The 57,671-nt window shown below is 58.3% G+C and carries 44 protein-coding genes and 1 pseudogene (2 of these 45 cut by a window edge); 20 read left to right on the top strand and 25 right to left on the bottom strand.

Going from position 1 to position 57,671, the window contains the following annotated elements; genetic code table 11:
* Both HY011_18140 and HY011_18135 read right to left on the bottom strand, forming a co-directional pair.
* Positions 1–290, bottom strand: partial view of a Crp/Fnr family transcriptional regulator gene (locus HY011_18140; protein ID MBI3424860.1) — the start only. Its footprint begins 415 nt before the window's first position; the window shows 290 of its 705 coding nt (coding positions 1–290); it begins with the start codon at positions 288–290; its stop codon lies beyond the left edge, outside the window.
* A 103-nt stretch (positions 291–393) separates the two neighbouring features.
* On the bottom strand, positions 394–1,290 hold the full coding sequence (locus tag HY011_18135; protein ID MBI3424859.1) for an alpha/beta fold hydrolase: 897 nt from the start codon (positions 1,288–1,290) through the stop codon (positions 394–396).
* A 122-nt stretch (positions 1,291–1,412) separates the two neighbouring features.
* Here HY011_18135 and HY011_18130 point away from each other — a divergent pair, with 122 nt between their 5' ends.
* The 4 genes from HY011_18130 to HY011_18115 all read left to right on the top strand — a co-directional run bounded on the left by HY011_18130 (position 1,413) and on the right by HY011_18115 (position 4,922).
* Entirely contained in the window at positions 1,413–2,180 is a 768-nt protein-coding gene (locus tag HY011_18130; protein ID MBI3424858.1) for a sulfite exporter TauE/SafE family protein, read from the top strand.
* A gap of 376 nt (positions 2,181–2,556) precedes the next feature.
* Positions 2,557–3,360 (top strand): FHA domain-containing protein, encoded by an 804-nt coding sequence (locus HY011_18125; GenBank protein MBI3424857.1) that lies wholly within the window; start codon positions 2,557–2,559, stop codon positions 3,358–3,360.
* A gap of 125 nt (positions 3,361–3,485) precedes the next feature.
* Entirely contained in the window at positions 3,486–4,274 is a 789-nt protein-coding gene (locus HY011_18120) for a serine/threonine-protein phosphatase (GenBank protein MBI3424856.1), read from the top strand.
* A gap of 42 nt (positions 4,275–4,316) precedes the next feature.
* Positions 4,317–4,922 (top strand): XTP/dITP diphosphatase, encoded by a 606-nt coding sequence (locus HY011_18115; GenBank protein MBI3424855.1) that lies wholly within the window; start codon positions 4,317–4,319, stop codon positions 4,920–4,922.
* A 5-nt stretch (positions 4,923–4,927) separates the two neighbouring features.
* Here HY011_18115 and HY011_18110 read toward each other — a convergent pair whose 3' ends face one another.
* The 4 genes from HY011_18110 to HY011_18095 form a co-directional block, all read right to left on the bottom strand.
* Positions 4,928–5,260 (bottom strand): SET domain-containing protein-lysine N-methyltransferase, encoded by a 333-nt coding sequence (locus HY011_18110; GenBank protein MBI3424854.1) that lies wholly within the window; start codon positions 5,258–5,260, stop codon positions 4,928–4,930.
* 53 nt (positions 5,261–5,313) lie between these two features.
* Positions 5,314–6,093: a hypothetical protein gene (locus HY011_18105; GenBank protein MBI3424853.1), complete on the bottom strand. Its 780-nt coding sequence runs from the start codon at positions 6,091–6,093 to the stop codon at positions 5,314–5,316.
* Positions 6,094–6,235: 142 nt separating this feature from the next.
* Positions 6,236–7,855, bottom strand: a complete 1,620-nt coding sequence (locus HY011_18100; protein ID MBI3424852.1) for a long-chain fatty acid--CoA ligase — start codon at positions 7,853–7,855, stop codon at positions 6,236–6,238.
* A 152-nt stretch (positions 7,856–8,007) separates the two neighbouring features.
* Complete coding sequence (locus HY011_18095) at positions 8,008–8,739, bottom strand: lysophospholipid acyltransferase family protein (protein MBI3424851.1); 732 nt, start codon at positions 8,737–8,739, stop codon at positions 8,008–8,010.
* A 258-nt stretch (positions 8,740–8,997) separates the two neighbouring features.
* Between HY011_18095 and HY011_18090 the strand changes: the two genes are divergently transcribed.
* Genes HY011_18090 through HY011_18075 form a run of 4 tightly spaced genes read left to right on the top strand, consistent with a single transcriptional unit; the run spans position 8,998 to position 12,539 of the window.
* The gene (locus HY011_18090; GenBank protein MBI3424850.1) at positions 8,998–11,154 is read left to right on the top strand and encodes a DUF1800 domain-containing protein; all 2,157 of its coding nucleotides are present in this window, start codon (positions 8,998–9,000) and stop codon (positions 11,152–11,154) included.
* Positions 11,155–11,191: 37 nt separating this feature from the next.
* Complete coding sequence (locus HY011_18085; protein ID MBI3424849.1) at positions 11,192–11,446, top strand: hypothetical protein; 255 nt, start codon at positions 11,192–11,194, stop codon at positions 11,444–11,446.
* A complete protein-coding gene (locus tag HY011_18080; protein ID MBI3424848.1) occupies positions 11,440–11,796 on the top strand; it encodes a type II toxin-antitoxin system PemK/MazF family toxin in 357 nt (118 codons plus the stop codon). Before HY011_18085 ends, HY011_18080 begins: the two co-directional genes overlap by 7 nt.
* An 11-nt stretch (positions 11,797–11,807) precedes the next feature.
* Positions 11,808–12,539, top strand: a complete 732-nt coding sequence (locus HY011_18075) for a hypothetical protein (protein MBI3424847.1) — start codon at positions 11,808–11,810, stop codon at positions 12,537–12,539.
* 5 nt (positions 12,540–12,544) lie between these two features.
* On the opposite strand, the gene HY011_18070 is transcribed toward HY011_18075, so the two are convergent.
* The 15 genes from HY011_18070 to HY011_18000 form a co-directional block, all read right to left on the bottom strand.
* A complete protein-coding gene (locus tag HY011_18070; protein ID MBI3424846.1) occupies positions 12,545–13,342 on the bottom strand; it encodes an anti-sigma factor in 798 nt (265 codons plus the stop codon).
* 175 nt (positions 13,343–13,517) lie between these two features.
* Complete coding sequence (locus tag HY011_18065) at positions 13,518–13,976, bottom strand: nitrous oxide reductase accessory protein NosL (protein ID MBI3424845.1); 459 nt, start codon at positions 13,974–13,976, stop codon at positions 13,518–13,520.
* A gap of 3 nt (positions 13,977–13,979) precedes the next feature.
* On the bottom strand, positions 13,980–14,900 hold the full coding sequence (locus HY011_18060) for an ABC transporter ATP-binding protein (protein MBI3424844.1): 921 nt from the start codon (positions 14,898–14,900) through the stop codon (positions 13,980–13,982).
* A 1-nt stretch (position 14,901) separates the two neighbouring features.
* Positions 14,902–16,299 (bottom strand): nitrous oxide reductase family maturation protein NosD, encoded by a 1,398-nt coding sequence (locus HY011_18055; protein ID MBI3424843.1) that lies wholly within the window; start codon positions 16,297–16,299, stop codon positions 14,902–14,904.
* The gene (locus tag HY011_18050) at positions 16,299–16,931 is read right to left on the bottom strand and encodes a hypothetical protein (protein ID MBI3424842.1); all 633 of its coding nucleotides are present in this window, start codon (positions 16,929–16,931) and stop codon (positions 16,299–16,301) included. Before HY011_18050 ends, HY011_18055 begins: the two co-directional genes overlap by 1 nt.
* 140 nt (positions 16,932–17,071) lie before the next feature.
* Positions 17,072–18,901, bottom strand: a complete 1,830-nt coding sequence (gene nosZ / locus HY011_18045) for a Sec-dependent nitrous-oxide reductase (GenBank protein ID MBI3424841.1) — start codon at positions 18,899–18,901, stop codon at positions 17,072–17,074.
* 254 nt (positions 18,902–19,155) lie between these two features.
* The gene (locus HY011_18040; GenBank protein MBI3424840.1) at positions 19,156–20,334 is read right to left on the bottom strand and encodes a c-type cytochrome; all 1,179 of its coding nucleotides are present in this window, start codon (positions 20,332–20,334) and stop codon (positions 19,156–19,158) included.
* Between the two features lie 132 nt (positions 20,335–20,466).
* The gene (locus HY011_18035) at positions 20,467–21,783 is read right to left on the bottom strand and encodes a cytochrome b N-terminal domain-containing protein (protein MBI3424839.1); all 1,317 of its coding nucleotides are present in this window, start codon (positions 21,781–21,783) and stop codon (positions 20,467–20,469) included.
* 85 nt (positions 21,784–21,868) lie between these two features.
* A complete protein-coding gene (locus HY011_18030; GenBank protein ID MBI3424838.1) occupies positions 21,869–22,486 on the bottom strand; it encodes a ubiquinol-cytochrome c reductase iron-sulfur subunit in 618 nt (205 codons plus the stop codon).
* The gene (locus HY011_18025; protein MBI3424837.1) at positions 22,461–24,392 is read right to left on the bottom strand and encodes an FAD-dependent oxidoreductase; all 1,932 of its coding nucleotides are present in this window, start codon (positions 24,390–24,392) and stop codon (positions 22,461–22,463) included. Before HY011_18025 ends, HY011_18030 begins: the two co-directional genes overlap by 26 nt.
* Positions 24,393–24,702: 310 nt before the next feature.
* Positions 24,703–25,893 carry an SUMF1/EgtB/PvdO family nonheme iron enzyme gene (locus tag HY011_18020; GenBank protein ID MBI3424836.1) on the bottom strand — a complete coding sequence of 397 codons (1,191 nt, stop codon included), beginning with the start codon at positions 25,891–25,893 and terminating at the stop codon, positions 24,703–24,705.
* Between the two features lie 350 nt (positions 25,894–26,243).
* The gene (locus HY011_18015) at positions 26,244–27,074 is read right to left on the bottom strand and encodes an ABC transporter permease subunit (GenBank protein MBI3424835.1); all 831 of its coding nucleotides are present in this window, start codon (positions 27,072–27,074) and stop codon (positions 26,244–26,246) included.
* Positions 27,075–27,101: 27 nt separating this feature from the next.
* A complete protein-coding gene (ric, locus tag HY011_18010; protein ID MBI3424834.1) occupies positions 27,102–27,875 on the bottom strand; it encodes an iron-sulfur cluster repair di-iron protein in 774 nt (257 codons plus the stop codon).
* A gap of 603 nt (positions 27,876–28,478) precedes the next feature.
* Positions 28,479–30,182, bottom strand: a complete 1,704-nt coding sequence (locus HY011_18005) for a hypothetical protein (GenBank protein MBI3424833.1) — start codon at positions 30,180–30,182, stop codon at positions 28,479–28,481.
* A 148-nt stretch (positions 30,183–30,330) separates the two neighbouring features.
* Positions 30,331–34,185, bottom strand: coding sequence for a carboxypeptidase regulatory-like domain-containing protein (locus tag HY011_18000; GenBank protein ID MBI3424832.1), 3,855 nt, complete (start codon positions 34,183–34,185; stop codon positions 30,331–30,333).
* Between the two features lie 596 nt (positions 34,186–34,781).
* On the opposite strand from HY011_18000, the gene HY011_17995 reads away from it, so the two are divergent.
* From HY011_17995 to HY011_17940, 12 genes are all read left to right on the top strand, one after another.
* Positions 34,782–35,603 (top strand): helix-turn-helix transcriptional regulator, encoded by an 822-nt coding sequence (locus HY011_17995; protein MBI3424831.1) that lies wholly within the window; start codon positions 34,782–34,784, stop codon positions 35,601–35,603.
* A 453-nt stretch (positions 35,604–36,056) separates the two neighbouring features.
* Positions 36,057–36,752: a GntR family transcriptional regulator gene (locus tag HY011_17990; GenBank protein MBI3424830.1), complete on the top strand. Its 696-nt coding sequence runs from the start codon at positions 36,057–36,059 to the stop codon at positions 36,750–36,752.
* A 35-nt stretch (positions 36,753–36,787) separates the two neighbouring features.
* Positions 36,788–39,115, top strand: a complete 2,328-nt coding sequence (locus HY011_17985) for a glycoside hydrolase family 31 protein (protein ID MBI3424829.1) — start codon at positions 36,788–36,790, stop codon at positions 39,113–39,115.
* A gap of 142 nt (positions 39,116–39,257) precedes the next feature.
* Positions 39,258–40,802 (top strand): alpha-N-arabinofuranosidase, encoded by a 1,545-nt coding sequence (locus tag HY011_17980; protein ID MBI3424828.1) that lies wholly within the window; start codon positions 39,258–39,260, stop codon positions 40,800–40,802.
* A 161-nt stretch (positions 40,803–40,963) separates the two neighbouring features.
* On the top strand, positions 40,964–41,197 hold the full coding sequence (locus HY011_17975; GenBank protein ID MBI3424827.1) for a hypothetical protein: 234 nt from the start codon (positions 40,964–40,966) through the stop codon (positions 41,195–41,197).
* Between the two features lie 11 nt (positions 41,198–41,208).
* Complete coding sequence (locus HY011_17970; GenBank protein MBI3424826.1) at positions 41,209–41,607, top strand: type II toxin-antitoxin system VapC family toxin; 399 nt, start codon at positions 41,209–41,211, stop codon at positions 41,605–41,607.
* Between the two features lie 168 nt (positions 41,608–41,775).
* Positions 41,776–42,234: a hypothetical protein gene (locus tag HY011_17965; protein MBI3424825.1), complete on the top strand. Its 459-nt coding sequence runs from the start codon at positions 41,776–41,778 to the stop codon at positions 42,232–42,234.
* A 53-nt stretch (positions 42,235–42,287) separates the two neighbouring features.
* Entirely contained in the window at positions 42,288–42,473 is a 186-nt protein-coding gene (locus tag HY011_17960; protein ID MBI3424824.1) for a hypothetical protein, read from the top strand.
* Positions 42,461–42,691: a DUF433 domain-containing protein gene (locus HY011_17955; GenBank protein MBI3424823.1), complete on the top strand. Its 231-nt coding sequence runs from the start codon at positions 42,461–42,463 to the stop codon at positions 42,689–42,691. Before HY011_17960 ends, HY011_17955 begins: the two co-directional genes overlap by 13 nt.
* Positions 42,688–43,041, top strand: coding sequence for a DUF5615 family PIN-like protein (locus HY011_17950; GenBank protein ID MBI3424822.1), 354 nt, complete (start codon positions 42,688–42,690; stop codon positions 43,039–43,041). Before HY011_17955 ends, HY011_17950 begins: the two co-directional genes overlap by 4 nt.
* Before the next feature lie 65 nt (positions 43,042–43,106).
* On the top strand, positions 43,107–45,944 hold the full coding sequence (locus HY011_17945; GenBank protein ID MBI3424821.1) for a hypothetical protein: 2,838 nt from the start codon (positions 43,107–43,109) through the stop codon (positions 45,942–45,944).
* Between the two features lie 118 nt (positions 45,945–46,062).
* A complete protein-coding gene (locus HY011_17940) occupies positions 46,063–46,689 on the top strand; it encodes a hypothetical protein (GenBank protein ID MBI3424820.1) in 627 nt (208 codons plus the stop codon).
* A 206-nt stretch (positions 46,690–46,895) separates the two neighbouring features.
* Here HY011_17940 and HY011_17935 read toward each other — a convergent pair whose 3' ends face one another.
* The 4 genes and pseudogenes from HY011_17935 to HY011_17920 form a co-directional block, all read right to left on the bottom strand.
* The gene (locus HY011_17935; GenBank protein MBI3424819.1) at positions 46,896–49,262 is read right to left on the bottom strand and encodes a glycoside hydrolase family 127 protein; all 2,367 of its coding nucleotides are present in this window, start codon (positions 49,260–49,262) and stop codon (positions 46,896–46,898) included.
* Between the two features lie 134 nt (positions 49,263–49,396).
* Positions 49,397–53,296 (bottom strand): TonB-dependent receptor, encoded by a 3,900-nt coding sequence (locus HY011_17930; GenBank protein MBI3424818.1) that lies wholly within the window; start codon positions 53,294–53,296, stop codon positions 49,397–49,399.
* 282 nt (positions 53,297–53,578) lie between these two features.
* A pseudogene (locus tag HY011_17925) lies at positions 53,579–55,004 on the bottom strand (DUF1501 domain-containing protein).
* A gap of 137 nt (positions 55,005–55,141) precedes the next feature.
* Positions 55,142–57,671, bottom strand: partial view of a PSD1 domain-containing protein gene (locus HY011_17920; GenBank protein ID MBI3424817.1) — the 3' portion only. 80 nt of this gene lie beyond the right edge of the window; only the last 2,530 of its 2,610 coding nucleotides appear in the window; the start codon falls outside the window, past its right edge; the stop codon is at positions 55,142–55,144.

Raw genomic sequence — 57,671 nt, 5'->3', positions numbered from 1 at the left:
TAGACGATGCCCAGCGCGCTCATTTCGCCGACAATTTCGCCCCGGCCCAAAATCGAGATGATGACTTCGCTGCCATCGGCTTGTTCGAGATGGATTTTGACAGTGCCAGCAAGAATGAAATAGACGACCTCGCCCGTTTGCTCGGCCATCATCAGCGGGGTGTTGGCGGGAAATTGCTTGCGGGAAATCAATTCGGCAAGCTGCGCCAATTGCTCTTCGGGCACTTGACGAAAGGGCGCGAGTTGACTCAATTCCGGGAGAGAAGGTTTGGCGAGTGGGGTCGTTTTCATACGCAAGCTTTCGGAGAACCTCCCACGAAGTTGCACGAAGGAGCACGAAGAAAAAGTCGTCTCTCGGTTTCTGCGTGTGGCTTCGTGGGAGAGATAATTTTACTTACCGGATGTTGACGCGCTCAAAAACTTCACTAACGCCGTATTGAAAGCCGCCGCGCATTCGAGCTGCGGCACGTGCCCGCATTTGTCCAGAATGACTTTCTCCGCCCCGGCGATGTCCTGGGCATAAGCCTCGCCAATTGCCAGCGGCGTCAGCCCGTCTTCGCGGCCCCCACACCACCAGCGTCGGCGTCTTGATCGCTTTGGTTTTGCCATCCAGCATATCGTCGCCGCGTAAGGCCATCTCGGTGAACTGGCTGATCGTGTAGCCATCACCGCGTCTCAACTTGGCGGCAAAGGCCGTTTCGATGAAGGCGTCAGTCAACAGAGCTTTGTTGTAAAACACCAGGCTCATCACCTGTTTTAGTTCGGCCAGCGTCGCGGCGTTGAGCGGGGCCAGTTGCTCGCGCGTCAGTTTGGGCGCACCAGTGCGGGCGGGCGAATAACCTGCCGCATCCACCAGCACCAACTTTTCGACTTTGTCAGGATGGGCCAGCGCGAAAGCCGCCGCGATCCAGCCGCCCAGCGAATTGCCGACCAGGGTGGCTTTGGCAATCCCGGCTTGTTTATAGAACCCCGCCAGGAAATCCACCATCGTGCCGATGCGATAATTCAGCAAGGGCTTATCGGATTGGCCAAAGCCGATCTGATCAATGGCAATGACGTGAAACTGTTTGGACAAGGCGGGAATGGTCATGGCCCAGTTGCTGACCTCGCCGCCCAACCCGTGCAGCAAGATAACGGTCGGGCCAGAACCGGCTTCGACGTAGTGAATCTTTTGTCCGAAGACTTCGACTTGTTTGTCGGCGACGGCGGGCGCTTGGGCGTGAATGCTGACGAGAGCGAGCGCGCAGATGAATGCAGCGAAAGTGGTGCGCAGATAAATTCGGTTGAACATGGATGCCTCCTTGCAACGGGTGGTGCTGTTTGCGACGCGCGGAGTATAGAGGAAGCATTTTTGTTTGGGTAGCGCGCGGCTCTGCCGTTGCCACACTGGGCATTGCCGTGGATGATGCGGGCATGACTTTCGTGAACGGCTCGTTGCTCTTTAGCGCCGCGTTGGTGGCCGGGATGATCAATTCGGTGGCGGGTGGCGGCACGTTGGTCAGTTACCCGGCGCTGGTTTGGCTGGGTTATCCGCAAATTTCCGCCAATGCCACCAATACGCTGGCGCTCGCGCCGGGCGCGCTCAGCAGCCTCTGGGGCTATCGCGGTGAATTGAAAGACACGCCGCAGCATTTTTTTGTCTTGCTCATCCCCAGTTTTATCGGCGGCATCGTCGGGGCGGTGTTGCTCAAGCTAACGCCCGCCAAAACCTTCGAGGTGCTGGTGCCCTTTCTGATTCTGTTCGCCACCTTGCTGTTTATGGCGCAAGACCCGCTCAAACGTTGGCTACACCTGGGCGAGACGCACGAAGTTCATAAATCCCCCAATTGGATGGCGGGGGCGTTGTTTTATCAATTCCTGGTCGGCATTTACGGTGGCTATTTCGGCGCGGGCATCGGCATCCTGACACTGGCGGTGCTGGGCGTCTTGGGGCTGGAAAACATCCATCAAATGAACGGACTGAAAAACATTTTCGCCGGGACGATCAATTTGGTGGCGGCGCTGTATTTCATCTACGCCGGACTTATTCATTGGCCCGAAGCGATTTTAATGGCAGTGGGCGCCATCGTCGGCGGCTACGGCGCGGCAGGTCTGGCACAACGTATGGGGCAACGGGCGGTGCGCCGTTGCGTCATCGTGATTGGCCTGGCGATGGCGGTTTCCTTGTTCATTAAACGCTGAATGCCCGGTTCATCAGCGTTCGCAGCCGATTCTTCCCTCTGGCCAATAGTGGTGCTAGTATGGCGCGCGTTGGCGTGCCGATGCAGTGATGTTATAGGTTGAATGGGTTGGTTGTGGTGCGGGATCATTCGCAACGCCAATGGCCTTCCATTCTGACGAACACATCGAGTCCAAAAACATTTGTTGAGGTGAAACGCTTATGCCCATCTGTCCTGTCTGCCGTAGTCAAAATATGGAAACCGCCAAATTTTGCGGCAACTGCGGCAATCCCTTCCCGCGTACTTCGGAATCAACCTCTTCTCTTTTGAAATGCGAGCAGGGACACATCTACAGCGCAGTCTATCAAACCTGCCCCTACTGTCCGGGGTCAGAGGGTTTGAGCAACCCCAGTTTTGAAACGCAGATTGAAGAACCGCCCGAACTGGCCCCAGCGCCCAAGGCCGGAGATTTCGTGACGCGCATTGAGTCGCCAGCATTTCCCACCGGCGACTTGGCCACGCGCATGGAGTCGCCCATCCCAACCGAGTTTGTCACTCGCATTGAAGCGCCGCCCGGACGTACAGATGATTTATTGGGCCGCCTTCCGGGAAGCAACGAGATGCGTCCGGTTTCAAGCGGCAGCCCGCTGCCCGGCACCGAATTGTTAAGTGATACGCCGCCGCCTTCGCTGTTTGAAACGAAGATTGAGAATGCGCCGTTCAATCCGCCCGCACCGCCGCCACAACCGCCGCCGCCACAAGTCGCGCCGCCACCGCTAGCGCCGCCGCCTATGCCTGGGGCCAATCTGCCGCCGGCGGGCGCGCCGCCGGGCGGCGGACGACATACGTCGGTAATGGCGGCGGAAGACGTCAAACGCGCCATCAGCTCCAAAGGCAAGCTGGTCGGCTGGCTGGTCAATTATGGCCGCAACCCGGATGGCGAAGATTACAAATTGCGCGCCGGTTATAACCGCTTGGGCGCGAATCCGGCCTGTGACATCGTGGTCGAGGATGAAACCGTGAGCGGTTCACACGCGATCCTGGTGTTCCGCGATGGCCGCTGTTTGATCAAAGACGACCTCTCGCGCAACGGCACTTTCGTCAATGGCAAAGAAATTACCGAAGCGCATCCTTTACAGAACTACGATCAAGTCCGCGTGGGCAATACGACGTTTACCTACGTGGCCGCCCAACAGGGCTAACTGCTTATTTCGAGACCGGCGTTCACGTCCGGAGACGGGCGTGAACGCAAACCACAGACACCTGCTACACACCAATTAAGCCTACGAACAGACGTGGCTTTTCAACGCGTCATATGCGCCACCAGGTGATCACTGCTCACTTGACCGACATCGGACTCGAGCGCAAAGAAAATCAGGATTCGGTCGAATGCGTTTACGATGAACGCAGCGACACCCACTTGCTTATCGTCGCTGACGGCATGGGCGGGGCAGCGTGTGGCAGCCGCGCCAGCCAGTTGGCCGTCAAGACAATTGCCGAAAATTTCTTCGATCACGCCAGCGGCACGCTGGCCGTCACGCAACGCCTCAACCGCGCCATGATTGCCGCCAATCACCGCATCTGGAGCGAAGCGCATTTTGGCTTGGATAGCGTCACCGGCAACAGTCTGCCCGGCGTGCCGAATTGTCGCGGGATGGGCGCGACCTGCGTCGTGCTGGCTTTGCTGCACGACCAAGCCTGGCTGGCGCACGTCGGCGACAGCCGCATTTACCACGTTTCGCCCAGCAAGATCGTGCGGTGCACCCGCGATCATTCCCACGTCCAGCGCCTGGTGGATGGCGGCCTCATCAGCGAAGAAGAAGCGCTCACGCATCCTGACCGCAGCCGCATCGAACGCGCCCTCGGCCCGCGCGAAATCGTCCGCCCGGAAGTGCGGCCCGATCCCCTCAAACTGATCGAAGGCGATTCGTTCCTGCTCTGCTCCGATGGCTTGAGCAGTCTGGTGCACGATGAAGAGCTTTTCAGCATTGTGCTCAACGCCCCTGCCAAACAGGCTTGTCACACCCTGGTCGCCTTGGCCAAACAGCGGGGCGGCCACGACAACATTACCGTCGCCATCGCGCGCATCGGCGACGACGTCACCAGCGCCTTCTAAATTTCAGACGTCCTACCCCCGGTCGCAACGTTGAATCGCTCAATGACCAAATTACTCATCGCCACCACCAATGCCGGCAAAGTGGCCGAGATTATGGCCCTGCTGACTGACTTAAATTACGAAGTGCTCGGCCTCGCTGACCTGCCGCAGCCTTTACCCGATGTCGAAGAGACCGGTGAGACCTTCGCCGCCAACGCCATGCTCAAGGCGGAGTATTATCACGCGCAAACCGGCTGGCTGACGCTGGCGGATGATTCTGGCTTGGAAGTGGACGCTTTAGGCGGACGCCCCGGCGTGTACTCGGCGCGTTATGCCGGTGCGGGCGCAGGCGATGCCGCGAAAGTGGCCAAGCTGTTGGAAGAATTACGCGACGTGCCTGCGGATCAACGCACTGCGCGTTTCGTTTGTGTGATCGCATTGACGGGGCCGGGCGTGCGCGAAACCTTTACCGGCGCCTGCGCAGGCGTAATCGCCGACGCACCACGCGGGACAAACGGCTTCGGCTACGACCCAGTTTTCATCGAACCGTCATCCAAGCGCACATTCGCCGAACTCACGCGCGCGGAAAAAGCCGCCCTCAGCCATCGCGGCCAGGCCTTGAAGCAGGTGAAAGATTGGCTGCGACAAGCCGAGTTGCAGCCAAAGTGAAGGCATCAACCCGAACGTAACCAGCCGACGCAATCCGCCGACTGGCACAGGCATGCAAAATTCCACGGCGAAGCGGGCGTCGGCGTCCGCCGGTAATCATAGGTAATCTCTCGATCCGCCCCGATGTCGCGCAACGCCACCAGCATTCCGCCATTGTCAAAGGCCGCATTCGGCGCGCACGAATGGTTGGTCGCGTGCATCGGCATCACGACTTCCGACCAATAATCCATCCGGTATAAATCCTCGCCTGCGGCAAAGGCGTGGGTGGCAAATAAGCCTGCGCCCTTCCCATCTTCGTTGGGGATGACATAAAAATCGCGCGTATCGGATAACTGCATTCCGCTTAACTCTCCAAACAAATTTGATCTACCAGCAGCGCTCGCCCAAAGGCTCAGACGCTAGGGGCACGGCGCAGCGCCTCAATCACCTTACCGACATCGCTGCTCTCCCGCAAGCGAATGACCAGCAAGCGCAAACTCATCACCCAGCCCGGATGCCGAATCAGGCGGCCCAGCGCCGTCACGGTGCGATCCAATCGCTGGAGTTCCGCCGCCCATTCCGCCTGCGGCAAAGGCGCCAGCCGTTGCGCCTGTTTCCAAGCCGCGTCGCGGGCGCGTTGCATGCTGAAATTGATGAGCACCTCATCGGCCCGCCCGCTGACTTTGTCGAGCAACCACAGCCAGGGCGAGAGCGCGCCGATTTCGGTTTGCACGTGCTTGACCAGCCCCGCCAGGATTTTGTTGATCTCGTTGAAATCGTGTTCTAACGTCACCAACTTCGCGCCGGGCGCCACCGTCGCCGCCGCAATCCCCAAATCGTAATTGATGTGCGCGTTCATCCCCAGCAACAGATGCTGCAAGATCAAAGGCCGCCACGCCGTCGCTTGCGCAAACGCTACCCGCCAGCATTCTGAGCATGGTTGCTGTTGTTGATACGCCTCCAGTGCCGCGAGATAACGATTGGCGAAGGTGACCACGAACTGCTCCATCCGCACGCCATCTTCAAACCGCCCTGCCTGAATCCCCGCTTTCACATTGAGTGTGACCAGTAAATACAACGCGGCAAAATAACCGAGACGGCTTTGCGCTTGGCGCGCATGGTCAAGGATGGCCGTGAGTTGGGCAATGACTTCGTCTAGGGTAGTGGCTGACATGTCTAGCACCTTTAGCATTTTGGTCTTGCGTCGTGAAGTTTGAAGCGCCAGCGCTGCACAGCAGGCTGCCAGCCTGCTGCGGCTGAGCCAGTGTCAGAATCGAGTTGACCTCGCCCTACGCCATGTCGGCAACAGGCTGGCAGCCTGCTGTACAGTCAAATCAGGCGTTGGGCAGTTCGTAATGCTCAAGCTGCACGCGCAACACCTTCTTGTCGAACTTGCCGACGCTGGTTTTGGGGATCGCCTCCACAAACAGCACCTCATCCGGCAACCACCATTTGGCGATGCCGCCTTTCGTCACCAGATGTTCGTTGATCTGTTCTTTGGTGAGTTCCGCGCCCGCTTTGAGCACGACGCAGGCCAGCGGGCGTTCCTGCCAGCGGGGATGATTGACGCCAATGACGGCGGCTTCGGCGACGCCGGGGATGGCCATGATGGCGTTCTCTAAATCCACCGACGAAATCCATTCGCCGCCGCTCTTGATGACGTCTTTGGCGCGGTCGGCGATGGCGATGTAGCCCTCTTCGTCAATCGTGGCGATGTCGCCGGTGTCGAACCAGCCATCGGGGAAGCGTTCCGGCGCGTCGGCTTTGTAATACTGGCTAACGATCCAGGGGCCGCGCACCAACAGACTGCCCATCGCGACGCCATCGTGGGCGACTTCGTTGCCATCCGGGCTGACGACGCGGGCTTGCAGGCCGGGCGCAATGACGCCGCAACGCTGTTTGACATCTAGAATGCGTTCGCGCGGCCAGTTTTTCATCTTCGGTTTGATGCGGGCGACGGTGCCAACCGGGCTGGTCTCGGTCATACCCCAGGCTTGCAGGAAGGTGATGCCGAGTTGCGTTTCAAACCAGTCAATCAACGCGCGCGGCGGGGCCGAGCCGCCACAAGTCATCGTGCGCAAATGCGACAGATCGTATTTGCCGGGATTGGCTTCCAGTTCGTTTTTGACGCCCATCCAGATGGTCGGCACGCCCGCCGTGACGGTGACTTGTTCGTCGTGCAGCAACTGGCAGATCGTCGCGCCATCCATCGTCGGGCCGGGAAAGACCTGCTTGAAACCGAGCATACAGCCGGAATAGGGCAGCCCCCAGGCGTTGGCATGAAACATCGGCACAACCGCCATGACCGTGTCGGCGCTGCTGATGCCCAAGGTGTCGGCCATGCATTGCGTGACGGTATGCAGGTAATTCGAGCGATGCGTATACATCGCGCCTTTGGGATTGCCGGTCGTGCCGCTGGTGTAACACAGCCCCATCGGCGCGTTCTCGTCGAGTTCGGGCCAGGTGAATTCGGGGCTTTCACCCGCAATCAGTTCTTCGTAATCGTGCACGGGCGCGAGTTGTGTGGTGTAGGCACCCGTGTTGCTCATCACGATGAAATGCTTGACGCCCGTGATTTGATCGGCGATGCGTTCGAGCAGCGGCAGCAACTCATCGTCCACACAAATCACGCTGTCTTCGGCGTGATTGATAATGTAACTCAGGTGTTCCGCCGACAGGCGCAGGTTCAGGGTGTGCAGCACTGCGCCCATGCACGGCACGGCGTAATAGATTTCCAGGTGGCGGTAACTGTTCCAGGCGAGCGTCGCTACGCGATCGCCCTGTTTGATGCCGAGTTTGGCTAGCGCATTCGCCAATTGCCTAGCGCGGCGGCCCAGGTCGGCATAGGTATAGCGATGCGTCACATCGCGCATCTTCGAGACGATTTCGGTGTCGGCGGCGAACAGCGGCCCGCGATCCATCAACACACTCATCGTCAGCGGAGTATTCATCATCGTCGTCATTGCTGGTGTCTCCTACGAGTTGAAATTTGGTTTTTCGATCTTGAAGGCGAAAGAGTGGCGCTAAGAGTAGCGGCAGGACACAGGGTTTTCAATGGTTTCGGATGCAGGTGGAAAAATGTATTGATGAAAAGGCGAACCAGCTTTCAGGCCCGAACCAGCTTATCGCTCTGCGCGCGCAGATCCTCTAGCACACGTTGCAAGCGCGTCCGCTGCTGCTCGTCATTGCCTTGGTCTTCCGGCACATAAATCCGTTCACCCAATACGACCACGACACGCGCGAAGGGCTGCGGAATTTCCAGCCCGTCCCAACTCGGCAAACGCCAGCAACGCGAGAGCGAGATTGAGAACGGCAAAATTGCTGCCCCCGCTTTGGCCGCCAGCATAATGGCGCCAGGCTTGGCTTCATAAAGCGGCCCGCGCGGCCCATCCACCGTAAAGGCGGCGCTCTTCCCCGCCCTAACCGCGCGAATCATCTGAATCAGCCCGGCTCGCGCGCCCCGCGTCGAACTGCCCTTGGCCGCGCCGTAGCCAAAGCGTTGAATGAATCGCGCTATGTATTCGGAATCGAAGCTTTGCGAGGACATCACAAGAATGCCGCGCCGCCGCCAGAAATAGGTCGCAATCGGGATGCGGTTGTGCCAGAAGCTATACACGAGCGGCTCGCTTTCGGTGTGATGCTCCCAACCCTGCACTTCAAATTTCAGCGTCGCCCCGATGGCGCGAATCAGCCAGTAAAGCGCCAGCCCCGCCGTGCGAATGATGAGGCGCTGTTTGAGCGTGTATTGCTCAAGCGTGGTGAAGGCATAAAGCTTGTCGAACGCTTCGGCCTCGCGCGCAAGGCTCGTTTCAGATTGGACAGGTGGCAAGGTAGACATGATTTCGGTGACGCCGCCGGACGGCGCGGCATAGCTTACCACGCCGCGCTGACAGTGCTAAGATGCAGCCTGCTCCCAATTTCAGACTGCCCTTGCGTATTACTGCAAAGGCTTCGCCCCTGTCGCCTTTGCCCCGACACAAGCGCGCCGCACTGGTAGGACAATCTGCCGAGGTTGTCCGGCTTGGGCCAAAGACGTCCTGGGCAATGACTGGGCAACCTTGGCAGGTTGCCCTACCTAACTCGAAGGAGATTTGAGATGAGCCTGCATCCAACCTTCCGCCTAACACTCGTTTCCCTGGGCTTGTTCGCATTTGCCCTGTTTGTTGCCCAACCTTTCAACTCACAACGGGTCACTGCCCAACAAGGACTGCCGCTTTATGACGAAGCCCGCACCGTGGAAGATCTGACCCGCACGTTGCAGCTTGCGCCGGAACAGGCCGGCAAGCTCCGCGAATTGATCGCCGCGCACCGCCCACGCATCCAGCAATTGCAACAAGAGGCGAATGGCTTGCAACCCGGCAATCCTCGCGCAGGCGAATTGCGGGCGCAGTTTGAACGCGAGCGGCGCGCCGTGCTGCAAGAGTTGCTGTCCGCGCTCAATCCCGAACAACAAAGCCGCGCGCGTGGCATGCTCGCCCAGCCGCAATTGCCGCAAGGGCCAACGATTGCGCCTATCAAACCAGCGCTGCCCAGCGGCGCGTTGGCGGCGGGCGAACGACTGATTGCCCAGCCCGCGGTTGCCAATCCCAACCCGACACGCAGCCGCCGTGCTGTCGCCGCGCCGCCACTGACTGAAGAGCAAAAGATTTTGCATCTGCTCAACCGCGCCGGTTTTGGCCCGCGCCCCGGCGATGTCGAGCGCGTGCGGCAGATGGGACTTGAAAAATATCTCGACCAGCAACTGCATCCCGAAGACCTCAGCGATGAATTGTTGGCGCGCCCGCTGCAAGCACTGAATACGTTGCAAATGGCTGGGCCGGAAATCGTGCAAACGTTTATGCCGCCGCCACCGCCGCGCCCTTCGCCAACGCCAGTTGCGGCCAAAGAGGGAGAAATGGCGAAACAAGGTGAAAGCGAGAAAATGGCCGCGCCTGTTCAGCCCACGCCGCGCCCCACACCCACGCCGCCACAGCGCAATCCGCAACAGGCCGTCATCGAATTGCAACAGGCCAAGCTGCTGCGCGCCGTCTTCAGCGAACGCCAGTTGCAAGAGGTGATGGTTGATTTCTGGTTCAATCACTTCAACGTCTTTGCGGGCAAAGACAATGTGCGGTGGATGCTCACGCCCTACGAACGCGATGTGCTGCGTCCGCACGCGCTAGGCAAATTCAAAGAATTGCTGACCGCGACGGCGCAAAGCCCGGCGATGCTTTATTACCTCGACAACTTCCAAAGCCAGGTCGAACCACCACTGCCACCACAACCACCGTTGGCGCGCAAAGAAGGCGACACCACGCCGCCGCCGCCCGCGCGCCGGCCGGGCTTGAATGAAAATTACGGGCGCGAGTTGCTGGAATTGCACACGCTGGGCGTGGATGGCGGCTACACGCAACAGGACGTGATCGCCGTCGCGCGCAGCTTCACTGGTTGGACGCTTACACAACCGCCCAATGTCGGCTTCGTCTTTCGCCCACGCATGCATGACAAAGGCGAAAAGATCGTGCTGGGCACGCGCCTCGCGCCTGGCGGCGGTATTGAAGACGGCCTGCGCGTGATTGATCTGCTGGCGCATCATCCGGCGACCGCGAAATTCATCGCGCGCAAACTCTGCCAGCGTTTCGTCGCTGATGAACCGCCCGCCGCGTTGGTTGATCAGATCGCCGCCGTCTTCACCAAAACCGACGGCGACATCCGCGCCGTGGTACGGGCGATTCTGACTTCGCCGGAGTTTTACGCGCCGAAAAACTATCGCAGCAAAATCAAATCGCCGCTGGAGCTGACGGCTTCGATGTTGCGTGCGACGGGCGCGGCCAGCGAAGGCTTCGCGCTCATTCAATGGGTCAATCGCATGGGCGAACCCCTCTATCAATGCGTCCCGCCGACCGGCTATTCCGAAGAGTCCGCCCGCTGGTTGAACAACGCCGCGTTGCTCGAACGGCTGAACTTCGCGTTGGCGCTGATGCAACAACGCGTCAATGGCACGCGCGTGGAGTTGGCGCGCTTCGTCGCACCAAATACAGTCAACGAGCCGTCGCAGGTGCCAGCGCAATTGATAGATCAGTTGCTGGCCTTGCTGGTGCACAGCGATGTTTCGGCGGAGACGCGCGCCAATTTGCAACGCGCGCTGGGCGACATGCGCACGAAAGCCATGCCCGCGAAATTCGATGAACGGACTGCAACCAAAAACGCGGAGCAGTTGATTGGCGGTGTGGCGGCGCTGATTCTTGGTTCGCAGGAGTTTCAGGTAAAATGAACCCCCTATCGCTGACGACAGTTACTGAGGTATAGCTATGACTGAAGATACAATCACGTTGAATGACGCTTTGAAGGAGCAAACCCGGGAAGCGTCCCGCGAGATGAAAGTCTCGCAAAGCCATGTGGTGGCGCTGGCGCTGGAAGAGTTTTTCCGCCGCCGCCAAACCCAACGGCTGGTCGAGCAAGTCAATCAGGCATACAAGGATGGGCCGGATGAAGAGGAGCGTGAGCTGTTAAGGCGTATGCTGCCATTCTACCGCGAGGTGTTGGAGAAGGAGGATGAATGGTAATCAACCAAGGCGATGTTTATTGGCTTGATCTCGGCACCCCGCTTGGCTCCGCTCCTGGCTATAGGCGTCCGTTTGTCATCATTCAGAACAACGCGATAAACCACAGTCAAATTAACACTGTCGTGATTTGTGCGCTCACTTCCAATCTCAAACGTGCAGGGGCAACAGGCAACGTATTGCTGGGGAAAGGTGAGGCTGGTCTAGTCAAGCAAAGTGTCATCGTTGTTTCGCAGCTATTCACCATAGACAAAACACGCTTAGATGAATACATCGGCACCCTGTCATCCAAACGCATCCGTCAAATTTTCGACGGCCTCAAACTCATTACCGAACCGCGCGACTTCGCCTAAAGCAACTTCTCATGCCGCCACTCATCATCGCCCATCGCGGCGCCTCCGCTTACGCACCCGAAAACACGCTGCGCGCTTTTCAACTTGCCATCGAACAGGGCGCGCAGATGATCGAACTCGATCTGCACACGACGCGCGACGGTCAGGTCGTCGTCATTCACGACGAGACGCTCGACCACACCACCAACTTCAAAGGCCGCGTAGACAGATTGACGCTGGCCGAAATCAAACGCGCCGATGCCGGCCAGGGCGAACGCGTGCCGACGCTGGATGAAGTGCTCGACCTGACTAGCGGCAAGCTGCGGCTCTATCTGGAAATCAAAGACCCGCGCGCCGCTGTGCCCACGTTGCAAACGATTCGGGCGCGACATTGCCAGGGTGAAATGCTGCTGGCTTCATTCGACCTCGAATTGATGCGGCAGTTGGGCAACGAGGTGCGCGATGTCGAACTGGGTGTGATTCTGGGCAGCGAAAGCCTGAACCCGCTGGCGCGCTATCGTGAGGCGTTTCCCTGGCTGGCCTTGCGCACGCTCAACTATCAGGTGCTGTGTATGCAGGTTGAGCTTTGTTATGGCTATCTGGCGCGGCGCGTCAAAGCCAGCGGCAAGCGGCTCTACGTTTGGACAGCGGATCGCGAACGGCAGTTTGCGCGGATGGTAAACCGCAACGTAGACGGCATCGTCACCAACCATCCTGACCGCTTGCGGGATTTCCTGGCTACGCACGCTTCTCCGCGTGCATAGCCAGCTTAAATCTGGGCCAGCAAATAGAATTTGCCGGTCGGTTGCGGCGAGCCGCCGCGCGGTTCAAGCGTCACAGCCGTCGCCGCCAGTTTCTCGGCGACGCCGCCCGGCAACGACAAGCGCAATTCGGCCCGCCCTTGCGTATCGGGGCGAAAGACGGCGGCGCTCAGTTTGGCGTCTTTGGTCACGTACCAAAGCTGATAGTCCATGGCCAGCGGCGCGTCGGGCAGATTGAATACCTGCATCACCCATTCGTGGCGTGTCGTATCCCAAAACACTTTGGCGCTGGCCTGGGGTGCTTCCTGGCCTTTTAACGCGAGGACGCGCGTGGTGGGCGCTTGCATCTGTTCGATGGTCTGTTGCGCGCTCTGCAAGCGCTGCGCAAGCTGAGCGCGTTCGTTCTTGAGCTGGCGGTTCTGCCAAAAAAACAGCGCGCTCGCTGCCGCCAATATCAATGAAGCCGCGACTGCCAGCCACTGCGAAAAATTTTGCGACCAGGAGCGTTCAGCGCGCGCGCGCAGCTTGAATTCCAAGACCTGGCCGCCTGTGACTGTTGCGGGACGGCTCGACGCCAGCATTCCCTCATTAATTCGTCCGAGCAATTGGCCTTTTAAGGCGGGCCGCACGGCGGGCGACAGCAAAGCGAAGGGCAAGAGCGCGGCTACTTCGCGAAACTCCGCCGCCTCGCGCTGCTCTTCCAGCGAGGCTTGGCGCAGATAGCGTTCCACTTCGCCCGCCGTGACGGCATCGAGCGCGCCGAGCGCGTGCAAAGGGACTAATTCTTTTGCCTCCATTTGCGTCATCACAAATCCTTCTCCCCACTCAATTTAACTATTTTTTTCTGCCGCGATTCCGACCGCCGCCACCGGCGCGACTAGAGACAACTGCCTAGCTCGCTTTTAACTACGGGAAGTTGCGGGATTTCAGATGTCATTCCGGCCAGGATTTTCGCGCGGCCATTTTGCGCAACCCTAGAGACTATTTGGCGTTGGTCAGCACTGCCTGCCAAGTGAACAAGCGGCCTTGTTTGGCAGCAGCAGCGGCCTCGGCGCGTTGACGTGTACTGAAGGCCGCAAAGCCGCCACGCATTGGCGTTTGGAATTTATCGGAGTTGACGTAAAACGCGGACTCGGCGTTGAGCCATTGTTTCGTTTCGTAATCCATCACGAAAAAGGCCGCGCTTTCGGCGCGTTGTTGCGGGTGACTTTTCAGATAACGCGCCAGACAGCCGAGGTCATCGAATTTAACGGCCTCGCCATCTTTGGTCAGGTATTGCGCGGCGAATTGCTTTTCTGAAATCGCCATCTTGCAATCGGTGCACATATCTTCAGGCGACAGGGCGGCGGGTTCCAGTTTGTGGCTTTGGCAAGCCGCGAGCAGCCAGAGGGCTGCGGCAAAAAGAATGACGCAGTGTTTTCTCTCAAACGGTCTCGGCATAATTCACACGTGTGTTGCTGATTCCTCGATGTAGCGCAGATAGATGTCTTCCAGCGAAAGCTCTTCAGTGGCAAAGCGCTCGACGTGCCCGCCGTTGTTTTCGAGCGCCCGCAAAATCTCCAACCGGTCTTCCGGGCGCGAAACAATCAGCAAGGATTCGCCTTCAACCAAAACTTCGCTCGCGCCTGCCGTCAGCGCGGCCGTTTGCAAGGATGGCTGCGGCGCGCGCAAGACGACGCGCATGCGGCTGCTGCGCATCAGCCCTTCGCGCAAAGCGGTGATGGATTCGATGGCGACCAGTTTGCCGCCCACCAGAATCGCCACGCGGTCGGCCAGTTGTTCGACATCGGCCAGCACGTGCGAAGTGAACACAATCGTCTTGCCTTCTGCTTTGAGCGCTTGCAGAAAGGCGCGGAAGCGTAGCGCGCCTTCGGGATCAAGACTCACCGTCGGCTCATCCAGCAACAGCACGGGCGCATCGGGCAGGCAGGCGACGGCGAGGCCCAGGCGTTGCACCATGCCGCCCGAAAACTTGCCGACCGGTTTGTCGGTGAAGCCGTTGAAGTGGAAGCGTTCGCCGCTGAGGATTGTGTCTACGCGTTGCGGCGCGAGCTGGCGCAGATCAGCATAAAATTGCAGCACTTCGCGCGCCGTCAAGCCGTCGGGGAACGCGACGCGCTGCGGCAAGTAACTGAATAACCGCCGCGCCTGATGCGGGTCTTTCCAAACATCGAGTTGGTTGATCTGGATTTGTCCCGCCGTCGGTTCGAGCAAGCCCACGATGCATTTCAACGTGGTGGTTTTGCCGCTGCCATTCGGCCCGAGCAGCGCAAAGGTTTCGCCCGGTTTGATCTCAAACGAGACATCGTTGACGGCAACGTGTTCGCCAAACCGGCGGGTCAGATGGTTTACGTGAATACTCATTTCAGGCTCCTGCCTTGGCGCCGCGCGGCTGGCGATGTTTCCACATGACAAACAACGCTCCACTGGCGCTAAGCAATGAGCAGAGACTCAGCAGCCATTGCGTCGCGCGACGTGGCGCGGTTTGCAGCGGCACCACTTCCAACGGGAACTGCAACTTGACGGCCTGCATCAACGGCGCGGTATCGGCTTCGTTTGCGCCTTTGAGAATCGGGAAGCTCTGTTCAGCCGCAGCCAACGCCTGCGCGGCGGGGCTGTTCAGGTAAAGCCGCAAGCGCGGATAGTTGCCTTCGAGGTATTCAAAAACGTTTTGCACCTTGTGCGGCACATCGCCGATGCCGTTGCCGTCCAGGTCGTAACCGGCGTAATCGCTCCAATAATTGCCCTGCCCGTTGACCTGCCAAACAGCGTTGGTGCGTTTGCCGACGACCTGCAATGGACTGAGATTTTCGACGAAGTTATTCGCGGCAAACAGCGTTTGATCGGCGTTGCTGAACATTTGCAAGGCCAGATCATTCTCGGCGATCACGTTGCGGCGAAAGCTGCTCTTACGCAGGGCCTCGATAAAAATGCCCGTCGCGTTATCAATGATGAAATTCTCTTCGGCCACGATCTCGTCACAATCCTGAAAGAGAATGCCGAATGAACTGAAGCCGCGATTGTGTGCGAAGGCATTGCGTCGCAGCGTGATGCGCCGCGAATACATAATCGCCGCGCCCGCCACGTTGTGTTCAAACAGATTGTCCTCAAACCGATTGTCGTCCGAGTTCATGTAATGCAGGCCGTAGCGCACGTCGCGCACACGGTTATGCCGCACCAGCGTGCCCGAACAAGCCTGGATGTACAGCCCATCGCGCGCATCACCGATGGTGTTGTCTTCGATGATGTTGTCGGGCGAATCCCAGAGGTGCAGCGCCGCGCCACGTTCGCCCAATTCAAGTTCGCGCCGCCCGCGCACCGTATTGCCGCGCAGCGTGTTGCGGCTGGCGTGGTATAGGTAAATGCCGTAAAGCACATCGCGCAATTCGTTCGCTTCGATCAGATTGTCATCCGCTTTGAGCAGCAGGCCGGAATCTTCGGCGGTCAGATCACCGCCGCTGTGTTCGATAACGAACCCGCGCACGGTGCAATGATCAGCCGTGATGATTACGACGCTGCCCTGGCCTGTACCGTGCAACACGGGTTTGCCAATGCCAACCAAGGTCAGCGGTTTGTCGAGCCGGAATTGTCCGGTGTAAGTGCCGGGTTGAACTTGCACAATATCGCCGGGCTGAGCGGCAATAAGGGCGTCAGTCAAAGCTTGAAAGCGCGCGGGCGGCAGGCCAACCGTGAAGGTGTCGGCCCGCACTGCCAACGCGCTCAGTGTTCCCAGCAAAACCAGCCCGATGACATTGCGCCACATCACGCCGCCTCGTTCGTCTGCTTGCGCGACAGAAAGATGGCCGCCAGCAACAACACGGCAAACGACACCAGCGCAAACGACGCGACGCCCGGATAGCTCGACACCGTAAAGTTGCCGACGACTTGCGTCCCCAGCAGCGGCGGGGTGAACGGCGGCACCTTGATCGCCGCCGTCGGATCAAGATGGTGTCCATACGCATAGAGCTTGTTGTAAAAGCCCCAGAACGAGAACAGCCCGAAATAGGTGAAGATCACAAAGACATCCACCAGCCCGGCCATCTTGCCGATGACCAGAGCGCGCAACGCCAGCACGCCCAGCACCCCGATGACAAAGGGAATCCAGACGAATTCGCCGAAATCGCTTTCCAACAGCGGACGCATACCGATGTAATGATTGAGCGAGTTGATCTCGCGCAAATCATCGCGGTTCGGCGTCATGCCGCCTTTGAGTTGATAGGCGTAAATGTTGAGCGTCAGTCCGTCGAGATACTGATTCGACTTGAAGGTCATATTCCACAAGGGGAACAGAAAGACCGGCGTCAACAGCACTACACCCACCAGAATCAGCACGCGGCTGCGCAGCGTGAGCGGCAGTTCAAAAAAATGGTTCGCGTTGTCGAGCCAGCTTTTCATCACAGACCTCAGACCTCAGACTTCAGACCTCAGACCTCAGACTTCAGACTTCAGACCTACGATCTCAATTCGCCTGTGGCCGCCGATCCAAGACAGGTCTGAGGTCTGTGGTCTGAAGTCTGAGGTCTGAGGTCTCCTCACTACTTCACCAACAAATAGCCCTGCATCTCTTGATGCAACGCCGAGCAGAAGTTGGTGCAATAGTAGGCGAAAACACCCGGTTTATCGGCCACGAACTTGATCGTCTTGGTCTCGCCGGGGTCTATCACCACGTTGATGTTGTAATCGAGCAGCCCAAAGCCATGCAGCTCATCGGTGGTCTGTTCGATGTTGGTGATGTGAATCGTCACTGTGTCACCTTTGTTGACCTCGATCTTGTTGGGCTCGAAGCTGCTGCGCACCGCGACCAGCTTGACCGTGACGTTGTTGCCGCTGCGCACCACGCTGGCGTCCTTCACGTCCCAGATCGCGTTCGGGTTCTTGTTGCTTTCTTTGGGATAAACCTCGAAGGGTTTCAGCTTGTCGGCCTTGATCATCTGGGCGTAATGCGGTTCGGGTTCGGTGAAGGCGTCGTAGAGCAGCTTCATCTTTTCGCCGCCGATGTTGATGAGTTGCGAGCATTCCGGCTGCGAGGGGCCGACGTTCAGGTGGCGTCCGTGCGAAAGCTTATTGAGCGCGACCAGATATTTGCCAGCGGGATGAACTGTGTCGCCTTCCGCCGCGCAGAGGTGGCCGATGTTGTACGTAACTGGAATCTTGTCGAGCACTTCCCACGTGCCAAGCTTCCATTTCGCCACGGCGCTCTCGACAAAGAGGCTGGTATACGCATTGCCCTCATTGTCGAATTGCGTATGCAGCGGGCCGAGGCCGACGTTGACTTCGGCGTCTTTGACCTTGTCGTAATTCAGCACCGGGATGCCGTCTTCGTTGCCGGTGAAATCTTTGTTCTGAATCGTGGTCAGCATCTTCTCGACGTTGAACGCCGTCGTGATGGATTGCAGCTTGCCGCTGCCGATGAAGTATTTGCCATCGGGCGTGACATCCACGCCGTGCGGCGATTTGCTGCACGGCACGAAATAAACGATGCCCGGCACTTCTTTGGGATCAAGCACCGGCACGCCGCTGATCATTTTGGCTTTGCCTGCGGCGACGGCTTTCTCAGCTTCTTTCCAATTCACCGCTGCAATGTAGTCGCGGTCTTTTTGTGTCGAAGTCACTTCGAGCTTGCCGGTCGCGCGTTCTGAGTTGTAGCACGTCCAGAAGGCCCAGCCCTCGCTCGGCCCTTTGCCCGCGTCGCCTAAATCAAAATTGAAGGGCGGCATCAGGATTTGAAAACCGACGCTCATCTCGCCCGAGGTCGGATCAATTTTTACGCCCGCCACGACCCCGTGGTATTTCGTCGCATAACTTTCAATCGGTTCGACGGTCCCTTTCGGCAACGGCACCGAGAAGCGCGAGGCCGCCAACACGTATTCCGTATTAGGCGTCACGAACGAACCGCCGTGATAGCCGGAGATATTCGGCATCGGCCCCAGGATCTGTTTGGTTTTGAAATCGCGCAGGTCAATGCGCGCCAGCCGATTGTTGGCGTTGTCATTCACGAAGAGCCAACGCCCGTCGTAATCGCCCTTGGTCTCGCTGATGGCCGGGTGGTGCACGTCGCCCCATGTGAACCCGCCCAGCATCTTCTTCGACTCTTCGTCAAAGCCATACCCCGTCGCCGGGTAAGGCGCAAACACGGGAATCGTCGAGATGTGCCGCATCGAAGGCACGCCCGCAACATAGACGTTGCCCGAATGGCCGCCCGAATAGAACAGGTAATATTCATCGGTGTCGCCCGGCGCGACATAAGTGGCCGCAGCAGCTTCCGCAGTGCCGCCCAATTCAGCAGTGCTTGGTTGCTTGCCGCAACTGGTCAAAGCAAAGCCGAGCAGCGCGACGCAGACCGCTCCTGCGCCGAGCCATTTCATTTTCTTGCGATCAAGTTTTGTTGTTTGTAATTCCATGGTGGTTCCTCCCCAAATGGGAACGGTGGTTGATGGTCAAGCTTCAACCCGTGAGCGGCGCGGAGTTGCAGCCTTTCCCTGGGTACGCACGCATCCTTGCGTGCTATGAAAGAAGCGGCGCAGCCTTCCTTTTCCCTAAATCGCGTGCGACCCAATTGAATTTATTCGGAACGCTGCGCGACTTTTTTACAGCACGCTGGGAAGCGTGCGAACCCAGGTTATTTCTTCGCTACCGGTGACGGCGAGGCCGCAGGCGTGGGCGCAGCGTTCGGCTTCGCGCCCTCCTGCTTGCGTTGATAAGCGATCTTCAAACGTTCGACCGCCTCGCGTTTCTCGTCGTCAGTCAAATGAATCTGTGTCGCCAACACCACGGCCATCGTACCGTTGGGCGCTTTCAAAAAATCTTCCAGCGTGCGGCCAAAGCGGCTCTGCACGTCCGTTACAGCCTCGGACAAATCCGGCCCGATCTTGGCCGAATTCTCAATACCCAGCGAATCCACGGAATGGCAGATAAAGCAGCCCTTCTTGACGAAGAAAGCGCCTTCGCCTTCGAGCATGCGTTTCTCTTTGGCGATCTCTTCCGCCGTCGGCACATCCTTGGGCGTCGCGCCGGGGATGTAGCGCGTCGGCACCGTCGCGCGTTTCCAACTCATGACAAGCAAGGACAACGCCTGCGCCTGCCGCGTAGAGAAATTGAAATCGGGCATGACCGTATCCGGCGTCATCGCTTTCGGTTTTTGCAAATGTGCGACATGCCAGGCGAACGCTGTTTTCACCCCCGACACGTGACCGTAATCGTATTGCTCCGGCGCTTTGTCGCCGACGTTGGTGAGGTCGGGGCCGATGGTGCCGCCGCGTCCGTTGATGGTGTGGCAGGCGCGGCAGTTTTTTTCCTGCACGATTTGCTTGGCTTCGTTGATGTAATCGGCGCCTTTGGTTTCGCGTTCATAGCGATGACAGGAATTGCAATTGACCTGCATCAGCGCTTTCTTGTCTTTGACCAGATAGGTGTCGCTGACTTTTTTGCCGAGCAGCGGCTCTTCCCAATGTTCGACCTGCCCGTGCGCGCCGGCGAGATCAGTGGCATAACCTTGCCCGCCGTGACAGGCCGTGCAGCCGAATTGATTCAGCGGATGCGCTTTCAGAATTTCGGTGGGGTGCGAACGAAACGGTTGCGCGGCGCTTTCCAGGCCTTTCCATTCCATGCCCTGATGACAGGTCGTGCAACGGTCTACGCGGTCGAGGTCTTTCACCCAAATCTGATGCAGGCCGCTGGGCACCGCCGCCGCGCGCGCCGCGCCGAATTTCTTGGCGACCAGCGCGCGGAAATCGCTCTGATAGCCGCTCCATTCAGGCAGCACGTTGTCCCAGAAAATGAACCCCGTCACGGCCAGCATCACCACACCGAGCAGGTAAATTTTGATGGCGTCTTTGCTGAACACTAAAACCTCCGATCTTGGGGGCTGGGGTCTAGGGACTGGGGGCTGGGGCTTGAATTCACTGGCCCCTGGCCCCCCTGCCCCCCATCTTCAAAACTTACGCGGCATCACCGGCCAGCTTTGCCACGGCCAATACCAATTCCAATACGGCCCGCGCAGATACGTGCCGATGATGGTGAAGAGCAAAATCCCCGCGACCACCAGCAAGAAAATCAAATTCTGCTTGCGGCGCTCCGGCGCAAACCACACGCCCACCGAGCGCACCGAACTCTTGTCGAAGTAGGGCCACGCGATGGCCGCCGCGACCAACAAGCCTGGAATAATGATGCCGCCGATCAACGCGCCATTGATGGTGTAACCACCCACGGTAAAGGTGGTGATCGTGACCAGTTCTTGCAACCAGAGAAAGTACCAAGGCGCTTTGGCCGGATTTGGCGTGACGGCAGGGTTGGCGGCGGCTTCGAGCGGCGCATGGAAGAGCAGTGTCAACACCGAAGAGAGCGCGAGCGTCACCATCGTCACCAACGCCAAACGCCGCGTCAGCGTGGGCGATGACGGCACCGTGTGCTGGACTTCATCCACCAGCGAAGTCTCAACGTGCACGGACGCGCCGCTCGCAATGCCCAGCAGCGAATAGGTCTTGCTCTTGCTCGGCACGACCTTTTCGCGCTTTTGGTCGAGCGCCTGTTTGTCTACGCAAGCCAAGCCGCCGTCTTTGCGCACGCGCCACATGTGATACGAGAACAACGCCAGCACCAGCAGCGGCAGGAAGAAACAATGCAGCACGTAAAAACGAATCAGCGTGCCTTGCTCGATCGTGTTGCCGCCCAGCAAAATGAAGCGCATTGCCTCGCCCACGACGGGCGCGGCGCTGGCGATATTCGTGCCGACGGTGATCGCCCAATAGGCCAGTTGATCCCACGGCAATAGATAACCGGTGAATGAGAGCAGCAACGTCGCCAACAACAGCACGACGCCAATCACCCAGTTCAACGGACGGTTCTGCTGCGTCGCCGTGCCGTTCTTGTACGCGCCGGTCAGGAAGACGCGCACCATATGCACAAACACAAACGCCACCATCAGGTGCGCGCCGATGCGATGCAGCCCGCGCAGGAACCAGCCGAACGAGACGGTGAATTCCAAATCCTTGACCGACAAATAGGCACGTTCGACCGACGGCACGTACAGAAACATCAGCACGCCGCCCGTGATCGTCAGGATCAGAAAGAGCACCGCCGACACCGTACCGAGCCAGAACGAGTAGCCCCACGACAGGCTTTCGCGCGCGACCTTGGCCGGAAACCAATGCAGCAAAAAGTTGCGCACGATGGAATCCCCGGCTTCGCGCTCGCTCGCGGGCTGCCACGTCCACGTGATCTTTTCCCAAGTTGATTTTCTCGCTGCCATAATTTTTAGGGGTTAGAGGCCAGGGGCTAGGGGCTAGCGACAGTGGCTTAATTCCAGCCCCTAGTCCCTAGCCGCTAGTCCCCGGCTACACTGTCAAGCGAAAGTCCTGCCCGACCTTCTGCTCCATATCCACGATCAATTGCCCGTCCTCTGCCGCCAGTTCGAGTTTGAAATAATCGAGCGGGCGCGGCGCGGGGCCGGCGTAATTCGTCCCGTCGCCGTAATACTTCGAGCCGTGGCAAGGGCAATGAAATTCGTATTGCTCCTCGAATTCGCGCTGGCGCGTCTTGACCTTCTTCGGCTGGTTGAGCTTCTCCATTTTGACCGTGCAGCCCAGATGCGTGCAGCTTGCCGAGATGGCGTAAAACGTCTTGCCTTGCCGAAACACAAACAGGCGTTTGTCTTCGAGGAATTTGCCGCCTTCGCCGAATTGATCGGGTGTGCCGACCTTGAAGCGTTGCGGCGCTTCGTACAGCACATTCGGTTTGAGCGAGCGCAGGAAGGCGTAGGCCTGCCCAGCGAGCGCCAGCAGCGTCGCGCCGAACCCGAGCCGCGTGAGAAAGGAGCGCCGCGTGGGCCGGCTGGCGGCTTCGCCTTCGCCCAGAACTTCCTGCTTGAGGCGCTCCAGCCGCTGTTGCTCGGTTTCTGTCTTCGCTCTCAAATTTGAAATTCGCGCGTTAAGCCACGACTGCTTGCTCTTCATAGTAGAAGACCTCCATCGTCATCGCGTCCGTCGGGCAGCGCAGCGCGCACAAACCACAACGGATGCACTTGTCATCGTCTTTGATCATTGCTGATAAGGGTTGCCCCAACTCGACCGTGATGCCCGAATCAGCCACGATGCGTTCCTTCGTCGGTTCATCCAGATCAAGCTCATCCAGCGGCACCAGCTTCAAACAGTATTCCGGGCACACGTCCACACAGCGGTTGCACAGCACGCATTTCGCCGGGTCATAGATGGTTTGGATGTGACACGACAAACAGCGTTCAGCCTGCTCACGCGCCTGCGCTTCGTTGTAGCCGGTCTCGACTTCCGAGATGCCGGTGCGGCGGTCGAGCGCGATGGTCGGCGGGGTATGCCGCGCCAGTTGCTCATACTCTTCCGGCATCGTATAGGTGCGATTGGGCAGTCGTTCGACCGTCAGGTTGAAAACCGTGTGCGTCTCGGCGCTGTGCAAGTAATCGTCAATCGAGAGCGCCGCGCGTTTGCCGTTCGCCACGGCTTCGATCAAGTTGCGCGGGCCAAACGCCACGTCGCCGCCCGCGAAGAGGCCGGGCGCACTCGTCGCTAGCGTCGCGCGCTCCACCTTGATCGTGCCTTGCGGCGTAAGCTCGACGCCGTCGGCGGGTTTGATGAACGAGAGATCGGCTTGCTGGCCGATGGCGAGAATCACCGAATCGGCTTCCAGCGTTTCGCTAAAGTCTTCGTCGAATTGCGGACTGAAGCGGCCCTGTTCGTCATAGGTGCGTTTGACGCCTTTGAATTCCGCTGCCTGCACGCGGCCATTGCGGCTGACGAAGCGGCGCGCGCTGCGTTGCGGATGAAAGACGATGCCTTCGCGGTGCGCCTCTTCAAACTCTTCCTTGCCCTGCGTCGTGCGCATCACCGGCAATTCGTCAAAGGATTCCAAACTGACCATATGTACTTCGGTCGCACCTGCTCTGACGGCGGCGCGCGCAGCGTCGAGGGCGGTTTTCAATTCACCTGCGCCTTCATCCTGTTCACCTCCTGCCTCCAACCCTGCGCGCAACGCCAGCCGCGCGGCGTCAAAGGCGACGAAGCCGCCGCCGATGACGAGCACCTTCTTGCCCAACTGCATGCGGTAACCGTTGTTGATGTTGATCAGGTAATCCACGGCTTTGATGACGCCGTCGAGTTCGGCCCCTTCGATATTGAGGTCGCGGCCTTTTTGCACGCCGACGCTGAGGAAGACGGCGACGTAGCCATCCGCTTTCAATTCCTGCAACCCGAACTCAGCCGTCAGCGGCGTGCCGTAGCGAATCTCGACGCCGAGCTGTTCGATCTTGTCTATCTCTTTGGCAATGACGGCGCGCGGCAAGCGGAATTCGGGAATGCCATGAAACATCATCCCGCCCGCTTGTTCGGTGGCTTCAAAAATCGTCACGCGATAACCCATCAACGCCAGATCGTGCGCGCAAGCCAGCCCGGCAGGCCCCGCGCCGATGACGGCGACTTTTTGCCCGCGCGGCGTCTGGCGGCGATTGGCTTGCAAGATCGGCAAATGCCCGCGCACCTTGTTGCCCAAATCGCCGTGGCCCACGCGCAATTGATCCTGCGTATCGGGCGCGAGCGATTCGACGCCGTAACGTTCGGTGACGAAGCGCTTCAACGCGCGAATGCTGACGGGCGCGTCTATCTTGCCGCGTCGGCAACGGTCTTCACACGGCGCGGCACAGATGCGCCCGCACACCGAAGCCAACGGATTGGGCGAACGCGCGACGAAATAGGCGTCTTCAAATTTGCCCTGCGCGATCAGTTGCACATAGCGGCCCGCATCGGTATTGACCGGGCACGCCGCCTGGCAAGGCACCATAGCTTTCCAAAATTCAATGTCGGGAAGGATGGTCTTGTACTTGAAGTCGCTCATAGCGCCAGCCTCAAACCGCCCAATTTCGGGCTACCTGGATTGCGTAAATTCGGCTCGGCTCGCACTGACTTCCGCGAGTGGGTCGAAGGGAACTGACCGGATTGTTGGTCTTGGTCAAAGCGTAAATTACGCGGGTGGGCGGCGGTTGGCAGTGACTTAAGTCATCGGTGCGAAATTTATTTGCATTTCCTGGGGGCGCAGGCGTCCCGCCTGCAAATAAGAAAAGCGCGCAGCATCCTTACCCTTTTCGTCAAGATAAGGATGCTACGCGGCTTTGTTTGACGGCAGGCGGGATGCCTGCGCTCCCAGGTTAGGGCAGCGGTCGCGCCACGATGCGAAAGCCCAAATCGTGATGCGTGATCTCAGGCCGAAACGAGTCGCGATAGGCCACACCCAGCAAGGCGATGCTCGCGCTATACCACGAACCGCCACGCGCCACGCGCTCTTCACCGCCTTCGAGGCGGTTGCGCTCTTCATCGAGGTAAAGATGTTCGCGATTAAAGGGGTTGGTGATCGAACTCGTCCACTCGACGACATTGCCGCCGAGGTGAAAAATGCCGAAGCGGTTTGGTAGATAAAGCGCGGGCGTTTCGGCTGCTCCGACGACTGTGACGGGCGCGTCGGGGTTCTTCCTCCAATTGTAAAGCTGTACCTCTTGATCGCTGAGCGTCTGGCTAAGCGCAAAATCAAAACCATCTGGCCCGCGTGCAGCCTTTTCCCATTCGGCTTCTGAAGGCAGCGCGTAAAGCCATTTCCGTTCGCCAAAGCGACTGGTCAGCCAGCGGCAATAGGCTTGCGCCTCGAACCACGTTACCCCCGTCACCGGCTGATCGGGTTGGCCGAAGCGTTCGAATTCCGCCGCAACCGATTTGAGCAAGGCGCTGCTTTGCGAAGTATTCGCGGCCTTCCATACGCGCCCGGCTTCCGTCCACTGCGCATCGTCAGCGTAGCCCTGCGGAGCGCGTAGAAACTCGGTGTATTCGGCATTGCTCACTTCAAACTTGCCGATGAAAAAGCCTGGCAGCCAGACATAATGCGGCTCGCGCGGGTTTTGCCGGTCGCCCAACAGGAAGCTGCCATTCGGGATGAACGCCCAGCCGTGTTGCCCGTTGGCTGCGCTTGGCGGTTCCATCTCATTCAGCGAACGAATTGTGATGATGAATGCACCTTCGGCATCGGGGCCGCGCCGATAACCGATGAGAGGAATAGGATAAAAAACTTCGCGGTGGGGGAAGTTGGCTTTCAGAAAGTGATTGCCCCCTGACAGCCAGCGGCGCGCGCCGTCGAAATCATTGAGCAGTTGCGCCTCGGCCAAGTTACGGCCCGCTTTGAACAACTGCACCGGCACGCGCGCCAGATTGGTCACCATCAACTCGGTTTCGCTACGCTCGAAATGGCCGCGTTCGGTGCGTTCGCGCGCGAGATGCCGCACTAGCAATCCGCCGCCCGCGACGAGGAGCGGGACGAAGAGGATTGCCAGGATGCTATGCCAACGCTTCATTGTTATTTACCCGCGATTCCATGAGGGCAAATCGGCTAGGCGCAGCCTTTGGAGTGCGTGCGGCACCGGCTGCCGCTTCAGAGCGGTTTTCACTACGGTGTACGGGAAAACCGCGCAGCGGGACAGTACCGCGCGCGTGAGCAAGCGGCGCTTTGGCAATTCAGCCAAGGGGGCAAGCTTGACGCGCCACTTGCTCACGCGCGCGGTACTGTCCCAATGTCAACTGACTCCCGTAAACGCAACTGCAAACCGCTCTAGTATTTCCTTGATGTATGAACGATCAAAGAGATGCCAAAGCGGCAGCCGGTGCCGCACGCGCTCCAAAGACGCGGCGCATCAAAACATCAGCGTTAAATATCCTGCCGTTGCAGCAAACGCCGCGCGGCCAGAAACGGCACGACTGTCCAAACAACCAAGCCCCCGATCAATAAGGACAGGCTCGCCGTTTCACCACCCAAAAACCTGGTGAGCGCCGCGCCCGCCGCGCCAAAGACTTCCTTCCCATCCAGCACCATCAGGCTGGCGACGCGCACCATGTCCACCGGATTGCCAAACAGCGAGGCGAAGATAAATTGATTGGCCGCGTGTTCTTTCAGCAAAAACGTCACGCCGATCACCAGCAGGTCATAAAACAAAACGAAGAAGAACCAGAGGAACATCACCACGCCGAACGCCTTGGTCTTGCGCTGGCACAACGACGACACCAGCGCCGCCAGCGTCAGAAAGACCAAGGCCAGCAGCAACGACAACGCGACGAACACCGGATAGCGCAGCAACCCTTGCGTGCCCGCTTTCGACGCGATGATGAAACCCGCCAGCCCGAAACCGATTAGCGTTGCCGTCAGAATCGAAGCGAACAACCCAGCCAGTTTCCCCAACAGGATTTCGGTGCGCGTGACGGGTTGGGCAAAGAGCATCTCGCTCAGGCTTTTCTCGCTGGTAAAACTGAGCGTGCCCATCGTCAACGCGACGAGGGGCACGATATACAACACCAGATTGAGCAAGCTGGCCGAGGTGCGCGCGAAGCTCTGAAAGCCAATCGCACCCGCCGTCAACATCCCGAAATAGGAAATGGTGAGCACCAAGCCGCCGAAGACACAGGCGAAAATTAACGTCCATTTGTTGCGGATGTTGATGACCAGCTCTTGCCGCGCGATGGTGCGAACGGCGTTGATGTCCATAGTTACCTCGATTCCGCTGTCTGGCGTTCAATGCCCCAGACAGCGGAACGCTTGCGTCATGCTTTGCAATTCAGGTGCGAGTTGCGCTTCGAGTTCGACCGCGCGCGGGAAATGCAAATTGTTTTCCAAATGAATGTGCTGATGCAGGTCGGCTTCGAGTTCGGGCAGAGCCTGATACAACGCGCGGAAACTTGGGCAAGCATCGGCAGGCACGACATAATCGCCCGCCGTCTGGCGCAATGCCTTGAGCAAGTCGCCCGCCGTGTCGTGTTCGCGCATCATCATCCGCACCGGCTGATTGACTGTGCCGAAAAAGGCTGGCGGCGCGGGCTGGCCTGCCTGCGCGGCTTCTTCCAAGCGCGCCACATACGGGAAAAGCACCTGCTCTTCTTTCAGCATGTGCGGCAACAATTCTTCCTTCAGTTGCAAAAACAGTTCTTGCAAGCGCGCCAATTCAGGGTGGCGGCTGCCGTGCGCGGCATAGACTTTGGCCGCGAGTTTTTCCAGCCGGGCTAATTCCTGCCGCGTGAAGACGTGATGCGTGTCCACGATGAATTGCTGCAACGCGGTCAGCGTCGCGCCGCGCCAATCGCGCGGCGCGCCGGCCAGTTGCTGCCATTCGGCGGCTTCGGCCAGCGAATCGAGCACGCGGTCGAGCGGCACGTGGCGTTGCGCGCACGCTGCGGCGAGCGTCTGCTGTCCGCCGCAACAATAATCAATGCCGAATTGCTCAAAGACGCGCGGCGCGCTGGGCAGATGCACGGCCAGTTGTCCGACGGTTTCCTGTGTATTGATCTGCATAAATGCCTCCTGCAAGTGATTCACCAAGAAGTATTGAGATAGTTTGACGATGCGTGCAGTGTAGGCGGCAGGGCACGGCTTGGCAGTGACTTAAGTCATCGGGCGGGAATTTTCTGGCAGGTTTGTGATTGAAGGTTTGAAACGAGTGCAAGTACAGAACCGGGAGCGCGATACCGCGCACGGTCATAGATTGAGCTTTTCAGCCAGGACTTTTTTGAGATTACGGAACAGACGGAAATAACGGAACACACGGAAAAGAAAACCTGAAAGACTTCTGTCTGTTCCGTTATTTCCGTCAGTTCCGTAATCTCTCTTCTGCCCTCCGAAAAAGCTCAACCTATGCCCGTGTATGGTATAGCGACCGGGTAAACGCTAAAAGAAAGGGTAGTGGCTCAATGGGGAGAGAGCCACGCCGCAGATCAACGCCGACCAACGCAGACCAATTCAATTGGTTAATAGGTCTGATCCGCGTTTTCCAGCGTTGATCTGCGGCCAGACCTCTCCTCTTTGAGCCACTACCAAAGAAAGAACTCTCGACCACACCCAGTCGCTAGCGCTCCCGGTTCTGCACCAAGCTTGATTGCTCTGATTTAGCGCTTGGAATTAGGGCTTGCCCTTACAGCCCGGCATTCTGAATGCACCGATGCGGGTGGAGTAATTCGTTTCGCCTTGCTTGAGATAATCGCCGACGTACCAGACGGTGCAATCGTCGCTGGGGTCAACGGCGGTTTGCGTGTAATCCTCCCAGCGCATGACATTCTGCGCCGCCGCGCCTTCGACCAGGACCGTTTCGCGCAGCGTCAGTTGTCCCGGCGGATCATTGGCACGCCGCCCGGCAAAGCGCTGCCCGGCAAAATTGGGCGTGCCGCCGAAGGAATACCCAATGCCGAGATTGCCGAAGCGATCCAGGGCCGGGCTGGCCATCCAACGGAAAAACCCAGCGGGCGCGTAGGTGCCCTGTTGATGCAGCTTCACGCTACGGTCTTTGTTCACGCGGAATTCATACCAACGCACGCCGCCGCCACCCGCCGCAGTGTTGACCGAATGCACCGCGACCACCGATTCGCGGCTGCCGATGCGGCGATAGACCAGCCGCGCCATCAGCTTGTCGCCTTGCGCATCCAGCCGCCGCTCGGTGCCGGGTTGCGGCACGCAATTGGTCAATTGTCCGTCGCAGAGGTAGTGATAGGGCGCGACCGCGATTTTCTCAGGCCCGCTCAGTTTGGTGTTGGCGGGATTTTGCCAATCCACTTTGAACTTCCAGAAATAGATGCCGTCGTCTTCAAAGACCTTTTTCAACTGCGTGCCGCCCGCCGCCAGCACGATGTTGGGCGCGCCCTTGGGCGGCAACGCCTGGCCGTCGAGATCGGCGTTGTTCAGAAAGTTCACGCCATCCACGATGACGCATTGCTCGCGCGCGGGTTCGCCTTTGAGCATCTTGTCGCGTTCGGCCACGCAGGTGTGTTTTTGAATCACATCATCGCCCGTGCTGGTCGGTGTGTAATAGCCATCGGGCCAAACCGCCGGGCGCGGATAATCGGGAAAGAGCGGGCGCAGGAATTCGTAGCGATAATACGAACCCAGCGGATCGGAACTGGTGCTGACCGCATAGCACATCGAATAGACGCCCTTTTGTTCGGGCGGACGTTGGCCCGCCTGCCCACGCGGTTGCGGCGGCTGTTCGACTTGCCGTGGCGGCACAAACAGCGGCGCGGCTGCGCCCGGTTGATTGGGCTGTCCGGGCACGCTCAACGTTGGCTCGCCCGCGCGCGGCGGTTCGGGTTGGTCGGGCCGCGGCGCGCCACGCCGAAAGGTGGGCATCACGATCAGCCAGCGACCAGCCAATTGATCGTACCGCACCACGGTGTCGCCGTTATTCATCGCTTCGCACGCGCCGCCGAAGCCTTTGAAGACGGTGTTGTTCGGCACTGGGCCGTAAAGCACCTTGCCTTGCATGTCGAAAACGGCCATCCGTGTGTTGACCGTTTGCATGATGTGCTGCGGCCCAACGGCCAGACTGTTGTCCGAAGGATTGCGCAACGTGGCGGTGCCTTGCGGCCCGTTAAAACCCACGCCCAGGCCGTCAAAGCTGGCAGCAATGGTGGCGGCAGGCAAAGCGCCTGGTGTGGTTTGTTCGACTTTGGCTGCGCCGGGTGGAACGGTGATCGCGGGTGGCGTGATGGGTGCCGGAGGATTCTGTTGTGCGTTCCCCGTGAAGTGAGCAGCGCCGAAATGAGCAAGGGCCGCGCCAAGGGCAAGGGTCAATGCAATTGCGATGGCTTTCGGCCAAGGTCGGGTCGGGTTCATGCAAGGTCCTCGTGAACAGCCTGGGTACGCAGCGCTTCCAGCGTGCAGATTTGGCGAGAGACGGATGAAGGCCGCAGGGATTTCCTTTCAGCCGCAGCCGGTCTTATGCCAAGCCTGCACGCTGGAAGCGGTGCGTACCCAGGTAGAGCTACCAATCCAAACTCGCGCGGAACTGCATCGTGCGGTTGCCTTGATTTCTGGTACCGGCCGCCGGCGCGGTGATCTGACCAAACGTCGTCGCCGTCGGGCTGGTATTCCCGATTTCAAAGTAGGGGTGATTCAGGAAGTTCAAGGCCACCAGCCGCAACGTCAAGCGCCAACGTTCGGTAAAGCGCACCTCTTTATTGATGCTCATGTCGAAGGTGTAGAGGTTGTTGTTGCGCAGGTACACAAACCCCGCGTATTGCCCCGGCGTGGAAGCGGGCGCATACAACGACGAATTCACCACGCTGGTGCTGGCGGTGGCGGTTTGCGTGATCGTGGCGATGCTCGCAATGTCGGAGATCAGCGCCGTGGAGGAGAAGCCGCCTTTCACCTTGCTCAGCGCCTTCTGCAATTGCTCCGGCGTGAAGCCGCCGCCGAACACCACGCCCGCTTGCGTCAGGTTGTTGACCGTGTTGCGCCCGCCATTGAGCAAGACCGGATCGCCGGAAGCAATGGTCTCACGTCCGCCAATCGTCCAGCCGCCCACGGCGCGATCCAGCCAGGCGTTGTTGCTCAGGAAGCGCCGCCCCTTGCCGAACGGCAGGTCATACGACCAATAGGCGTTGAACACGTGCCGCCGGTCAAACGGCGACGGGCCGTAATTGAGCCGGGCATTGCGGTAGGTGTACCACGTGTAACCAGCAGCCTGATCGGTTTCGTTCTGGATGTCGCCCAGCGCGTGGCTCCAAACATAATTGCCGCCCAGCAACAGGCCGTGGCTGTATTGCTGCTTCACGTCAACTTGCAGTGCGTTGTAGTTGTTGTCGCCGTTCGAGTCCTGATAGGTCAGGCTGCTCAGGTACGGATTGGCCTGGAATAGGTTGATCGGATAGGCGCCCGCCACATTGAACCCGGCGGTAACGCAGGAAGCGACTTTATTGCCGACCAGCCGACAGAAATTCGTCGGGCTGGTCGCCAGCGATTGCGCGAGCGTGCCCGCCACGCCTTGATTCAAATTCTGAATGAAAGTCGCATTCCCGAAGCCTTGCGCGGCAGTCAGCGCAGCCTGATTGCCCAGCGCGCCAAACGCGGCCTGAAGGATCGGTAGCGCCGCCTGCCCCGCCAGATTGTTGTTGGCAAAAGTCTGCCCGCGCCCGTTGGCAATGTTGATGTCGAGGTTCTTCTTGGCCTGCACGAATTCATTCAGGAAGCCATTCTCGAAGATGTTGACCTCCTGAATGTTCTGGCGGTGCCACATATGCGTGGACTTGTTGCCGACGTAGCGCAGTTCAAGCACGGTGCTTTTCGTGAGTTGGCGTTGAATGCCCAGGCTCCAGTTTTGCACGTAAGGCGACCGCAATTCCGGGTTGATGTAATTGCCCGGGACTGGCGCTGAAAATGAATTTTGCGCAATCGGGAAGCCGAACTTCGCCGGGAAGACCGGAATCGCCGGCGCGGGGCTGCGCAATTCGAGCGAGCCGGGCGTAAAGTTGACGCCGTTGGTCGCCGTGCCGGTTTGCGTCAGACCGCGTCCGCCCGACAGCGAATTGGAAATCGAGTTCAGCCCTTCGTTGTAAAAGGTGATCGAGTACGCACCGCGAATGACCGACTTACGCTCGCCCAATACCTTGCCGAGCCAGCCGTTCTCAAAGGCCGGGTTCCAGGCAAAGCCGAAATTCGGCGCGGGGTTCATGTAATCGCGTTTGTAGGGGTGAATCACCTGCTCGAATTGCGGATTCTGATTGCTGCTCAGCACGCCCGGTTGGAACAAGCCCGTGGATGGCCCATAGAAATTCGACCCGCTCGGTTGCGAGAGCAAGTCGTTGCCGCTGTGAACGTCGCCGTCGAATTGCCAGCGCAACCCGTAATTCAACGTCAGTGACGGGCGCATACGGAAGCTGTCTTGGAAGTAAAGCCCGAAAGTAGTGAAGGCATAACGCTGCATACTCTCGCTAAACGGGCGGTATTCTTTGGTCTTCTCATCCGCGTTCGTCGCGACCGAGACACTGGTGATGCGGCCCGTCAGCAAGGCGTAGAGATTCAGCGCGTTGGCGATGTCGTTGTTGTTGGTGTTGACGTTGGTCAGCGCATTGCGCAACACGTTGTTGATCGGGTCGGCGGTAACGACGCCAAAGTTATATTGCGGCACGCCCGCCGTGCCCCAGGTGTGCGAATAGAACGTCGTGTGCAACCAGGTGCCGCCCATCGTCAGCGTGTGCCGCCCCTTGACCCAGTTCAGATTGTCGGTGAATTGATAGACAGGATTGTTGCGCACATCGGTATTCACGTTGGGGATGTAAAGGCCGACCAACGGCGTGTTGATGATGCGGTTGTTGTATTCGGCAAAGCGTTTCGGATCGGCGTCAATAAAGAAGTATTCGTTCGTGCCCTGGATGCCGAGGTTGGCGTTGTTGGTGATGTTCGGTCTGATCGTCCAATCCACGGCATTGGTGGCGATATAAGGCGTCGCCGAAGAGTGACTGTTGATGCCCGCCGGGCCGACGAAATCATAGGGGCTGCCGGGATACGGCACCGAGCCTTTGGTGAAATCGCTGTGGCGCAAATTCCACGTGCCGTGCCAGCCGACGGACGGCTTGATTTGGAAATCCACGCGCGCCGTGGGGAAAGCCTGCATCGTCGTGAGCGCTTGATCCCAGAGCATGTTTTGCATGAACTTCGTCGAGACGCCGGAGATGGCCTGGAAACCTGAAGCACCCGATTGCGAACTGTTGATCTTGCCCAGGATGCCCATCATCGTGGGATCAACCGTGCCGGTGTGACCCGCCACGCGCGCGATGTCCAGCAAGTTCACGGTGCGCTCCTGGCCGTCGGTGCCCAGATAGGTGAAGTTGCCCTGCTGCGCCGCCGTCGTCAGCACCGGCGTCGAATAGGTCTGGGTGAAGGGTTGCGGCTGGGCTTCGTAATAGGCAAAGAAAAACAGCTTGTTCTTGAGCCGCTTCGAAAACGGCACCAACGGGCCGCCGATAGCGCCGACCGGATTATGCTGGCGCGCTTTGTTACGCGGCAGGCTTGCCATATTACGGAAAAAGGTATTGGCGTTGAGCGCTTCGTTGATGCCCTGATACAGAATCTTGCCGTGATATTGCTCGGTGCCGCGCCGCGTCGTCATGCGAATCTGCATCGCGCCCTCGCCGCCCGCATCCGCGCCGAGGCCCGTCGTCGAAACACTGACTTCCTCGATGGCGTCAATGCGCGCCGGGGCGAAGGCGAAAAAGCTGGTGCCACCGCTCTTGAAGCGCTGCGAATTGTTATTCATGCCGTCGAGCGTGATGTTGAGCGAGGCGTTGGGCAACCCGTTAAAGGTGCTGTTGCGGTCGCTGGTGCTGCGCGAACTGCCCGCGATTAGCACGGCGAAATTCAAGCTGTCGCGCCCGGCGTAGGGCAGATTCTGGACGAGCTTGTTGTTGATCGTGCTGCCGACTTCGGCGGTGGTGGTGTTGAGTTGTTCGGCGCTGGCGGCGATTTGGACGGTATCGGTGGCCGCGCCGACATTCAAATCCACCGAGATGTTGGTGGTGCGGCCCGATTCCACCACGACCGCCGCAATCACCGAATTTTGAAAGCCAGTGGCGGTGACGGCGATTTTATAAGAGCCGAACTGCAAGGCCGGAAAGATGAACCCGCCGTCACTGGAAGTCACGGTGGTTTGCTCAACCCCGGTGGCGTTATCGGTGGCTTTGACCGTGGCATTGGGCACCACCGCGCCGTTGGGGTCGCGCACGATGCCACGAATGCCTGTCGTCGTGATTTGCGCAAACGTGGTGAGCGAGAGCACCGTCAAAACAACGGCGTGAACGATTGCTATAGCAACAAGTCTGACCGGCAGTTGTAGTTTCATCTTGTTCTCCAAATTCTTGCTGTTATTTCAGGTGGCCGCCTCTGATCTCTGGCGAAAATCTCTGGTCACAAAACTCCACGACCGCACTGCTGCAAAACAAAAACCCGCACAGACCAAGGCGTATTCCGCTTGCTTCACATTTCGGCATTGCTTCCCGACAGCACTTTCGCAAAAAACCTGAAGGTGTGGGGCAGTTTTTTTTACCCGCAGCGGGTTTGCGAGTAATTTGCAGGACGGGTAAAGCACCCGCGTTCCATATTGCTTAAGCCCTGTCCAAATTTATTGCCATGGGAAAATCGTGCGAACGGTGACTGCGACTGTAGATAGCGGAAGATGGCACGCCCGTCTTGAACGTTTAGGCGGGCGGTTGTACCGGCTTAAGAACACGTCAAAGCCGGGTTACATTTCTTGACGCTGCCCGCGCGCATACTGTATACAATTTCCACTGACCGCAGATCCAAGCGTTTTATCAAAGCGAAAATGAAGCTCGCCGGCATTGTATTGAGCAGGCATTTCGCCTGGCGCGGATGAGGCCCTTCGTCATCCTCAATCCGCGCCAGGCGCGGCGCGCGATTCGGCAATCGAAAGGAACTGCTATGTCCCCGCAATTACCACCCGGAAAGTATTACGGCGAGACCTTACGGCTGCGTAAGCTCCCATGCTTCGAGTTATCGGAGCGCGTTTATTCGCCCTGGTACCAGACCCCGAAACACACGCACAAACAAGCCTTGTTCTGCTTCGTGATGCAGGGGCAATACACTGAAAGTTACGGCAGCCAAACGCGCGAATGCCGGTCTTCGAGCCTCTTGTTTCATCCACCGGGTGAGGTGCACGCCGAGCGCTTCCACGCTGTGGGCGGGCGGTCGTTTATTGTCGAGCTGGCGCCCGCCTGGCTGAAAAAGATGCGCGAGCAGGTGCCGCTGACCGACGAGCCTGCCGACTTTCACGGCGGCGTGTTTGAATTGCTGGCGCACAAACTCTATCGGGAATTCACCCACGAAGATTGCATCTCGCCGCTCATCATCGAAGGGCTGATGATGGAACTGGTGGGCGAAACCTTACGGCGCAACCGCGCGCATCAGCCCACCGCCTCACCACTCTGGTTGCAACAGGTCAAAGAACTCCTGCAAGCGCGCTTCACCGAAAACCTCACGCTCACCGATCTCGCCCAGCACGTCGGCGTGCATCCGGTTTACTTGGCCCAGACGTTCCGCAAAACCTATCAATGCACGATTGGCGAATATGTGCGCAAACTGCGGATTGAATATGCCTGCCACGAGTTGACCACATCGGCCAGCCCAATTGTTGACATCGCACTGGCGGCGGGATTTTGCGACCAGAGCCATTTCACCCGCACGTTCAAACGCGCCCTCGGTGCCGCCCCTTCACAATATCGCGAATCGCTGCGCGAGGTGTGATTCGCTGTCTCGTGCCACCCTAATCGGGTTCAACCCGGCTTACGGGGATGCAAGACCAGCAGTCTCGGCGCTTGCTTTACTGATTGTGTAAGCATCGGCAGATTCTGAATCCGAACGATGGCAACCGGTCATCGCTCTTAGACCGGTTTGCAATTGCGTTTACGGGAGCGCGGCGGCCGGGACGGTACCGCGCGCGTGAGCAAGCGGCGCGGCGGCCGGGACGGTACCGCGCGCGTGAGGCCGGGACGGTACCGCGCGCGTGAGCAAGCGGCGCGGCGGCCGGGACGGTACCGCGCGCGTGAGCAAGCGGCGCGTCAAGTTTACGCCGTTGGCCGAACCGCCCAGGCTCCGCTTGCTCACGCGCGCGGTACCGTCCGCTGCGCGGTTTTTCCATACACCGAAGTGAAAGCCGAGCTAATTTGAAAAGCACTAGCATTGCTGCGAGAAACAACCATGAGTGAACCAATCAACGGAAGTCTCACCCCGCGCCAGGCGATACCCCGCCAGACGCTCACCACTGCCGTGGCCGACCGCTTGCGCAACAAGATTTTGCGCGGCGAATTGCGCGAGGGCACGCAGTTGCGCCAACACGCCATTGCCGAGGAATTCGCCGTCAGCCGCATTCCCCTGCGCGAGGCCATGCGCCAATTAGAGGCCGAAGGCTTGATCGAAATTCAAGATCATCGCGGCGCGGTGGTGACCGCGCTCTCGGCGGAGGAGATCCAAGAACTCTTCGAGATTCGCGCTGTGCTCGAAAGCCTGACGCTGCGCCGCGCCGTGCCGCATCTGACCGCTGCCCACCTGACCCGCGCCGAAGCGGCGTTGCAAGCCTATGAACACGCGCTCAACCATGAAGCGGATTTCGATGTCTGGGGCGATTTGCATTGGCAATTTCATTCGGCGCTCTATGCCGCGGCCAACCGCGGGCGCTCCCTCGCGCTGATTCAAACGGTCAACAACAACGCCGACCGTTATATTCGCCTGCACATCCTGTTCTCGCACGCGGCCCACCGCAATGCCAAGGACGAGCACCGCACGATTCTGGAATTGTGCCGTCAACGCAAGGCCGCCGCCGCCAGCCGGTTATTGGAAGAACACATCGCCAAGGCCGGGCGCGAACTGAAAGAGTTTATGCAGCAGGGGCAATAACCAGCGAGCGAACCACACAGTCAGGAGACACCCGCATGAAAAAACCTATCACGCGCCGGGAAGCATTGAAGCGTTTCAGCACGGCAGGCGCTGGCGCGCTGTTGAACACTCATCTGCCTGCGCCGGAGCAGGACGCCGCCTTACGCCTTGCCGGCAAGGCCGTCGAAATCGCGCTCACTTCGGTCAGCGCCCAGACTCTGCGGCTAACCATCGCGGCACTCGAAAATGGCCGACCACTGCCCTTGCCCGAAGACGGTTCGCTGGCCCCGCAAACCTGGCCTGCGCCTGTTGCCCGGCTGACCTCACTCCCCCGCGAACGCACGGTGCGCTGTGGCGATTTGCGTGTGAAGCTGTCACCGGAACCACTCACCATCCGCATCGAAGCCAAAGACGGGCGGTTGGTGCAAGAGTTACGCCCCGACGTGCAAACGGGTGCGCTGACGTTTCAGATTGGCGACAAACCTGTGCTCGGTTTTGGCGAAGGCGGCCCACAATTCGACCGGCGCGGCGAAACGTATACCAACCGCAACGGGCAGGGCGGCTATCGCTTGCGCACGCACGGCGGACGCGTGCCGATTCAATGGCTCATCGGCACGGGCGGTTGGGCGCTGTTGATTCAGCATCCGCTCGTTTCGTTTGACCTGACTGGCAAAGAAGGCAAGCTCACGCCGCGCGTGCCGGATCGCCCTGAGAGCAGCGTCTCCGGCGCGTTGGCGGGCACGGAATTGGGCGCGTTGCCGATAGACGTTTTCATCGTCGGCGCAACCGAACCCGCGCAAGTGCTGGCCGAATACGCGCGGCTGACAGGCAAGCCCGAATTGCCGCCGCTGTGGTCGTTCGGCTATTTGCAATCGCATCGCACGCTCGCAGGGCCTGACGAAATCAAATGGGTGGCGCGCACGCTGCGCGAAAAGAAATTGCCGTGCGATGCGTTGATCTATCTCGGCACCGATTTCACGCCTTCGGGTTGGAACACACACAACGGCGAATTCACGTGGCATCCGAAGAACTTCCCTGAGCCGAAAAAGATGATTGACGAATTACACGACCAGCATTTCAAAGTCGTGCTGCACACCGTCATCGAAGGCCGAAAATTAACTGGCACGGTCAAAGACGCCTGCACTGCTGCGCCGTTGCCGAGCGGTCGCACGCCCGATGGCAAATGGCCCGACAACCGTCAGGTCGCGTGTTACTGGCCTGTTCACAAAACGCTTTACGACGCGGGCATTGACGGCTGGTGGCCGGATCAGGGCGATGGACTGGATGCGACATCACGGCTGGCGCGCATTCGGATGTATTACGACGGCTCGCAAGCCTTGCGTCCGAATCAGCGTGTGTTTGCGCTGCATCGCAACGGCCACGCGGGGATGCAACGCTTCGCCGGATTCCTCTGGTCAGGCGATGTCTATTCGACATGGGAAACCTTGAAAGTTCACGTCCCCATCGCCGTGAACACCGGATTGACAGGCATTCCGTGGTGGGGCACAGACATCGGCGGCTTCGTCCCAACCAAAGAATATACGGGCGAATTGCACGTGCGCTGGTTTCAATTCGGCGCGTTCTGCCCGCTCTTTCGCGCGCACGGGCGGACGTGGCATTTGCGCTTGCCGTGGGGCTGGAATACGGGTGAGCTTGGGCATAACGAAATCTCGAATTACACGGGCGGCGCGGCCAATCCCGATTTGAGCGAATTGCACAACGCCGAAGTCGAGCCAATCTGCAAAAAGTATTTGGAATTGCGCTATCGCATGATGCCGTACTTGTATTCCGCCGTGCGCGAAACGCACGAAACGGGCTTGCCGGTGATGCGCGCGCTCTGGCTGCATTATCCCGACGATGCGACGGCGGTGTTGCGCGGCGATGAATACTTGTGGGGACGCGATGTGTTGGTTGCGCCCGTCGTCGAAAAAGGCGCGACTTCACGCAACGTCTATTTGCCGCGCGGCGACTGGTACGACTTCTGGACGGAAGAAAAACTCGCGGGCGGACGCGAAATCAGCAAAGCCGTTGATCTGGCGACGATGCCCCTGTATGTGCGCGCCGGCGCGATCCTTCCACTTGACCCGGTCAAGCAATACACCAGCGAAAAGGTTGATGGCCCGTTGACGCTGGTCGTTTATCCCGGCGCAGACGGCGTGTTCACGCTGTATGAAGACGACGGCGCGACCTTCAATTACCAGCGCGGCGAGTTCACAAAGATTCAAATCAACTGGAACAATGCGCGCCGCACGCTTTCGTTGCGGCTGGCAAATAGCTCGAAGCCGCCAACGCCGCAACAACGTAGACTTGAAATCCGCCTTGCGGGCGAAAAGGCAGCGCACCAGGTTGTTTTTGCCGGACGCCCACTTGAAGTGAAATTGTGAGATGGGTCAACCTGGGTACGCAGCGCTTCCAGCGTGCGGTCTCGGCATCGGACGCCTTCCTACCGGAAGGAAAATATCTCATGCCGAGACTGCACGCTGAGCGCTACGTACCCAGGTTGGCCCAATTGACTGGGAGATCACTATGCGCACGCTACTTACTCTATGCCTGTTTGCCCTTCTCTTTGTCACGATCAGTTTACCTGCCGCCAAAGCGCAAGCGCCGCAGGCCCGCATCAAGATAGACATTGACCGCACCATCGGCGACGTAAGCCCGCTGCTCTTCGGCAATTTCGCCGAGCACCTGGGGCGGATGATTTACGGCGGCGTTTATGAAGAAGGCAGCCCGCTCGCCGACAAAGACGGCTATCGCAAAGACGTGATGGAGGTCGTCAAGCAATTGAACGTTTCGATTTTGCGCTGGCCGGGCGGCAACTTCGCTTCGGGTTATAACTGGAAAGACGGCATCGGCCCGAAAGATCAGCGCCCCGTGCGCAAAGATTTGGCGTGGGACGATCTGGAAAGCAATCGCTTCGGCACGGATGAGTTTTTGAAGTATTGCGAGACGATCGGCACCGAGCCATACATCTGCATCAACGCGGGTCTCGGCACGATTGATGACGCGCGGCACTGGGTCGAATACTGCAACGAAGCGCGCCATACGTACTGGGCCGATCAGCGCCGCAAGAATGGGCGCGAGCAGCCATACAAAGTCAAATACTGGGCGCTCGGCAATGAGATTGACGGCCCCTGGCAACTCGGCAACAAGAGCGCCGAAGAGTATTCCAAATTCGCGCTCGAAGCCGCCAAGGCCATGCGCTCGACCGATTCAAGCATCAAGTTGATTGCCAGCGGTTCGAGCAATTACGGTGCGGATTGGATTCACTGGAATCGCACCGTCATCAACACGCTCAAGAACACGGCGGATTACATCGCGTTGCATACTTACATCAACAACCGCGACAACGATTTTGAGCGGTTTCTGGCCTGGTCGCAGACGCTTGACAATTACATCGAAGTCACCGCCGGACTGATCAAACAGGCGCAAGTGGGCAATCCGAATCCGCGCCCGTTTTACATTGCCTACGACGAATGGAACGTCTGGTATCGCACGGGCAACCGCGAGAAGCTGGAAGAGGTTTACCACTTTGAAGACGCGCTGGCGATGGGCATGTTTTTCAATTCGTTTTTCCGCCGCGCCGATGTCGTCAAGATGGCGAACCTGGCGCAGATGGTCAACGTCATCGCGCCGATTACGACCAATAAACAAGGGCTGTTTTTGCAGACGATCTATTTCCCGCTGGCGGAATTCGCCAAACAAAAAGGCAATCAAGCGCTCAATGTGTTGGTGTCGGCGCCGACCTATAAAGTCGGCAATCGCCCGCCACTGAAATATCTGGATGTTTCGACGACCTACAACGCGGCTGAGAAAACGCTCTTCGTCAACGTGCTGAATCGCAGCAAGGACAAAGACCTGACGACGCGCATTGATAATCAGGAAGGCCAATTGACGAACGCCGTCGGCGTGTGGGAGTTGAACCATCCCGATTTGAAAGCGACGCACACGTTTGGCGACGACAAGAAAGTTCGCCCCGTCACGCGCAACCTGACGGCGACGGTTGAAAACAATGGATTCAACTACACCTTCCCGGCGCACTCGCTGACGATTCTGCGATTGCGGCTACAGTAAGCCCTCACTTGTCGGGCTTATTCTTTGGCAACGTGCCGCTGTGCGGGCTGCGCTCGAAGAAAGAGGCGCACAACTCCGACAACCAGTGTTCCATTGTCGTTTCTCCTGATTTAGAATCGCGCTGCCCGGCAAGGACAACGACCTGATTGCATTGGAGGCTTATGAGCACAGCACAGCAACAAATCTATCAGCAGATTCAATTATTGCCCATGCAAGAACGGCTTCAGCTTATCCGGCGACTGTTCGCCGAGGCGGTCAAGACAGAGCAATTTCAACTGGCAGGCTCGATGACTGTCAATGGTGAGATTGACGAGATGACTAAGCAGCAACGCGCCGCCATGATGGCGACGCTTGAAGCAAGAGGCGCGCAACTGCGTGCTGAACTGGCCGAATAGAAAGGCCTGCCATGTCTTTGTATGTGACCGACACCAACGCGCTGATTTATTACTCGACCAGCCAACGCCACTTATCAAAACGCGCGCTGGCAGCGTTTGAGAGTGCGGCACAGAGCCAAGCCTTGATCTACATCCCAGCCGTGGCGCTTTGGGAAATATCGAATCTGGAAAGAACCGGGCAGATCAATTTAGGCCAGCCGTTTCGCGCGTGGTTGGCCGAATTGCTCGCCCAACCGGGTTTTGAAGTTGCTCCGTTGGACGCTGAAATTATCGCCGAGGCCAGGAACTATGGTTTCAACAATGACATTTTCGATGCGGCGATTATTGCCACGGCCAAAATCAAAGACTTGCCGCTCATCACGCGCGATACGGCCATCATTGAGTCAGGCTTGGTCGAAATTTGTTGGTAGCGGTCATTACTGGCTTGCTACGCGGGAGACGCTTGGCTTCAGGCCGTTCAGGTGGTCGTCAGCGCTTTCGTGAAATCCGCAGCTTCGCGTGGTACATCGCGGGCGGCTCACTTGCTTCCGTGGCGGAAACAGGTGGCACCAGGAATAGCAAAAAGGAATAATCAAAAAATGGAAGTGAACCTCAGTTGGCGCCGTTTCAGGCCGCTACACAATGGGTCGAGAGAGAATCTGATTTACACCACGGACTTGGGAGAATTGCCGGAAACATCGGGCATTTATTTATTTGCGCGACGACATGGTCAATCAGTTCATATTCTCTACATCGGGAAGGCTTTGAACTTACGCGCACGTATCAAACAGCAGTTGAACAATGCCCGCTTGATGAAGGCGATTGAGAACGCTCCGAGAGGCGCACGCATTCTGATCTGTGCCGAAGTACAATTGAAAAGAGGGCAAAAAATTGCGAAAGCTTTGGACATTGCGGAAAAGGGGTTTATTCGCCATTTTCTGACGCAAGGACACGACATTCTTAACAAACAAGGAACTGCTATCCGCCAGCACATAATCAACTCAGACCGTGCTGAATTCAAGAAATGCATACCACTACAAATGTTTCTGGATGGGTAATAACATTTGCTGTTGTACTGATTCCAATTGCTCCAAGCATTGAGGGAACAAATATGAACCGCGCCCTGAGCGCCGCCGCCTTCACCACTTCATCCTTCCCGCGCGCCGATGACGCCGAGTTGCAACCCATCTGGGCGCAGATCGAAAAGCGCCGCGACGAAAGCCTGCGGCGGTTGCAGGAATGGATTCGCCAGCCCGCGATTGCCGTTTATAATCGAGGTGCAATATGGAACTACTAAACCGCATTACAACTGACCCTGAAATCTGCCACGGCAAGCCCGTTATTCGCGGCTTACGTTACCCGGTGGAAGTCATTCTGGAGTTACTTAGCTCTGGCATGACGACGGAAGAGATTTTGGATGATTACGACGACCTGGAACGCGAAGACATCCTGGCGGTGCTGGCGTATGCCGCCCGGCTGAGCCAAATCAAGCGCATCGAACCCGTGCTGGTATGAAGTTCATCGTTGACGCCCATCTGCCGCGACGGTTGGCTTACTTGCTACATCAAGCAGGCCACGATGCGATCCACACGAAGGAGTTGTCGCTGGGCAATCGCACGCCTGACTCGACCATTAACCTGATCTGCGCCCAAGAGCAGCGCGTAGTCATCACGAAAGATTCCGATTTTGTTGACTCGTTCTTGCTGCGCCAAGAACCGCCGAAGCTGTTACTGGTTTCAACCGGCAACATCCGCAATGCCGACTTGCTGGCAATCTTTCACGCCAATCTTGAGCAGATCGTCGAAGGCTTTGATGTTTTTGATTTCATCGAAATCAATCGTACCGATGTGATTTATCACCTGTAACCAGCTTAGTACGCCGCATCGCACACATCGTTTTCCCTGCACTTGAAGGAGGAAACCAATCCGCTATGAACCGCTCTCACTTCGTCAAAACCGCCGCCCTGCGCGCCGCATCCTTGAGCAAAATCAAGTTGAACGTCATTGGCATAGCAAGCGCGCTGTTACTGGCAGGGGCGCTCTTTCCTTTCACCCGGCAAGCGCAAAATCAACAAGCCCAACCCGGCAGACCCACACCGACTCCGACGCCCACACCGACGCTCGGATTGGAACAAGGCTATCTGGAATTCGATACGCCGGATTTCACGCTCAAGCTGGTCAAGGCTTCGCAAACCATCGCGGCCTTGCAACCAAAAGGCGGCAACGGATTTGATTTCACGCCGGCTGACCGATTGGAGCGCCGTGCGAGCGATGGGCATTACCACCTGGGCGATTTGACGATGCGTGTGCGCAAAGGCAATGCGGGCGAGTGGAAAGAGTATTCGACCACGGCAACACGCAAGCCGGTGAATGCGTTGGCAGCTTCAGGCGCAACACTCGCTGCGGCGGATCTCACGCCGACGCTACCCGAAGATTGCCCCGTGCAAATCACGCGCAGTTGGGTCGTAGACAATGGCCGCCTCGCGCTGCGCTATGAACTCAAAAACAAAACTTCGGAACCATTGCAACTCGGCGCACTTGGCATTCCGCTGGCCTTCAACAACCACATCACCGGACGCAACCTGCAACAAGCGCATGAAATCTGTTCGTTCTCTGATCCTTATATCGGGCAGGACGCGGGCTATTTGCAGGTCACGCGCCTGAGCGGCAAAGGCCCGGCGCTTGTCGTAGTCCCCGAAGGCAAGACGCCGTTTGAAGCGTATCAATTGCTCAACGAACCGACGCGCCCTGCCCAAACCTTCGAGGGAACATTTGCCTGGATGGCGCATTCGCAGGCTTACGCCGAAACCGAATGGAAAGGTGTCGAGCAATGGAACGCGCCGACCAGCGCGACGCTTGCGCCGAACGCGAGCCGCACGTATGGCCTGCGCTTTCTTGTCTCGAATGAAATCCGCAACATCGAATCAACACTCGCCGCCAACAATCGCCCCGTTGCCGTAGGCATTCCCGGCTACGTGCTGCCGCAAGGCATCGAAGGCAAACTTTTTCTGAATGCCAAAAGCAAAGTTGCGAGCATCGCCGCCGAACCCGCGAACGCCATCACGATTCGTGAAGACAAGCCGACCAAGCAAGGCTGGCGCGCTTATACACTGCGCGGCAATGCGTGGGGACGCGCACGGTTGCTGGTCAAATACGCCGACGGCAATCAACAATCCATTAGCTACTACGTCATCAAACCCGCCGCGCAAGCCGTCGCCGACATGGGCAACTTCCTGATGACGAAGCAATGGTTCGTAGACCCGAATGATCCCTTTCGCCGTAGCCCTTCCGTGATGAGCTACGACCGCGAAGCCGACAAGATCGTGTCGCAAGACAGCCGCGTCTGGATTGCGGGCTTGGGCGATGAAGGCGGTTCCGGTTCGTGGCTGGCCGCCGCGATGAAACAATTCGGCCAACCCAAACGCGACGAATTGGCCAAGTACGAACAGTTCATAGACAACGTGCTGTGGGGCGGCTTGCAATACAAAGACGGCCCGAACAAATACGGCGTGCGCAAGAGCATGCTTTATTACTCGCCTGCTGATGTGCCGGGCTTTCAATATGACCCAGCGCTGAATTGGACGACGTGGACAAGCTGGAAGAAAGCCGATGCCGAATCCATCGGACGCGGCTACAACTATCCGCATGTCGTCGCGGCGTATTGGTCAATGTATCGCATCGCGCGCAATCACACTGGTCTCGTCAGCAATCATCCGTGGGATTGGTATTTGGAACAGGCGTATCAGACGACCAAATTCACCTTCAGCCGCAACGCCGACAATCGCAATCGCCGCCGCGTCGGTTATGTCGAGCTCGGTTTGATGGAAGGCGACATTTTCTTAATGGTGCTGCAAGACCTGAAGCGCGAGGGCTGGACGGAAAAAGCCGCCGAGGTGGAAGCGCTGATGAAAGAGCGCACCGAACGTTGGCGCAAAGAAGCCTACCCATTCGGCAGTGAGATGGCGTGGGATTCGACGGGGCAGGAAGAGGTGTATGCGTGGTGCGATTATTTCGGCTACGACGACAAGGCGCTGGTTTCGCTCAATTCCATCATCGGCTATATGCCGACCGTGCCGCATTGGGGCTACAACGGGAACGCCCGCCGGTATTGGGATTTCCTCTACGGCGGCAAGCTGAGGCGCATCGAGCGGCAGTTGCATCATTACGGTTCCGGCCTGAACGCGATTCCGGTGCTGTCGCATTACCGCGAACATCCCGAAGACGATTATCTGTTGCGCATCGGCTACGGCGGCACGCTGGGCGCGCTCACGAACATTGACCGCGAAGGTTTTGCGTCGGTCGCCTTTCATTCTTTCCCCTCCACGCTCAAGTGGGATGCCTACAGCGGCGATTACGGCCCGAACTTCTTCGGCCACGCGCTCAACACAGCAACGTATTTGATCAACCATCCCGAATTCGGCTGGCAGGCTTTCGGCGGCAACGTCAAACACGCGGGCGATTGGGTGAAAGTGCAGCCGCTCGATTCGTTCCGGATGCGCGTATTCATTGCGCCGCGCGGACTGTGGCTGACGCTGGATGCGGGACAGTTTGAAGCCATCGAGGTGAATGCGAAAACAGGTGCGGTGCGGGTGGGCTTGGCAAACGCAACGCCGGAAACGCCACAAGCCCGCTTGCGCATCGAACAGCCTGCGCAGGTTGCTGGGAGCGGCAGCTATCAACTGCACCAGGAATTCAACCAGGAGCGCGCGGCGTTTACGATTCCGCTCAAGCAAGGCACGACGTGGCTTGAATTGAAGACGGCTCACTAAGGCGGTGATGTGGAAGCAAGCGGAAGCCCATGTTGCTTGCCGTGAAAGCAGTTTTTGCTAGTGATGTTTCAGACCAACGCCGTGTGTAGAATGGTTCAGCACGCGGTGGGGCTTATTTATGATTAGCGTTAATCGCAAAACCAGGCTGATTCGAGTTTGTGCCGTATCAATCGCGCTGAGTATTGCGTTCGCATCTATGAACGCGTCCTTGGAGCGCTTTTCAGCGCAAGCCCCACAAGCGTCCGGCACGCTACCGTCCGCCAAGCGGATGGCGGACGGCAAACAGTGGACGACAGACAATCTGAACGTCAAGACTGTCCCGTCCTACTGCTACGAAGATGCGGAGCCGAATTGCCGTCAGTATGGCCGTTTGTACACGTGGGAGTCGGCGCGGCGCGGATGTCAAGCATTGGGTGATGGCTGGCGATTGCCGACGGACGACGAATGGCGGCAGATGGCGAAGCCCTACGGTGGCGTGAGCGAGGATTCGGAGGACAAGGGTAAAGCAGCGTACCAGGCGCTCTTGGCCGGAGGCAGCGCGGGATTCAAGGCCTTGCTCGGCGGTGGCCGCTCCGCTGACGGCCAGTATGCACGATTGGAAGCCCACGGATTCTACTGGACGGCATCAGAGATTGATCCGGCCAGTGGCTGGTACTACAACTTTGGTAAAGGCGGGCAAGCTCTCCATCGTCAAAGCGGTGGCGAGAAGCCGAGAGCATTTTCCGTTCGCTGTGTCAGGGAGTGACAACTGAAAACGCTGTCCCGCCGCCGCTGCAATAGCTCGCGGGCTGCGCAGCCAATAGCGTGTTGAACAATTGCGCGGCTGGCCGCTCGCTTCGAAATCAGCCGTATAGAGATTGTCGAAATCAGCAACTCGTTTGTCACGGGTCATAGATTCGAATCACCACTTCGTCTCGGCTGGAAAAAGCCTGTCTAAGCAACTCAGCGCTGCTAATCCGCGCGCACCAGCCGGACGCCAAACACCCCCGCCGTTTCATTCCCCCCCATCGCCTGAAAGCGCACCGTGACTTTTTGTTTGTCCTTCACCAACTCAGCCGGGACAGCATACTCAACATCGAAAAAGCTCTTGGTCGGGCTGCCGGGGCGATGGCGTTCGATGCGTTGTTCGCCAATGCGCGTGCCGTCCACCAAAATCTCGAAGGTGCGCGTGGCGCGCTCTTCGCCGTGGTAGGTGGCAATCAGTTTCAACGGATGCGCCGGCTCAACCGGCAGATCGAAGGAGAACCATTTCTTGGCGCTGCGACCGGCGCGGCCAGCGGTGCGCACGGGTTGGGTTTCTTCGCCCTGTTGGTTGAAGTCGCGTTCGGGTTGCATTTCGCCGGGTTGCACGAAGCCCAGTGTCGCCGCTTCCAGCTTCCGTTGGCGTTCGCGGGCGGCGAGCAAGTCGGCGGCCTTCTTTTCCCATTCGGCAGGCGTGAACAGATCGAAATAGATGGAATAGGTGCGCCGATGCAGGCGATAAAACGGCACGAGTTCGACATCCTGTTCGCGCCCGACGCCAGTGGTGCGGAAATCGCCCGGTTTATCGGCGACGGCTTTGATCCAATCGTTTAATTGACGGTCAGCGGCAACCAACGAGGGAATGCTGAGCGGTTGCGTTGCACCAGCGGCTTGCGGGCCACGGCCACGCGCGCGTTCGGGGCCTAGATCACCGGCCAGCACCAGCGGCCCCCACATAATCGCCGTCACGTGCGGGTTATCTGGCAACGGTTCCAGGCGCAGCTTTTTCGGCAACGTCAGCGCCACCGTGTCGCCACTCTTCCAGTTGCGTTTGAGTTCGACATACGCGCCCGGCTGGGCGAGTTGCTTGACGGGTTGGCCGTTGAGCTTGACGGCGAAGCCCGCATCTGCCCACGACGGTCGGCGCAAGGCGAGCGTGAATTGTTTAGGCGCTTTGAGCGTCAGTTTCAGCGTGGCCGCCTCGCCTTCGGGAAAGGCCGTGTCCATCGTCAGGTCAACGCCCGCCGCTTCCCACTTCGCCGTCGAGGGCGCGTAAAGGTTGACCCACAGCTTGTCACCCGATTCGTAGTACAAGCCGTCGCCGTGCAGCGCGTGGCTTTCCATGCCGGAACCGACACAGCAGGTGAAGCTGCGGAACATGTCGGCGTATTCGTGTTGCACGCCGCGTCCGACCGGCACCATATAACACGTCCGCCCGTCCTGATTGTCTATCGAACCGAGAATGTGATTGAAGAGCGCGCGTTCGTGGAATTCGGCGTATTGGTTGTCGGGATGCAGAGCGAAGAGCTTCCGCGACATTTTGATCATGTTGTAGACGTTGCAGGTTTCCGCCGTGCGCCCGTCAATACGGTCGCTCAACACGTCCGGCGGGCCGAAGTATTCATCCTTGCCGTGGCCGCCGGTGGCGAAGCTGTGATGCTTGGCGACGGCTTCCCAAAAGAACTGCGCCGCGTCGCCGTCGCGCTTATCGCCCGTGTAGGCGTAGCGCATCAGCGAGCCTTGAATCTTCGGCACCTGCGTATTGCCGTGCAGCCCGTTCAGGATGTCTTCTTTGCGCGCCAGCGGGTCAAGCACGGCGCGATGATCGAAGCGATGCGAAAGATCGAGCCAGCGCTTGTCGCCGGTGTCGACATACAAGTCAGCCAGCACTTCGGGCATGCCGCCGAATTCGGTGTTGAGCATCTTCTGCAATTGGGCGTCATCCAGCTTGCCGACGATGCTTTCGGCCCAGGCGGCGAATTTGATTTCCAGATCGAGCGCCGTGCGATTGCCCGCGTAACGATAGGCGTCGCGCAAGCCGGCGTAGGTTTTATGCAAGACGTACCAGGGCGACCACAGGCCATTCAGATCAAACCCCGCCGAGCGGATATTGCCTTTCGAGACTTCGATGAACTGCTCCTTGCCGTTCGCCAGCGCACCCAGATAGCCGTCGCCGTGCTTGTCCTGCACTTCTTTCATTTCACGGACTAGATATTCAACGCGCTCTTTGAAGCGCGCATCGCCCGTCGCGGCGTACATCATGCTCACGCCAGAAAGGTAATGCCCGGCAATGTGGCCCGTCAGATTGCGGCCATCGCCGTCCCAACCGCCATAGGGTTCGGCTTTGGCTTGCAAGCCCGCGCGTTTGCGATAAAACGCCAGCATCCGATCCGGTTCGAGTTTCAACAGATAGTCGGCATCCAAATCCTGCGCCACTTTGAGCGGCCCGCCGGTCAAGCGCACGGCTGACAGCGGTAACGGACGCGCGACATCGGGGACGGCGTTTCTGATTTGTTGGGCTTGGGCAAGAGCCGTGATGAGCAGCGCGGCGCTGATGAACTTTGCGATGCGTATCATGCAGACTCCAAACAAATCTGGGTACGCAGCGCTTCCAGCGTGCAGTCTCGGCAATTGACCTTTTCCTTCCGGCAGGAAGGCGTCTGCCGCCGAAACTGCACGCTGGAAGCGCTGCGTACCCAGGGTTACCAAAGCTAGAAACTGAGCGTACCGCGCAAATTGATCGAGCGGTTGCCGCCCGGCGCGCCCACAACGCCGAAGGTCGTGCTGAACACGTTCGTGTCGGGGAAGCCCCAACGCGGATGATTCAGCACGTTGTTGAGGCCGCCGAACAATTCGAAGCGCACCTTCTCGACAATCTTGAAGGTCTTCGTGATCGAGGCGTCCCATTGGAAGGTGTTCTTGTCGCGCAGGAACAGCAACTGCCCGAATTCGCCGGGCGTGGTGTTCGGCAGCAGGTATTGCGGATTGGCACGGCCATCAGGGCCGATCAGGCTGGCGTCAACTGCGAGCCGTTGCAAATCCGTTGTGCCCGCGCGGCCCGTCAAGCGGGTGCGTTCGGCGTTGAACAGCTTTTGAATCTGCTCCAGCGTGACGCCGGGGGCGAGCCGGACACCATTTAACATAGCGCTAGGTGATGCCCCGCCATTTTGATTGACGGTCTGGAATGTGCCACCACTCAACTGAATGGGCGCGCCAGTATTGAAGACGAAGACCGAGCCTAACGTCCAACCGCCGACGAGCGTATCAAGCAAGCGATTGTTGAGCGGAATCAGGCGTCCGCGACCAATCGGCAAATCGTAAGTGCCGTAGGTTTGAATCACGTGGCGCAAATCGAATTGCGACAAGCGGCGGCTCAGGCCGGGATCGCGCAAAGTGACGTAATCGAGGCCCTGATTCGCACTGTCAGCAGCCAGGTTGGTCAGGCTCTTGCTGAACGTGTAATTCGTCGCCCAGTTCAGGCTTTGCCCGAACCGTTGCTTGAACTGAATCTGCAAACCGTTGTAATTGTGCCAGCCGCCGTTATCCACATAATTCAGGCGTCCGGCGACGAAGGGATTGAGCAGGAAGAAATTGATCGGATAAGGCCCTGGCGTGTTCGCCGTCGGCAACACGCGCGCGCAGGGGCTGAAGCTGCTGCCGAACATGCGGCAAACATAATTTTGACTCGTCGCCAACGTGTTCGCCAGCGCGCCCGCTTCGCCGTTTTGCAAATTGGTGATGAAGGCCGTCGAGGTATAGCCGGACGCTGCGGCAATCGCCGCCAAGCCGCCCCGCGCGCCAAAGGCCGCGTCGAAAATCGGCAGCGCCACCTGGCCCGCGCGGTTCAGGTTTTGGAAACTGGCGACGCCCGCCGCTTGATTGATTTGCAGATTCTTCTGCGCATTCTTGAACTCATTCAAGAAGCCGTTCTCAAAGATGTTCACCTCATTCAGATTGCTGGTGCGCCAGGCCAGTTTGGATTGATTGCCGACGTAGCGAATCTCCAGCACGTTGTTCTTCCACAATTCGCGCTGGATGCCGAACGACCAATTGACCGTGTAAGGCGCGCGCAGATTGGGATCAATGCCGCTAATCGTGCGCGCGAAGGTTTGATCGGCCTGATTGATGGTCTTCTTGTATTCGGTCGTCGCGAAGGCGAACGCATTGACGGTCAGCGGATTGTTGACGATGTCGTTGAGCGTATAAAACGCAGGCAGATTGGTAGCGCCCGGCGTGCCCGGAATCAATTGCGTAGCCGCGATGGTCTTGCCCGCATTCGTGCCCAGGTTTTGCGCGAAGAACTGCGTGCCTTCGTCATAAACGATCATCGAATAGGAACCACGTAAGACGGTTTTCTGGCCGCCGAAGAGTTTGCCCAATAGTCCCTCGGTCTTGTTGGGGTTCCAGGCAAAGCCGAGGTTCGGCGCGAAATTCTTCCAATCCGTTTTGAAAGCCAGGCGGCCCGCTTCCAACGTCGGATTGTTGTTGCCGCTGAGCGCGCCCGGCGTAAAGAGCTTGGTCGAAGGCCCGTAAACGCTCGCCAAATCGGGCACCGCCACAATGCCTTTGCCGTCTTTCATCGGGCCTTGAATCTCCCACCGCAAGCCGTAATTCAAGGTCAGGCTGGGCCGGATGCGCCAGCGATCCTGCCCATAAAAACCGCCCATCGCCGAATTCGTCCAGGTGTAATTCTGCTCTTGCTTGCCGTCGTATTGCAGCGTTTCGGGGTTGACGACGCGTGTGAAGCTGGACGAGGCCACACGCCCAGTCAGCAGGTTGTAAAGCGCCAACGGATTCGCCAACTCGGTGTTGTTGATGCCCGGCAGGGTCGTCGTCGTATAGGCATTGGCTACCCCCAACGGATCGCCACTGGGTGTGCCGGTGGCGTATGTCGGCACCTGATAAATCACGGCCACGTCATTCCAGGTGGTCTTGCGATAACTGCCGCCCACGGTGATCGTGTGCTGGCCGCGATTCATCGTCATGGTGTCATACATCGTGGTGATGAAATGGCGGCCCGTCGTATTCCCCTGGTCAATAAACGGGACGGTGGGGCCAAAGGGCAGCGTCGCGCCGATGCGCAACGGTTTATTGCTGAAGGTGTAATACGGCCCGTATTCGTCGCGCGCATTGGTGTCGCCGCTGTGCTGCACGCCATAGCGGAATTCGTTGAAGGTTTGCGGCGTAAACGTGGATTGCAGCGCCCCGGCGTAAACAAAGTAACCCAGGCGAAACGGGTTGGTTCTTTGAATATCCGGAATGGGCAAGCGACGTTCGCCCGCCTGCCAGTTATGCCGGTAATTCCAGGTAAAGGTCACTTGCTGTTTGGGCGTGACGAAGTAATCCAGGCGTGTGGCGGGAAAATAGGCGTAATTGTTATTCTCGGCGTTCCAAGTGTAGGTGTCACGATTGAGGTCAGTATCCGCAATCGCGTTCGCATATTTCGGAATCTGATTGTTGATGTTGAGAATGGATTGCGCGACCGGATCAAGCGTCGTGCGCAATCCGCGCGCGGCGGCCAAATCCAGCACATTGACTGTGCGCAATTGGTTGGTCGTGCCGCTGACAACGTAAGTGTAATTGCCTTTCTGGGCGTCCGGCGTCAGCACGGTGACCGTGCGGGCGGTGGTGATCGGCGCATAGTTGCGCTCGAAATTGGCAAAGAAGAAGAGCTTCTCTTTCAGTCGGCCAAAGGGCACCAACGGCCCGCCGAAATTGCCGCCGTAATCGTGATTACGGTTGTAAACGCGCGGCAACCCCTGCGCATTGCGCGTCCAGCTATTGGCGTTGAACTGCTCGCTGCGCGGTTCATAAAAAGCGCTGCCGTGGTAGCGGCTGCCGCCGCGTCGCGTGGTGAATTTGATATTCGCGCCGCTCTGCGCGCCCGAATCAGCACCGAGGCCACCCGTTTCGACCGTGACTTCTTCGACCGCGCCCAAGCGCACCGGCACCGTGGCAAAGAAGACAGTGCCGCCGCTCTTAAAACCATTGGAGGCGTCGTTGATGCCGTCCACTGTGACGTTGACCGCGCCCCCCGACAGATTGTTGAAGCGTCCCGAATTGCCACCGCCGATAGCCGGCGAGATGCCAGGCGCCAGCCGGGCCAGTGCCAACACATTGCTGCGACTGGCGACGGGTAACTTGGTAATCGTATCGTTGTTGATGGAACTAGCCACCAATTGCGAAGAGGTTTCCAGGCCCTGGAAGCCGCCCCCTTCGATGGTTACAGTCTCCGAAGCCGCGCCCACCGTCAAATTGACGCGCACGTCGGTCGTTTGGCTGGTTGAAACGCCGATGTTGGGGACGACCGATTTTTGAAAGCCGTCTGCCGCCACGCTGACCTCATACGTGCCCACCGCCAAATCAGGAAAGAGAAATGTCCCGCGTTCGGTCGAAGTCACATTGCGGCTGATGCCAGTCTTTTCGTCACGCAGTGTCACTTTGGCATTGGGGACGACCGCGCCGGTCGGGTCCTGCACCGTGCCAGAAATCGCCCCCACAATGCGCAACTGCGCCTGCGCGTTGAAAGAAGTCAAAAGCAAGATGGCCAGCAACCCAACGGTTCTGAGCAAAATGAAAGCTGTCTGTGATGATTTCGCGTGCGGTTTCATAACCAAACCTCCATCCGAAGTGGGGCAAGAACACCCCGATTAGATATGTTGCGCGTCAGAGCTGTATCGTTACAGCCCGTTATCGTTAATGGATCCCAGCAAAACCGCTTTGGTGTGGCTTCGATTCGGTAAGCTCAATTTTTGGATAACGCCACGTTTCGTTTTCAGTTAGAAGTTCAATGAGTAGCGTGGTTAATAAATCATTTACCGGCGCAAGGGTCTTGTATCGGCTTAGGAATGGTTGAATCGGGTTAGTGAATGAAAGCCGGATAACGACAGCCATTAGGCTAGCACTTCGTTGATGACGCGCCCGTGAACATCGGTCAAACGCATATCGCGGCCATTGAACCGATACGTCAGCCGTTCATAGTCGAGGCCGAGCAAATGCAAAATCGTCGCGTGCAATTCGTAAATCGTCTTTTTGTTTTCAATCGCGCGATAGCCGTAATCATCGGTCGCGCCGACAACCGTGCCGCCTTTGACGCCGCCGCCTGCGAGCCACACGCTGAACCCTAGCGCATTATGATCGCGCCCGTCCATCCGTTCTGAAATCGGTAAACGTCCAAATTCGCCGTGCCAAATAATCAGCGTCGAATCGAACAGGCCGCGACTTTTGAGGTCTTTGATCAAGCCTGCAATCGGCTTGTCCGTCTCGGCGCAATGCAAACCGTGATTGCCTTTCAAATCCCAATGCGCGTCCCAACTCGGCTCGAAGTTGCCGCCACCCGAAAAGATTTGCACGAAGCGCACGCCCCCGTTCGACCAGGCGCCGCGCCATCAATGCTTGTTTGCCGAAATAATCGGTCGGCTGCTCGCCTACGCCATAAAGCTTTTGCGTCGCGGCGGATTCCTTGCTGATGTCAATCGCATCGGTCGCGTGCGTCTGCATGCGAAAGGCGAGTTCATACGAATGAATGCGCGCTGACAATTCACTGTCTGCCGGATTGTGATCAAGATGCTTTTCGTTGAGTTCGCGCAAGAGCCGCAGCCATTTTTGTTGTTGCTCCGGCGTGCGTCCTTGCGGCGGATGCAAGTCCACAATCGGATCGCCGCTGTCACGAAACGGCGTGCCTTGATACGCCGCAGGCATGTAACCGTTGCCCCAATTCGGTGCGCCATTGATCGGCCCACCGCGATGATCGGTGAAGACGATAAAGCCCGGCAGGTTTTCATTCTCGCTGCCGAGGCCATACGTCACCCAACTGCCCACGCTGGGATGTCCGGCCAGAATGCTGCCCGTGTTCATTTGAAAGAGCGCAGGCCCGTGCGCCGGGCTGAGCGCCGTCATCGAACGAATCAACGCGAGATCATCGGCGTGTTCGGCGACGTGCGGAAACAGTTCGGAAATCTCCATCCCGCATTGCCCGTGCTTTTTGAACTGCCACGGCGACGGCATTATGCCACCCGGCGTTCCCATTGACGCGCGCACTTCGCCCACGCCCGTCATCGTTTCGCCTTGTCGCTTGAGCAGCATCGGTTTGGGATCGAAGGTATCCACCTGACTGACACCGCCGTAACAAAAGATGGAGATGACCGCTTTGACTTTGGTGGGAAAATGCGGGGCTTTCGGCGCAAGCGGCGACTTGGATTGCGCAGGCGTCTGTGCCAACAGGCCGTTGCGATTGAGCAAATCGGCAAAGGCTACGCCCGCGATGCCGCCGCCGAGTTTAGATAAAAGTTCTCTGCGTGAAAAACAAATCGGATTCATATTTGTGCCTTAGGAGAGAACGCGGAACACACGGAAATAACGGAAATAGCGGAAAAATCTAGTCGTAAGAATCTTTCTGTGTCTTCCGTTATTTCCGTGTGTTCCGCGTTCTCTCCTCTCCTCTCAGTCGCATCGGCTCACTGCCAGTATACAAACTCATTCAGGTTGAATAACGCCTGACAAAATTCCGCCAACCCATTCGGATTGCCTTGCATAAATGCGATGGACTTCGTGCGCTCAAACTCGCTCGGCGCACGGCCCAATGCCAATTGATAGGCGCGCTCGACTTGGCGTTGCACATCCGCACCCGCTTCCGTGCGCAAGCGTTCGGCAAACTTCCGCGCTTCGACCAACACAAAGCTGTTATTCATCAGCAGCAAGGCTTGCGGCGCAATGGTGGAGCGGTTGCGGCGTTCGCACGAATTGATGAGGTTCGGTTGATCGAACGTCTCGAACAACGGATAGCGAATGCTGCGCTTGGAATACACGTACAAACTGCGCCGCCACGTCGCCGGATCGTCATCCGGCTTGCCCGGCCACGTGCGTTTCGTGCTCGATTGAAACAGCTTCGGATCAATGTACGGATAAATGCACGGGCCGCCCAACGTGCGATCCAAATTGCCTGCCACCGCCAAGATCGAATCACGGATGATTTCAGCTTCGAGCCGCACGCGCGGCATCCGCCAGAACAACCGGTTCTCAGGATCAAGCACCACGTTGGCGGCAATGTCGTTGCTCGCCATTTGATAAGCCTGCGAAGTCATCATCAGGCGGTGCATCTGCTTCACGCTCCAGCCTTTCGATTGCGGATTGGTTTTGGATTCCGCATTCCGCATTCCGAAATCCGCATTCATAAATTCAAGTGCCAGCCAATCCAGCAATTCAGGATGCGAAGGTAATTCGCCCATCTTGCCGAAGTTGCTGGGCGTGCGCACGATGCCTTCGCCAAAATGATGCTGCCAGAGCCGATTGACCATTACGCGCGCAGTCAACGGATTCTGTTTGTTCGTCAGCCATTCGGCCAAGCCGCGCCGCCGCCAACTTGATTTCGCATTGGCAGGTGGCACCGGGAATTCATAGTCGCCCACGATTGACAACACGCCCGGCGTCATTGCGGGGCCTTTAGAATCGAAGTTGCCACGATGCAGGAAATACGTTGGCGCAGGATTTGGCCCACCTTCACCAATGGCGCGCGCGGTTGCGTATGGCTTCGGCTTTTGTTTGTCGAGCGTTTTGATTTGCGCGACTAAATCTTGCTGCTTTTGTTTATCTACCGCCGACATCCGCGCGACGATGTCTTTCTCGGTCAGTTTCTGTGCGAGCGAATCATCTTCGAGCGTCTTTTTAATTTGTTGCACATTAAGCCGCTGCCCCGGTGTGCGCTTGTCATCCGGCGTGCGCCAGGCAGTTTGCATGTAGTCGGGCAAGCGGCTGACAAACTCTTCGACAAGAATTTTTAAGTACGGCGCTTCAAGCTCGGCTTTGGCTTTCTTGAGCGGTCGTTGCTGCGCTTCGATGCGCTGCGTTTCCGCGCGATGCGCGGCGACGACATCGGCTGCAACCAGCGGATGATTAACCGGACGCGTCGGCGCGAACACCGCTTGAATGCGATAGAAATCCGTTTGCCGAATCGGATCGAACTTGTGATCGTGGCAGCGCGCACAGCCCACCGTCAGCCCCATAAAGGTCAGCGAACTCGTCGTAATCACATCGTCCAGCGCATCCTGCCGTCCGCGTTCGCCACCGCCTCCGCCTTCGGGACCGAGCCGCAGGAAACCTGTCGCAATCATCGCGTCATCTGAATCCAGTGCATATTCATCGCCCGCCAACTGTTCACGAATAAATTGATCGTAAGGCTTGTCGTTATTGAACGCCTTGACGACGTAATCGCGATAGCGCCAGCCGTCAGGCCGATCCACATCAAACTCAAACCCGCCCGAATCAGCATAGCGCACCAGATCAAGCCAATGGCGCGCCCAACGTTCGCCGTAATGCGGACTGGCAAGCAAACGGTCAATCAGCTTTTCGTAAGCGGCTTCGTCTGATGCCGCTTTATCATTCACAAACGCTTCTACTTCTTCCGGCGCAGGCGGCAAGCCCGTCAAATCAAGGTACGCGCGGCGAATCAATGTGCGGCGATCTGCGCGTGGCGAAGGCTGCACGCCTTTCGCTTTCATCGCGGCGAACAGAAACGCATCAATAGGATTCGGCGGATTGCGATTCCAACTGGCAAGCGCGGCGCGCGGTGGTGTGATTTGCTTTGGTGCTTGAAATGCCCAGAAGCCGCGTTCCGCTGCGGTGAACGGGCGTTCCGGCAACTTTTCTGTTTTGGCTGTTTCCGCCACCATCGGCGCAAAGCCGTCGAACGGCGCGCCTGCGGCAATCCAACGCCGTAACGCTTCGATGTCGGCATCGCTCAACTTCTTGCCCGGCGGCATCGTTGGCTTTTCCTGCTGCGTGATGAATTGAAACAAACGGCTTGCTTGCGCATCGCCGGGGACAATCACTTTGCCATTTTCACCGCCCGCAAGGATGCCTTCTGCCGTGCGTAGATCAAGCTCTGACGTGCGCGCCGCGCCGTGACAGCCGAAGCAGTTTTGTTGCAAGATTCTGTAGGCTTGTTGCGAAAGCGCCGCTGCTTGCGTTGGTTGCTGTATCAGTCTGGCT

The organism is Acidobacteriota bacterium (assembly GCA_016196035.1).
Classification (GTDB): domain Bacteria; phylum Acidobacteriota; class Blastocatellia; order RBC074; family RBC074; genus JACPYM01.
Note: the sequence above shows the minus strand (reverse complement) of the source record. Positions and strands in the feature narration are given on the sequence as shown.

Excerpts from the sequence above, each read along its gene's own strand:
- HY011_18005 (MBI3424833.1), bottom strand. The coding sequence starts at position 30,182 with ATGAACCCGACCCGACCTTGGCCGAAAGCCATCGCAATTGCATTGACC.
- HY011_18095 (MBI3424851.1), bottom strand. The coding sequence starts at position 8,739 with ATGTCTACCTTGCCACCTGTCCAATCTGAAACGAGCCTTGCGCGCGAG.
- HY011_17960 (MBI3424824.1), top strand. The coding sequence starts at position 42,288 with ATGAACCGCGCCCTGAGCGCCGCCGCCTTCACCACTTCATCCTTCCCG.
- HY011_17945 (MBI3424821.1), top strand. The coding sequence starts at position 43,107 with ATGAACCGCTCTCACTTCGTCAAAACCGCCGCCCTGCGCGCCGCATCC.
- HY011_17935 (MBI3424819.1), bottom strand. The coding sequence starts at position 49,262 with ATGATACGCATCGCAAAGTTCATCAGCGCCGCGCTGCTCATCACGGCT.
- HY011_17975 (MBI3424827.1), top strand. The coding sequence starts at position 40,964 with ATGAGCACAGCACAGCAACAAATCTATCAGCAGATTCAATTATTGCCC.
- HY011_18000 (MBI3424832.1), bottom strand. The coding sequence starts at position 34,185 with ATGAAACTACAACTGCCGGTCAGACTTGTTGCTATAGCAATCGTTCAC.
- HY011_18025 (MBI3424837.1), bottom strand. The coding sequence starts at position 24,392 with ATGAGCGACTTCAAGTACAAGACCATCCTTCCCGACATTGAATTTTGG.
- nosZ (MBI3424841.1), bottom strand. The coding sequence starts at position 18,901 with ATGAAATGGCTCGGCGCAGGAGCGGTCTGCGTCGCGCTGCTCGGCTTT.
- HY011_18070 (MBI3424846.1), bottom strand. The coding sequence starts at position 13,342 with ATGACGCAAATGGAGGCAAAAGAATTAGTCCCTTTGCACGCGCTCGGC.
- HY011_17995 (MBI3424831.1), top strand. The coding sequence starts at position 34,782 with ATGTCCCCGCAATTACCACCCGGAAAGTATTACGGCGAGACCTTACGG.
- HY011_17930 (MBI3424818.1), bottom strand. The coding sequence starts at position 53,296 with ATGAAACCGCACGCGAAATCATCACAGACAGCTTTCATTTTGCTCAGA.
- HY011_18105 (MBI3424853.1), bottom strand. The coding sequence starts at position 6,093 with ATGCTAAAGGTGCTAGACATGTCAGCCACTACCCTAGACGAAGTCATT.
- HY011_18135 (MBI3424859.1), bottom strand. The coding sequence starts at position 1,290 with ATGTTCAACCGAATTTATCTGCGCACCACTTTCGCTGCATTCATCTGC.
- HY011_18065 (MBI3424845.1), bottom strand. The coding sequence starts at position 13,976 with ATGCCGAGACCGTTTGAGAGAAAACACTGCGTCATTCTTTTTGCCGCA.
- HY011_18075 (MBI3424847.1), top strand. The coding sequence starts at position 11,808 with ATGCCGCCACTCATCATCGCCCATCGCGGCGCCTCCGCTTACGCACCC.
- HY011_18100 (MBI3424852.1), bottom strand. The coding sequence starts at position 7,855 with ATGATGAATACTCCGCTGACGATGAGTGTGTTGATGGATCGCGGGCCG.
- HY011_18020 (MBI3424836.1), bottom strand. The coding sequence starts at position 25,893 with ATGAAGCGTTGGCATAGCATCCTGGCAATCCTCTTCGTCCCGCTCCTC.
- HY011_18130 (MBI3424858.1), top strand. The coding sequence starts at position 1,413 with ATGACTTTCGTGAACGGCTCGTTGCTCTTTAGCGCCGCGTTGGTGGCC.
- ric (MBI3424834.1), bottom strand. The coding sequence starts at position 27,875 with ATGCAGATCAATACACAGGAAACCGTCGGACAACTGGCCGTGCATCTG.
- HY011_17990 (MBI3424830.1), top strand. The coding sequence starts at position 36,057 with ATGAGTGAACCAATCAACGGAAGTCTCACCCCGCGCCAGGCGATACCC.
- HY011_18015 (MBI3424835.1), bottom strand. The coding sequence starts at position 27,074 with ATGGACATCAACGCCGTTCGCACCATCGCGCGGCAAGAGCTGGTCATC.
- HY011_17985 (MBI3424829.1), top strand. The coding sequence starts at position 36,788 with ATGAAAAAACCTATCACGCGCCGGGAAGCATTGAAGCGTTTCAGCACG.
- HY011_18090 (MBI3424850.1), top strand. The coding sequence starts at position 8,998 with ATGAGCCTGCATCCAACCTTCCGCCTAACACTCGTTTCCCTGGGCTTG.
- HY011_18055 (MBI3424843.1), bottom strand. The coding sequence starts at position 16,299 with ATGTGGCGCAATGTCATCGGGCTGGTTTTGCTGGGAACACTGAGCGCG.
- HY011_17970 (MBI3424826.1), top strand. The coding sequence starts at position 41,209 with ATGTCTTTGTATGTGACCGACACCAACGCGCTGATTTATTACTCGACC.
- HY011_17980 (MBI3424828.1), top strand. The coding sequence starts at position 39,258 with ATGCGCACGCTACTTACTCTATGCCTGTTTGCCCTTCTCTTTGTCACG.
- HY011_18080 (MBI3424848.1), top strand. The coding sequence starts at position 11,440 with ATGGTAATCAACCAAGGCGATGTTTATTGGCTTGATCTCGGCACCCCG.
- HY011_18040 (MBI3424840.1), bottom strand. The coding sequence starts at position 20,334 with ATGCTGGCCGTGACGGGGTTCATTTTCTGGGACAACGTGCTGCCTGAA.
- HY011_17950 (MBI3424822.1), top strand. The coding sequence starts at position 42,688 with ATGAAGTTCATCGTTGACGCCCATCTGCCGCGACGGTTGGCTTACTTG.
- HY011_18035 (MBI3424839.1), bottom strand. The coding sequence starts at position 21,783 with ATGGCAGCGAGAAAATCAACTTGGGAAAAGATCACGTGGACGTGGCAG.
- HY011_18115 (MBI3424855.1), top strand. The coding sequence starts at position 4,317 with ATGACCAAATTACTCATCGCCACCACCAATGCCGGCAAAGTGGCCGAG.
- HY011_18060 (MBI3424844.1), bottom strand. The coding sequence starts at position 14,900 with ATGAGTATTCACGTAAACCATCTGACCCGCCGGTTTGGCGAACACGTT.
- HY011_17955 (MBI3424823.1), top strand. The coding sequence starts at position 42,461 with ATGGAACTACTAAACCGCATTACAACTGACCCTGAAATCTGCCACGGC.
- HY011_17965 (MBI3424825.1), top strand. The coding sequence starts at position 41,776 with ATGGAAGTGAACCTCAGTTGGCGCCGTTTCAGGCCGCTACACAATGGG.
- HY011_18050 (MBI3424842.1), bottom strand. The coding sequence starts at position 16,931 with ATGAAAAGCTGGCTCGACAACGCGAACCATTTTTTTGAACTGCCGCTC.
- HY011_17940 (MBI3424820.1), top strand. The coding sequence starts at position 46,063 with ATGATTAGCGTTAATCGCAAAACCAGGCTGATTCGAGTTTGTGCCGTA.
- HY011_18030 (MBI3424838.1), bottom strand. The coding sequence starts at position 22,486 with ATGAAGAGCAAGCAGTCGTGGCTTAACGCGCGAATTTCAAATTTGAGA.
- HY011_18110 (MBI3424854.1), bottom strand. The coding sequence starts at position 5,260 with ATGCAGTTATCCGATACGCGCGATTTTTATGTCATCCCCAACGAAGAT.
- HY011_18085 (MBI3424849.1), top strand. The coding sequence starts at position 11,192 with ATGACTGAAGATACAATCACGTTGAATGACGCTTTGAAGGAGCAAACC.